The organism is Marinobacter sp. NP-4(2019), assembly GCF_003994855.1.
Lineage (GTDB): Bacteria > Pseudomonadota > Gammaproteobacteria > Pseudomonadales > Oleiphilaceae > Marinobacter.
The window spans coordinates 865,074-922,061 of the sequence record NZ_CP034142.1 but is presented as its reverse complement, the minus strand read 5'-3'; the positions used below and the strand labels follow the sequence as shown (position 1 = coordinate 922,061).

General features: G+C 55.8%; 62 protein-coding genes, 5 tRNA genes and 1 pseudogene (2 of these 68 running past the window's edge). 7 read left to right on the top strand and 61 right to left on the bottom strand.

What is annotated here, in order from left to right; genetic code table 11:
* Positions 1-1,005, bottom strand: the start of a protein-coding gene (gene glnE, locus EHN06_RS04195; protein WP_127330440.1) for a bifunctional [glutamate--ammonia ligase]-adenylyl-L-tyrosine phosphorylase/[glutamate--ammonia-ligase] adenylyltransferase. 1,896 nt of this gene lie to the left of the window's left edge; only the first 1,005 of its 2,901 coding nucleotides appear in the window; its start codon is at positions 1,003-1,005; the stop codon falls past the left edge of the window.
* A 79-nt stretch (positions 1,006-1,084) separates the two neighbouring features.
* Between glnE and EHN06_RS04190 the strand changes: the two genes are divergently transcribed.
* Complete coding sequence (locus EHN06_RS04190) at positions 1,085-2,236, top strand: potassium channel protein (RefSeq protein WP_127330438.1); 1,152 nt, start codon at positions 1,085-1,087, stop codon at positions 2,234-2,236.
* Here the strand turns inward: EHN06_RS04190 and EHN06_RS04185 are convergent.
* The 5 genes from EHN06_RS04185 to typA all read right to left on the bottom strand — a co-directional run bounded on the left by EHN06_RS04185 (position 2,233) and on the right by typA (position 8,089).
* The gene (locus EHN06_RS04185) at positions 2,233-3,093 is read right to left on the bottom strand and encodes a CYTH domain-containing protein (protein ID WP_127330436.1); all 861 of its coding nucleotides are present in this window, start codon (positions 3,091-3,093) and stop codon (positions 2,233-2,235) included. The two genes, EHN06_RS04190 and EHN06_RS04185, sit on opposite strands and share 4 nt — an antisense overlap.
* A gap of 97 nt (positions 3,094-3,190) precedes the next feature.
* Positions 3,191-4,174: a porin gene (locus EHN06_RS04180; protein WP_127330434.1), complete on the bottom strand. Its 984-nt coding sequence runs from the start codon at positions 4,172-4,174 to the stop codon at positions 3,191-3,193.
* 503 nt (positions 4,175-4,677) lie between these two features.
* Positions 4,678-5,133 (bottom strand): D-aminoacyl-tRNA deacylase, encoded by a 456-nt coding sequence (dtd, locus tag EHN06_RS04175; RefSeq protein ID WP_127330432.1) that lies wholly within the window; start codon positions 5,131-5,133, stop codon positions 4,678-4,680.
* Positions 5,134-5,213: 80 nt separating this feature from the next.
* Positions 5,214-6,176: a prolyl aminopeptidase gene (pip, locus tag EHN06_RS04170; RefSeq protein ID WP_127330430.1), complete on the bottom strand. Its 963-nt coding sequence runs from the start codon at positions 6,174-6,176 to the stop codon at positions 5,214-5,216.
* A gap of 101 nt (positions 6,177-6,277) precedes the next feature.
* Positions 6,278-8,089 carry a translational GTPase TypA gene (gene typA / locus EHN06_RS04165; protein ID WP_127330428.1) on the bottom strand — a complete coding sequence of 604 codons (1,812 nt, stop codon included), beginning with the start codon at positions 8,087-8,089 and terminating at the stop codon, positions 6,278-6,280.
* 315 nt (positions 8,090-8,404) lie between these two features.
* Between typA and EHN06_RS04160 the strand changes: the two genes are divergently transcribed.
* The 5 genes from EHN06_RS04160 (at position 8,405) to ntrC (ending at position 13,536) form a co-directional block, all read left to right on the top strand.
* Positions 8,405-8,608: a hypothetical protein gene (locus tag EHN06_RS04160; RefSeq protein ID WP_127330426.1), complete on the top strand. Its 204-nt coding sequence runs from the start codon at positions 8,405-8,407 to the stop codon at positions 8,606-8,608.
* 39 nt (positions 8,609-8,647) lie between these two features.
* Positions 8,648-10,051, top strand: a complete 1,404-nt coding sequence (glnA, locus tag EHN06_RS04155) for a glutamate--ammonia ligase (protein WP_127330424.1) — start codon at positions 8,648-8,650, stop codon at positions 10,049-10,051.
* 183 nt (positions 10,052-10,234) lie between these two features.
* Positions 10,235-10,759: a DUF4124 domain-containing protein gene (locus tag EHN06_RS04150; RefSeq protein ID WP_127330422.1), complete on the top strand. Its 525-nt coding sequence runs from the start codon at positions 10,235-10,237 to the stop codon at positions 10,757-10,759.
* A gap of 258 nt (positions 10,760-11,017) precedes the next feature.
* Positions 11,018-12,112, top strand: a complete 1,095-nt coding sequence (gene glnL / locus EHN06_RS04145; RefSeq protein WP_127334340.1) for a nitrogen regulation protein NR(II) — start codon at positions 11,018-11,020, stop codon at positions 12,110-12,112.
* On the top strand, positions 12,109-13,536 hold the full coding sequence (ntrC, locus tag EHN06_RS04140) for a nitrogen regulation protein NR(I) (protein ID WP_127330420.1): 1,428 nt from the start codon (positions 12,109-12,111) through the stop codon (positions 13,534-13,536). Before glnL ends, ntrC begins: the two co-directional genes overlap by 4 nt.
* A 99-nt stretch (positions 13,537-13,635) precedes the next feature.
* On the opposite strand, the gene ssb is transcribed toward ntrC, so the two are convergent.
* Positions 13,636-14,166 carry a single-stranded DNA-binding protein gene (gene ssb / locus EHN06_RS04135; RefSeq protein WP_127330418.1) on the bottom strand — a complete coding sequence of 177 codons (531 nt, stop codon included), beginning with the start codon at positions 14,164-14,166 and terminating at the stop codon, positions 13,636-13,638.
* Positions 14,167-14,224: 58 nt separating this feature from the next.
* A complete protein-coding gene (locus EHN06_RS04130) occupies positions 14,225-15,595 on the bottom strand; it encodes an MFS transporter (RefSeq protein WP_127330416.1) in 1,371 nt (456 codons plus the stop codon).
* A 187-nt stretch (positions 15,596-15,782) separates the two neighbouring features.
* Between EHN06_RS04130 and uvrA the strand changes: the two genes are divergently transcribed.
* Positions 15,783-18,602, top strand: a complete 2,820-nt coding sequence (uvrA, locus tag EHN06_RS04125; protein ID WP_127330414.1) for an excinuclease ABC subunit UvrA — start codon at positions 15,783-15,785, stop codon at positions 18,600-18,602.
* A 30-nt stretch (positions 18,603-18,632) separates the two neighbouring features.
* Here the strand turns inward: uvrA and bfr are convergent, their stop codons facing one another.
* The 53 genes and pseudogenes from bfr to EHN06_RS03860 form a co-directional block, all read right to left on the bottom strand.
* The gene (gene bfr / locus EHN06_RS04120) at positions 18,633-19,100 is read right to left on the bottom strand and encodes a bacterioferritin (protein ID WP_127330412.1); all 468 of its coding nucleotides are present in this window, start codon (positions 19,098-19,100) and stop codon (positions 18,633-18,635) included.
* Positions 19,101-19,294: 194 nt separating this feature from the next.
* Positions 19,295-19,693: a 50S ribosomal protein L17 gene (rplQ, locus tag EHN06_RS04115; RefSeq protein WP_127330410.1), complete on the bottom strand. Its 399-nt coding sequence runs from the start codon at positions 19,691-19,693 to the stop codon at positions 19,295-19,297.
* A 33-nt stretch (positions 19,694-19,726) separates the two neighbouring features.
* Positions 19,727-20,731, bottom strand: coding sequence for a DNA-directed RNA polymerase subunit alpha (locus tag EHN06_RS04110; protein WP_127330408.1), 1,005 nt, complete (start codon positions 20,729-20,731; stop codon positions 19,727-19,729).
* Positions 20,732-20,766: 35 nt separating this feature from the next.
* Positions 20,767-21,387, bottom strand: a complete 621-nt coding sequence (gene rpsD / locus EHN06_RS04105) for a 30S ribosomal protein S4 (RefSeq protein WP_012139791.1) — start codon at positions 21,385-21,387, stop codon at positions 20,767-20,769.
* Positions 21,388-21,405: 18 nt separating this feature from the next.
* Complete coding sequence (gene rpsK, locus EHN06_RS04100) at positions 21,406-21,795, bottom strand: 30S ribosomal protein S11 (RefSeq protein WP_007153992.1); 390 nt, start codon at positions 21,793-21,795, stop codon at positions 21,406-21,408.
* Positions 21,796-21,808: 13 nt separating this feature from the next.
* Entirely contained in the window at positions 21,809-22,165 is a 357-nt protein-coding gene (gene rpsM, locus EHN06_RS04095; RefSeq protein ID WP_012139789.1) for a 30S ribosomal protein S13, read from the bottom strand.
* A gap of 140 nt (positions 22,166-22,305) precedes the next feature.
* A complete protein-coding gene (gene rpmJ, locus EHN06_RS04090; protein ID WP_008174902.1) occupies positions 22,306-22,419 on the bottom strand; it encodes a 50S ribosomal protein L36 in 114 nt (37 codons plus the stop codon).
* Positions 22,420-22,449: 30 nt separating this feature from the next.
* Entirely contained in the window at positions 22,450-23,772 is a 1,323-nt protein-coding gene (gene secY, locus EHN06_RS04085) for a preprotein translocase subunit SecY (protein ID WP_127330406.1), read from the bottom strand.
* A 17-nt stretch (positions 23,773-23,789) separates the two neighbouring features.
* Entirely contained in the window at positions 23,790-24,224 is a 435-nt protein-coding gene (gene rplO / locus EHN06_RS04080) for a 50S ribosomal protein L15 (RefSeq protein ID WP_127330404.1), read from the bottom strand.
* A 1-nt stretch (position 24,225) separates the two neighbouring features.
* Complete coding sequence (gene rpmD, locus EHN06_RS04075; RefSeq protein ID WP_012139786.1) at positions 24,226-24,414, bottom strand: 50S ribosomal protein L30; 189 nt, start codon at positions 24,412-24,414, stop codon at positions 24,226-24,228.
* A gap of 4 nt (positions 24,415-24,418) precedes the next feature.
* Positions 24,419-24,919 carry a 30S ribosomal protein S5 gene (gene rpsE, locus EHN06_RS04070; protein WP_008174892.1) on the bottom strand — a complete coding sequence of 167 codons (501 nt, stop codon included), beginning with the start codon at positions 24,917-24,919 and terminating at the stop codon, positions 24,419-24,421.
* Positions 24,920-24,931: 12 nt separating this feature from the next.
* A complete protein-coding gene (gene rplR / locus EHN06_RS04065) occupies positions 24,932-25,279 on the bottom strand; it encodes a 50S ribosomal protein L18 (RefSeq protein WP_012139782.1) in 348 nt (115 codons plus the stop codon).
* 9 nt (positions 25,280-25,288) lie between these two features.
* Positions 25,289-25,822 carry a 50S ribosomal protein L6 gene (gene rplF, locus EHN06_RS04060; RefSeq protein ID WP_127330402.1) on the bottom strand — a complete coding sequence of 178 codons (534 nt, stop codon included), beginning with the start codon at positions 25,820-25,822 and terminating at the stop codon, positions 25,289-25,291.
* 9 nt (positions 25,823-25,831) lie between these two features.
* The gene (rpsH, locus tag EHN06_RS04055) at positions 25,832-26,224 is read right to left on the bottom strand and encodes a 30S ribosomal protein S8 (RefSeq protein ID WP_048497749.1); all 393 of its coding nucleotides are present in this window, start codon (positions 26,222-26,224) and stop codon (positions 25,832-25,834) included.
* Between the two features lie 90 nt (positions 26,225-26,314).
* Positions 26,315-26,620, bottom strand: coding sequence for a 30S ribosomal protein S14 (gene rpsN, locus EHN06_RS04050; protein WP_012139779.1), 306 nt, complete (start codon positions 26,618-26,620; stop codon positions 26,315-26,317).
* 12 nt (positions 26,621-26,632) lie between these two features.
* Positions 26,633-27,172 carry a 50S ribosomal protein L5 gene (gene rplE, locus EHN06_RS04045; protein WP_012139778.1) on the bottom strand — a complete coding sequence of 180 codons (540 nt, stop codon included), beginning with the start codon at positions 27,170-27,172 and terminating at the stop codon, positions 26,633-26,635.
* A gap of 15 nt (positions 27,173-27,187) precedes the next feature.
* Positions 27,188-27,508, bottom strand: coding sequence for a 50S ribosomal protein L24 (rplX, locus tag EHN06_RS04040; RefSeq protein ID WP_012139777.1), 321 nt, complete (start codon positions 27,506-27,508; stop codon positions 27,188-27,190).
* 16 nt (positions 27,509-27,524) lie between these two features.
* Positions 27,525-27,893, bottom strand: a complete 369-nt coding sequence (gene rplN / locus EHN06_RS04035; RefSeq protein WP_012139776.1) for a 50S ribosomal protein L14 — start codon at positions 27,891-27,893, stop codon at positions 27,525-27,527.
* Positions 27,894-27,911: 18 nt separating this feature from the next.
* The gene (rpsQ, locus tag EHN06_RS04030) at positions 27,912-28,178 is read right to left on the bottom strand and encodes a 30S ribosomal protein S17 (protein WP_012139774.1); all 267 of its coding nucleotides are present in this window, start codon (positions 28,176-28,178) and stop codon (positions 27,912-27,914) included.
* A gap of 1 nt (position 28,179) precedes the next feature.
* Positions 28,180-28,371: a 50S ribosomal protein L29 gene (rpmC, locus tag EHN06_RS04025; protein ID WP_127330400.1), complete on the bottom strand. Its 192-nt coding sequence runs from the start codon at positions 28,369-28,371 to the stop codon at positions 28,180-28,182.
* Positions 28,371-28,784, bottom strand: coding sequence for a 50S ribosomal protein L16 (rplP, locus tag EHN06_RS04020; RefSeq protein WP_127330398.1), 414 nt, complete (start codon positions 28,782-28,784; stop codon positions 28,371-28,373). The genes rpmC and rplP overlap by 1 nt, the downstream gene beginning before the upstream one ends.
* Before the next feature lie 12 nt (positions 28,785-28,796).
* Positions 28,797-29,480, bottom strand: coding sequence for a 30S ribosomal protein S3 (gene rpsC / locus EHN06_RS04015; protein ID WP_127330396.1), 684 nt, complete (start codon positions 29,478-29,480; stop codon positions 28,797-28,799).
* 11 nt (positions 29,481-29,491) lie between these two features.
* Positions 29,492-29,824 carry a 50S ribosomal protein L22 gene (gene rplV, locus EHN06_RS04010; protein WP_127330394.1) on the bottom strand — a complete coding sequence of 111 codons (333 nt, stop codon included), beginning with the start codon at positions 29,822-29,824 and terminating at the stop codon, positions 29,492-29,494.
* A gap of 16 nt (positions 29,825-29,840) precedes the next feature.
* Positions 29,841-30,116 (bottom strand): 30S ribosomal protein S19, encoded by a 276-nt coding sequence (gene rpsS / locus EHN06_RS04005; protein WP_007154011.1) that lies wholly within the window; start codon positions 30,114-30,116, stop codon positions 29,841-29,843.
* Positions 30,117-30,139: 23 nt separating this feature from the next.
* Entirely contained in the window at positions 30,140-30,967 is an 828-nt protein-coding gene (rplB, locus tag EHN06_RS04000) for a 50S ribosomal protein L2 (RefSeq protein WP_012139769.1), read from the bottom strand.
* A gap of 17 nt (positions 30,968-30,984) precedes the next feature.
* Positions 30,985-31,278: a 50S ribosomal protein L23 gene (gene rplW / locus EHN06_RS03995; RefSeq protein ID WP_127330392.1), complete on the bottom strand. Its 294-nt coding sequence runs from the start codon at positions 31,276-31,278 to the stop codon at positions 30,985-30,987.
* Positions 31,275-31,880: a 50S ribosomal protein L4 gene (gene rplD, locus EHN06_RS03990; protein WP_127330390.1), complete on the bottom strand. Its 606-nt coding sequence runs from the start codon at positions 31,878-31,880 to the stop codon at positions 31,275-31,277. Before rplD ends, rplW begins: the two co-directional genes overlap by 4 nt.
* Before the next feature lie 11 nt (positions 31,881-31,891).
* The gene (gene rplC, locus EHN06_RS03985; protein ID WP_127330388.1) at positions 31,892-32,530 is read right to left on the bottom strand and encodes a 50S ribosomal protein L3; all 639 of its coding nucleotides are present in this window, start codon (positions 32,528-32,530) and stop codon (positions 31,892-31,894) included.
* Between the two features lie 73 nt (positions 32,531-32,603).
* Entirely contained in the window at positions 32,604-32,915 is a 312-nt protein-coding gene (gene rpsJ, locus EHN06_RS03980) for a 30S ribosomal protein S10 (protein WP_004580743.1), read from the bottom strand.
* Between the two features lie 188 nt (positions 32,916-33,103).
* A complete protein-coding gene (gene tuf / locus EHN06_RS03975; protein WP_127330376.1) occupies positions 33,104-34,300 on the bottom strand; it encodes an elongation factor Tu in 1,197 nt (398 codons plus the stop codon).
* A gap of 35 nt (positions 34,301-34,335) precedes the next feature.
* A complete protein-coding gene (fusA, locus tag EHN06_RS03970; RefSeq protein ID WP_127330386.1) occupies positions 34,336-36,441 on the bottom strand; it encodes an elongation factor G in 2,106 nt (701 codons plus the stop codon).
* A gap of 18 nt (positions 36,442-36,459) precedes the next feature.
* Positions 36,460-36,930, bottom strand: a complete 471-nt coding sequence (gene rpsG / locus EHN06_RS03965; protein WP_048497735.1) for a 30S ribosomal protein S7 — start codon at positions 36,928-36,930, stop codon at positions 36,460-36,462.
* A 113-nt stretch (positions 36,931-37,043) separates the two neighbouring features.
* Entirely contained in the window at positions 37,044-37,418 is a 375-nt protein-coding gene (rpsL, locus tag EHN06_RS03960) for a 30S ribosomal protein S12 (RefSeq protein ID WP_008174844.1), read from the bottom strand.
* Positions 37,419-37,585: 167 nt separating this feature from the next.
* Positions 37,586-41,800 (bottom strand): DNA-directed RNA polymerase subunit beta', encoded by a 4,215-nt coding sequence (rpoC, locus tag EHN06_RS03955; protein ID WP_127330384.1) that lies wholly within the window; start codon positions 41,798-41,800, stop codon positions 37,586-37,588.
* 80 nt (positions 41,801-41,880) lie between these two features.
* The gene (gene rpoB / locus EHN06_RS03950; RefSeq protein ID WP_127330382.1) at positions 41,881-45,957 is read right to left on the bottom strand and encodes a DNA-directed RNA polymerase subunit beta; all 4,077 of its coding nucleotides are present in this window, start codon (positions 45,955-45,957) and stop codon (positions 41,881-41,883) included.
* A gap of 242 nt (positions 45,958-46,199) precedes the next feature.
* Positions 46,200-46,577 carry a 50S ribosomal protein L7/L12 gene (gene rplL / locus EHN06_RS03945; protein WP_007154024.1) on the bottom strand — a complete coding sequence of 126 codons (378 nt, stop codon included), beginning with the start codon at positions 46,575-46,577 and terminating at the stop codon, positions 46,200-46,202.
* A 40-nt stretch (positions 46,578-46,617) separates the two neighbouring features.
* Positions 46,618-47,148 (bottom strand): 50S ribosomal protein L10, encoded by a 531-nt coding sequence (gene rplJ, locus EHN06_RS03940; RefSeq protein WP_036190863.1) that lies wholly within the window; start codon positions 47,146-47,148, stop codon positions 46,618-46,620.
* A gap of 255 nt (positions 47,149-47,403) precedes the next feature.
* Entirely contained in the window at positions 47,404-48,102 is a 699-nt protein-coding gene (rplA, locus tag EHN06_RS03935; protein WP_127330380.1) for a 50S ribosomal protein L1, read from the bottom strand.
* Position 48,103: 1 nt separating this feature from the next.
* Positions 48,104-48,534, bottom strand: a pseudogene (gene rplK, locus EHN06_RS03930) (50S ribosomal protein L11).
* A gap of 118 nt (positions 48,535-48,652) precedes the next feature.
* Positions 48,653-49,186 (bottom strand): transcription termination/antitermination protein NusG, encoded by a 534-nt coding sequence (gene nusG, locus EHN06_RS03925; protein ID WP_127330378.1) that lies wholly within the window; start codon positions 49,184-49,186, stop codon positions 48,653-48,655.
* Positions 49,187-49,198: 12 nt separating this feature from the next.
* Positions 49,199-49,567: a preprotein translocase subunit SecE gene (gene secE / locus EHN06_RS03920; RefSeq protein ID WP_012139847.1), complete on the bottom strand. Its 369-nt coding sequence runs from the start codon at positions 49,565-49,567 to the stop codon at positions 49,199-49,201.
* A gap of 33 nt (positions 49,568-49,600) precedes the next feature.
* Positions 49,601-49,676 (bottom strand) — tRNA-Trp (locus tag EHN06_RS03915).
* A gap of 44 nt (positions 49,677-49,720) precedes the next feature.
* On the bottom strand, positions 49,721-50,917 hold the full coding sequence (gene tuf / locus EHN06_RS03910) for an elongation factor Tu (RefSeq protein ID WP_127330376.1): 1,197 nt from the start codon (positions 50,915-50,917) through the stop codon (positions 49,721-49,723).
* 52 nt (positions 50,918-50,969) lie between these two features.
* Positions 50,970-51,045: transfer RNA gene (locus EHN06_RS03905), tRNA-Thr, on the bottom strand.
* A 17-nt stretch (positions 51,046-51,062) separates the two neighbouring features.
* Positions 51,063-51,137, bottom strand: a tRNA-Gly gene (locus EHN06_RS03900).
* Positions 51,138-51,147: 10 nt separating this feature from the next.
* Positions 51,148-51,232 (bottom strand) — tRNA-Tyr (locus EHN06_RS03895).
* 39 nt (positions 51,233-51,271) lie between these two features.
* Positions 51,272-51,347, bottom strand: a tRNA-Thr gene (locus EHN06_RS03890).
* 31 nt (positions 51,348-51,378) lie between these two features.
* Positions 51,379-52,041, bottom strand: coding sequence for a hypothetical protein (locus EHN06_RS03885; RefSeq protein WP_228257405.1), 663 nt, complete (start codon positions 52,039-52,041; stop codon positions 51,379-51,381).
* Between the two features lie 22 nt (positions 52,042-52,063).
* Positions 52,064-52,771, bottom strand: coding sequence for a type III pantothenate kinase (locus tag EHN06_RS03880; protein ID WP_323053019.1), 708 nt, complete (start codon positions 52,769-52,771; stop codon positions 52,064-52,066).
* Positions 52,768-53,736, bottom strand: coding sequence for a biotin--[acetyl-CoA-carboxylase] ligase (locus EHN06_RS03875; protein WP_127330374.1), 969 nt, complete (start codon positions 53,734-53,736; stop codon positions 52,768-52,770). The genes EHN06_RS03880 and EHN06_RS03875 overlap by 4 nt, the downstream gene beginning before the upstream one ends.
* Positions 53,737-53,841: 105 nt before the next feature.
* A complete protein-coding gene (locus tag EHN06_RS03870; protein WP_127330372.1) occupies positions 53,842-56,241 on the bottom strand; it encodes a DUF6160 family protein in 2,400 nt (799 codons plus the stop codon).
* A 9-nt stretch (positions 56,242-56,250) separates the two neighbouring features.
* A complete protein-coding gene (locus EHN06_RS03865) occupies positions 56,251-56,751 on the bottom strand; it encodes a hypothetical protein (protein ID WP_206075755.1) in 501 nt (166 codons plus the stop codon).
* Between the two features lie 53 nt (positions 56,752-56,804).
* Positions 56,805-56,988, bottom strand: partial view of a hypothetical protein gene (locus EHN06_RS03860; protein WP_228257404.1) — the end only. The gene runs 908 nt beyond the window's last position; 184 of the gene's 1,092 nt are visible here — the last part of the coding sequence; its start codon lies off the right edge, out of view; it ends in the stop codon at positions 56,805-56,807.

Genomic DNA, 56,988 nt, shown 5'->3' with positions numbered 1-56,988 from the left:
CAGCTTGATGTTGTTCTCAAGGCCCTTACGCCGCACCTCGCGACCGATCATGGCTTTCATACTGCGCAAGGACTCGAAGGCACTGAAATCCACATACTTGCGATAAACAAACGGCCGCAGGCTCTCCATCAGCACCTGGCCGGCGCGCTCATCGCCTGCCACAACCCGGGCCTTGACCATGGCGTACCGCTCCCAGTCACGCCCCTGGTCCTGATAATAGGTTTCCAGGGCGGCAAAGCTCAGCGCCAACGCACCACTCTGGCCATAGGGCCGCAGGCGCATGTCAACGCGAAAGACAAAGCCGTCCGCAGTAATCTGATCCAGTGCCTGGATCAGTCGCTGCCCCAGACGGATGAAAAACTGCTGGTTATCGATGGAGCGGGAACCACCCCGGGTTTCGCCCTTGCCGGGAAAGGCAAAGATCAGATCGATATCGGAAGAGACATTCAGTTCCCGTCCACCCAGCTTGCCCATGCCCAACACCACCATGGACTGGGGCGCGTCCTCTCCTGTTACGGGGTCAGCGCCCCAGGGCGTACCCGACTGTTCACAGGTATCCTGATACAGCCAGTCCAGCGCCCCCTGGATGCAAGCCTCCGCAAACCTGCTGGTCGCGGCCATGGTTTCATGGAGGTCGGCCCAACGCATCAGGTCGCGCCAGATAATGCGAAACTGACTCTCACGCCGGAACCGGCGCAGCGCCACGTGCAGGGAAAATTCGTCCGAGACGTCCGAGAGATACTCCTGCCAGCGTTGCTTCAGGTACTCCGGAGTTGTTGGTTCACGGAGTGAGCGGGACAAAACCAGTGTCTCAATCTGCTCAGGGTGCCGCTCCAGGGTCTGTTTCAGAAACACACTGCGCGCCATGGCGTGCGCTATATCATCTTCTGAAAGACCAGCCGACTTCGTCATCCAGGAAGGATGCCGGTCACCAATGACCGATGACCAATCCGCAGCGACATCGTCGGCAAGCACTTTCGGAAGTGCGCTCCATGGCTCGGACATAATGCAAACCCCTGTATCTCTGTTATATTCCCAATACTGTATAACGAACCGTCACCTGACTGAACCTCCCAGGCCCTTAATGCTCAGAAACCGCCGTCCGCTCAACCCGGAACATCAATTCACGCATCTCCCGATGTCCGGCATCATCCGCTCACGCATCAAGCGTCTGTTTGCCATTCTTGGCGGCCTCCTGGTGTTTCAGATCACGGTTATCTGGGCGGCGGAAGACCTCACGCTGTTCGAATCCTTCTGGCTGACCATGACCACACTGGTCACCGTGGGTTACGGGGATTTTTCCCCCGAAACCATCGCCGGGCGGCTGAGTACCGTTATTGTCATGTTCATCAGTGCCATCACTATCATGACGCTGATCGTCAGTGATTTCATCGAGTACCGGTTTTACCGCCGGGAACGTATCGTAACCGGACGCTGGGTATACAAAATGAAAGACCACATCGTGATCATCAACACACCACAAAATGGCGGCGAGCAATACTTTATGAGGTTTGCCTCGCAGATACGCGCGATTCCTGAATACGAAACCGTGCCCATTATCATTTTGACACGCCAGTTCCCAAGTGGATTGCCACCGGAGCTGGCAGACGTCGGCCTGGTCCATTTCCATGGCTCCGGCAGCGATCCGGAAGCGTTGAAGGCAGTCCACGCCGGAAGCGCGCGACACATTGTGGTGTTGGCTGCTGACGAGGCTGACCCCGCCTCCGACAGCCTGACCTTTGATATTGCGCATCGGCTGACCGAGGCCAATCTCGGCAACCGGACAACCGTGGAATGTGTCAGTGACCAGAACCGCCAGCGATTCAAAACAGTGGGCGTCAGGACAATCATCCGGCCGGTTCGGACCTACCCCGAAATCATGGTACGCGCGATCGTGGCCCCCGGTTCGGAGAAGGTGCTGGAGGACATGTTCAACTACCAGAACGACCACCCTCACCGATACGACCTGAAACTGGACGACCTGAATTGGGCCGATATTGTCAGCGCCCTGGTGCGCCACGGCATTGGTACGGCACTGGCTTACATCGACAATGATGATGAAGTGAGCTGCCACCCCTCCACGGATGAAGTCATTGAAGGCAAGGGATTGATCGTGCTGGTGAAATCGCAGGACACCCCAAGCGTCCAGGTAGTGGAGGAAGCCCTGGATCGGTACCGCGCGTTCCTTGATAAGTGGCACGACGCTCAAAAGGAACAGGCGGCGTCCACCGACTAATCCGCCGCTATACTCAGTTGCAGTTGCCCGAGCGCTCCCCGTTCGGCCATATGAGCAACTTTCTCCCCAGACGCCAAACTAGCGAGCACTTCCTTGAACTGCAGCTGCACGCCACGCGTGCTCGCCAGGCGACCAACCTCCACCAGATCGTCTCTATCCACGGGAAACGTCTCACCTTTGAGCCAGGCCACGCTCAGCCCGTGAAGAAATTCTGAAACAGACAGCACTGGCTCACCACCCACGGGCCGAACAGAAGGATCGTGCAGGCCTGCCAGAAAATAGCCCTGCTCCGCCTTGCTCACCAGGTTCAGAAACACAGGGACCTCATCGGCAAGGGCGCGGGCCCACCGAATCAGGCGTGAGGCATCCCCGGATTTCAGCTCGAATTCCACCTCATGCAAGGGCCGACTTTGCCCTCCAGCTGCTATATAACCCGCATCAACGGCCACTTCGATTACAGTTCCCCCTTCTTCGATCATCACGATCTGACGATCAAAGTTGGTCTCGAAAACCGGCTTCAGGTCCGCAAGGTTGATGTTCTGCCCCACCGGCGTATCCGCCAACAGACCAATATTCAGGTCCGTGCCCAGCAACGGCCATTCCCACTCCTGACGTCGGTGAGCGCCATCCACAAACTCGCCCTGGGTCTTGAGGGTCTGGATGAATTGATCTCCCGCCTGCCGAACCCGCAAAGCAATACGCTGCCTGTTAAGGTCCGCATCCGGCGTGTCGAAATACCGGTTCACCAGTTTTTTCTGCTTGCCCTCGGTAACACCGCGCCGTGACAGCAACCACTCAACGGCCGTAACCTGGCTCCCAGCAGACAGACTCAGCTTGATTTCCAGCTCTTCAGCCATTACACGCCTCCGTCGAATACTGTTTTCAGCATACATAAAAAAACCGGCGACCCGAAGGCCACCGGTTTTGCAACTACTTGATTAGCCGGTCAGCTGATCAGAAGTAGTAGACTGCACCCACAGAGGCGATGGAACGCTCGTCGGTGACGGCAGCGTTACCGAGCTCATCTTCATACTCGTATACTTCGTCGCCACCACCCAGGTAGCCTTCGAAGTAAACGTACATGTGATCGGACACATTGTGCAGCGCTTGCAGAGTAATGGTGTCGCGCTCAGTGTCATTGGCGTCGTCAGCCACACCCAGCTCATAGGACAATGCGAACTGGTTCGCCCCCATGGTGTAGATGCCCAAAAGGCCGAACAGATCGCCGGTATCCTTACGGTTATGATACTCACCAGTCAGGCGGAGATTATCCAGGTTGTAGCTAACGCGCAGACCGTAAGTGTTCTCGTTATTGCCATCGCTGGTGTCGTTGGAATCCATGGCTACCGCCAGTTCCAGAGCGTCAACTTCGTACAGTGCGGCCAGCTGGTACGGGTAAGACTTGTCGGCACCGCCCTTGGTATCGTTGTCGCCGTTGAACTGAACAGCACCCAGCAGAGTCAGACCGCCGAAGGACGGAGACATGTACTGGATCAGATCGCCTTCACCAGTGGTGTATTCCGGACCGATATTCAGAGTGGCCACTTCGTAGAACTGCGCAATCTCGTCAACAGCGCGCTCGTATGTGGAGTCATCGGAACCTACCCACACCTGACCGAAGTCATCGCCTTTAACGCCAATGTAGGCTTCGTCCAGAGAATCGATACCGTTACTGCCGGACTTATCGTCGGCGTTGATGCCTTCCAGCTCGACCTTGAAGAAACCGGTGATGCCCGGTGCGATTTCGTGGTCGTGCTTGACGCCCAGGGTAGAACCATTGTCGAAATGGCTGATCTCGGAAGGACCACCATCGAAGTTGTCATGGGCAATAGCGTACTGGATGTTACCGTAGACAGTCGGCAGATTCGTATCCTGTGCCAGCGCTGCGCCAGAGAATGTAGCGGCTGCAACAGCAGATGCGATGAGCGTTTTTTTCATGTTGCGTCTTCCTTTAGTGAGTTAACTCAGGTTTTAGCGACGGGTTCAGTTCCCGTTCTTGAGACTTCTACCAGTCAGGCTGGTTAAAGCCTTATTGTGTGTCGCCATCATGTCAGTTTAATGACATGCGGATAACATTTTTCGTTTTTTCAACGATCTGAGCAATCTCAGACCTTTTCAGCTCAACAAGTTACACGAACAAGTTAAGACACTGCGTGATGAGCTTTTTTAATACAACAAACCCTGTTTTGCAAATTTTTAACATTGACGTTTTCGTTCTTATTTATACAGGCTTCAGCAATCCAGACCTTTTTCCCTCACCCCATCCTCGATATACAGGTATCAATTTAAGGGCCAGAACAACAAACCCAGTTTAAATTCAATAAGTTGAAAATATTAAAAGAACCTTCTACAGTGCGACACGGCTTAAATCACCTTCACACCGCACCAATTAGGGTCGCACATTACAATCGAGCGCAATTATAGGGCGTGACCATACTTTTTCAGGAATTGCCTCTCACTTGTAGCATGAAGGTCACCGGCCCATCATTGACTAATGACACTTGCATGTCTGCTCCAAACTGCCCACTTTCAACACGACCGCGCCCCATCATGAGCTGCGCCACATTCAAGAATTCAAGGAACAGTTGTTCCGCCACGTCAGGGGCTGCCGCCGATGAAAATCCCGGCCGGGTACCGGAGCCAGTATCGGCTGCCAACGTGAATTGGGGAACCACAAGAAGAGAGCCGCCTGTATCCTGAAGGCTTCGATTCATCCGCCCCTGATCGTCGGGGAAAATGCGATAGTTCAGCACTTTTCCAGCCAGCCCCTGAGCTTCCTTGATTCCGTCGCCACGCTCGACTCCCAGGAGAAGCAAAAGACCTTTCTGGATTTCAGCAACCCGTTGATTATCAACAGTAACACTGGCACTTGAAACGCGCTGGATCAGCCCTTTCATCTAACTCCCTGTGGAAGGACCATTAAGAATTTGCAAGAGTGTATCCATGGTGCCTGGGTACCGCAACCCCTTCATTCAGCTCATTCTGAGGTCCCGGTCACTTTTGCGGCCACCTCATCAACACCACGTATCAGCGCATCCACAATGGCTGGCTCCGAAGCGGAGTGCCCTGCATCCCGTATAATTCTCAGGTCGGCCTGTGGCCAGGCGGCGGCCAGCGCCATGGCGTTATCCAACGGGCACACCATGTCGTAGCGTCCGTGAACGATGACGCCCGGAATATCAACAAGCCTCGGCGCATTGCGAACAATCTGATCCACCTCGAGAAAGGCATTATTCATAAAGTAGTGACATTCGATCCTCGCCAGCGCAATCGCGACATGGGGATGACCGAAGTGCTCCACGACCCTGGGATTGGGGTGCAGGGTCGCGCACCGGCCCTCCCAGACGGACCAGGCCTTGGCGGCCTGAATCTGCTCCAGTTCATTACAGCTTGTAAGCCGCTGATAATACGCCTTCACCAGATCCCCCCGTTCACTTTCCGGAATCGGCCCCACAAAGTCCTGCCAGTAATCCGGAAAGACCCTGCTTGCGCCCTCCTGATAGAACCAGTGAATATCTCTCGGACGGCAGAGAAAAATGCCCCTGAGGACCAGCCCGAGCACCCGCTCCGGGTGAGTTTGGGCGTATACCAGGCTAAGCGTGGAACCCCAACTCCCCCCGAACAGTATCCACTGCTCGATGCCCAGAAATGCACGAACGGTCTCCATGTCCTCCACCAGCTTATCCGTGCTGTTTCCTTCCAGCTCCGCCAACGGAGTTGAGCGCCCCGCGCCACGCTGATCCATCAGGATAATGCGGTATCGCTCGGCATCAAAAAACCGGCGATGGTAATCCTCACACCCACCACCTGGTCCACCATGAACAACCAACACCGGCATGCCCTCCGGATTCCCGCTTTCTTCCACATACAATTCATGAGGCGGATCCACGGCAATACGGTGTTGGGCATTCGGCTTGATTTCGGGATAGAGAGTGAGCATGGGGGCGCTCCGGTCATAAGGGTGTAACCGGAGTTTAGCTGAAGTAAACAAAAAAGGGGCGGCTCCCCATGAACCCGCCCCTCCGTTATACGTACTGCAAATTACTTCTTGTTGGCGCGCTTGCGCTCATTCTCGGTAAGAAGCTTCTTGCGCAGGCGAATAGACTTGGGCGTCACTTCCACCAGTTCGTCATCATCGATGAACTCCAGCGCCTGCTCAAGCGTAAACTTGATTGGCGGCACCAGGCCAATGACCTCGTCCTTTCCGGAAGCACGCATGTTGTCGAGCTTCTTGCCCTTGGTCGGGTTGACGACCAGATCGTTATCACGGCTGTGAATACCGCACAGCTGGCCTTCATAGATTTCCTGGCCAGGTTCCAGGAACAATTTGCCACGGCTCTGCAGCGTTTCCAGAGAATAGGTCAGCGCTGTGCCGGTCGCCATTGATACCAGCACACCATTCTGGCGACTGGTCACGTCACCGCCCTTGATCGGTCCGTAATGGCTGAAGGTTGAGGTCAGAATGCCCGAGCCGGATGTGAGAGTCAGGAACGAGTTACGGAAGCCGATCAGGCCGCGCGCAGGGATAGTGTACTCAAGACGCATGCGCCCCTTGCCGTCCGGGACCATGTTGGTCAGATCGCCCTTACGCAAGCCCATCTGGTCCATCAGGGCGCCCTGGTGCTGCTCCTCGATGTCGATAATGACGTTCTCGTATGGCTCCTGTTTCTCACCGTCAATTTCCCGGATAACCACTTCCGGACGACCGACGGCCAGTTCGAAATTCTCACGGCGCATATTTTCGATCAGCACCGACAGGTGCAGCTCACCACGGCCGGATACCTTGAACTTGTCTGCGGATTCACCCTCTTCAACACGCAGAGCAACGTTGTGAAGCAGCTCCTTTTCGAGACGCTCCTTGATATTCCGGCTTGTAACAAACTTGCCCTCTCTACCACAGAACGGCGAGTCGTTGACCTGGAAGGTCATCGACACCGTCGGCTCATCCACCGTCAGCGGTGGCAACGCTTCAACGTTAGAAGGATCACAGAGAGTATCCGAAATAAACAGCTCATCCAGACCACTGACACAGACAATATCGCCCGCCTGCGCTTCATCGACTTCGACACGCTGCAGACCAGAGTGCCCCATGATCTTCAGGATGCGGCCCTGGCGCTTTTTACCGTCAGCGCCGATCGCAGCGACAGGTGAATTGGTCTTGATCTTGCCGCGCATAATGCGGCCAATGCCAATGACGCCCAGGAAGCTGCTGTAGTCCAGCTGGGAGATCTGCATCTGGAACGGACCATCGAGATCGACAGACGGAGCCGGCACATGATCAACAATCGCCTGGAAGACGGCATCCATGTTGTCGTCGAGATTTTCGTGATCCATTCCGGCGATGCCGTTGAGGGCACTGGCGTATACGATGGGGAAATCCAGCTGCTCATCGGTGGCACCGAGGTTGTCAAACAGGTCGAATACCTGATCGACCACCCAGTCCGGACGGGCGCCAGGACGGTCAATCTTGTTCACTACTACGATCGGATGCAGACCGGCATCAAAAGCCTTCTGGGTTACAAAGCGGGTTTGCGGCATCGGGCCGTCGATGGAATCAACCACCAGCAGCACACAATCGACCATGCTCATCACCCGCTCTACCTCGCCACCAAAGTCGGCGTGGCCCGGGGTGTCAACGATATTGATGTCGTAGTCGTTCCATTTCAGCGCCGTGTTCTTGGCCAGAATGGTAATACCACGTTCTTTTTCCTGGTCGTTGGAATCCATAACGCGCTCGCTTTCGAGCTCTTTGCGCTCCAACGTACCGGATTGACGCAGCAACTGGTCTACCAGGGTGGTCTTACCATGGTCAACGTGGGCGATGATGGCGATATTACGAAGTTTTTCAATCACAAAAATAATCCTGCGGCATGCACTCAATGACCTGAGAGGGTCGTTTGCAGGGTAGCCCCTGACATGCCGTCTCAAATCCGTAAAATGAATTCATTCACCAGAACCGGCTGGCCCCGGCGCCCTGCACACCATTCGAGGATTATCCATCCCCAAAGCAGCAGGGTAAAAATGAGGTGGCGCGCAGTATATCGAAAAGTCCGTGTCGTTTATATGAAGAAAAACGCCTATTCTCCACGCGCCCAATGCGCACCATCTTGGATCACAAAATCACCAAACGCACCATTTTGATGCACCAAAGCGGTGCGGAATATAAGGGTGCGTCTTGAAGTACGCGCCAAAAAAGTCCGCACACCTTGTGGTTGCGCTTTTCTGGCGCACGTCGAACAAATTGGCAAGGCAATTGCTTTGATCCTGTCAGCCGATTTTGCAGGTAAGACGCGGCAGCTTTTGATAAGCTGCTCCAGCCTCAAAACAGATCGGAAGTCAGCGTCGCTGAACGATCCGGCACAACGAACATGAAATCACCCGCCCAGCGGGAAACACGATGGAGCATGCACAATGTCCAAGACAGTTGATTTGATCAAAGAACACGAAGTCAAATGGGTTGACCTGCGTTTCACGGACAGCCGCGGTAAAGAGCAGCACGTGACCCTGCCAGCCACTGAAGTAGACGAAGACTTTTTCGCCGATGGCAAAATGTTCGATGGCTCATCAATTGCCGGCTGGAAGGGCATCAACGAATCCGACATGATCCTGATGCCGGATGACGAAACTTCCGTTCTGGATCCGTTCACCGAAGAAACCACCATTAACATTACCTGCAACATTGTAGAGCCTTCTACCATGCAGGGTTATGAGCGTGACCCGCGCTCTGTTGCCCGTCGTGCAGAGGAATACCTGAAGTCCACTGGCATCGCCGATGGCGCCCTGTTCGGCCCCGAGCCGGAATTCTTCGTGTTCGATTCCGTGAAGTGGGACGTCGACATGAAAGGCGCGGGCTACTCTATCCACTCCGAAGAAGCTGCCTGGGTATCCGGCGAAGATTTCGATCGCAACAACATCGGGCACCGTCCGGGCGTGAAAGGCGGCTACTTCCCGGTTCCGCCGGTAGACAGCCTGCACGACCTGCGTGGCGCCATGTGTGCGGCCATGGAGTCCATGGGACTGGAAATTGAAGTGCACCACCACGAAGTGGGCACAGCCGGCCAGTGTGAAATTGGCGTTGGCGCCAATGCCCTGACCCGCAAGGCTGACGAAGTTCAGATCCTCAAGTACTGTGTACACAACGTGGCACACGCCTACGGCAAAACCGCCACCTTCATGCCCAAGCCGGTGGTTGGCGACAACGGCTCCGGCATGCACGTACACATGTCCCTGAGCAAAGACGGCAAGAACCTGTTTGCCGGTGACAGCTATGCTGGCCTGAGCGAGTCCGCCCTGTACTACATCGGCGGCATCATCAAGCACGCCAAGGCCATCAACGCCTTCACCAACAGCTCCACCAACTCTTACAAGCGTCTGGTACCCGGCTTCGAAGCCCCGGTCATGCTGGCATACTCTGCCCGTAACCGCTCCGCTTCCATCCGCATCCCGTACGTGAACAGCCCGAAAGCACGCCGTATCGAGGTGCGCTTCCCTGACCCATCCGCCAACCCGTACCTGGCGTTCGCGGCCCTGATGATGGCTGGCCTCGACGGTATCCAGAACAAGATCCACCCTGGCGATGCCATGGACAAGGATCTGTACGATCTGCCGAAGGAAGAAGCCCTGAACATCCCGAAGGTTGCTGAAACCCTGGCGGAAGCCCTGGACTGCCTGGAAGCCGATCATGAGTTCCTGACTCGCGGCGGCGTGTTCACCGAGGACATGATTGCAGGCTACGTCGATCTGAAGCGCGGTGAGGTTGAGCGTCTGAACATGACCACTCACCCGGTCGAGTTCGATCTGTACTACTCCTGCTAACCGCAGACGCAGTTGGTCTTCGGATCACAGCGTGAAAGCCCCGCCTCGGCGGGGCTTTTTTGTGACCCTCGCCACAGACCCTGTTGCTCTTAACGATATGTAACCCTTTGAACCCTCAACACCATTGAAAACACCCAGCCCGCCATTGATAATCAAACCAGACAATCACTATAGGCTACCGGAATGAATTTACGGCTTGGACTATTCGCTGGCATCCTCATTTTCACCGCCACCCCTGCCGCTGCAGAGGTGTACAGAAATGTCGACGCCCAAGGTAACGTCACCTTCTCTGATGAGCCCTCGGATGGCTCCGAAGAAGTCAGGGTCAAGCCAGTAACGACGATCACCCTGCCCAAGCCGGCGGACGTACGAGAGCCCGAAAGACTTCGCAAGGAAGTGGAAAAAGAAGGGTCGATTTATGACAACGTCCGGATCGTTGCCCCCAAAAACGATGAGGCTTTCCACAGTGGCAGTGGCGACGTAGCGTTCCGCGTCACCAGCGCTCCGGGCCTGAAAGAAGGGCACCGCTATGAAGTCACTCTGGATGGCCAGCCTGTGGGTCAGACCACATCGAACACTGTCACTGTACGCAACGTCTTCCGCGGCACCCACAACGCCGGCGTTCACATCATTGATGAAAAAGGCGTCCAGGTAAAAACCGGCGAATCCATCAGCTTTACCATCCACCGCCCTTCCGTCAACAACTGACCACACCCATACGCTCCATTTTGGTGCACTCGCACCACAAAGACGCCATACTCTGGTCAGCAACGGGGCGTTTTGGCGGTAACTCCTGCCACTTTCTCTTTCAAATGCACTAAGCCATAGCGCCCACGCTGCCGTTACAGCGTTGTGCCCGCTAACCGGGCACGTAACCTGAGCCGTTCCGTCAAACTGGTTCACTTTTTGCAGAACCAAGAGTATCTGTTTATGCCCATCAACCGAGACAGCAGCATGGCACTCTCAATGGCAGCCTCACAAGTCAAAGCCAACGGCTATAAGAACATACTGGACAGCCTGACCACGGCCATCCTGGTACTGGGAGATGGCCTGCGCATCGAGTACCTGAACCCGGCGGCCGAGAGTCTGTTTGAGACCAGCATTACCAGAAGCCAGGGCCTGCCTATTCGTGACATTCTGGCCGACTCGGAAGATGCACTGACAACACTGCATGCCGCGGCCGACAACGGCCACTCATACACTCGCCGCGAAGCGGAATTTGTACTGACCAGCGGCTCGCGCCTTACGGTGGATTATTCGGTATCCCCAATCAGCCAGAAGCCTGTTGAGTTGCTGATAGAGATCCAGCCCCGGGACCGTCTGCTACGGATCAGCCGGGAAGAGGACATCATCTCCCAGCAGGAAACCACTCGCATACTGGTACGGGGCATGGCCCACGAAATCAAGAATCCGCTGGGCGGCATCCGCGGAGCAGCACAGCTACTGGACCGGGAGTTGAACGACGAGGGCCAGCGGGAATATACCCAGGTCATTATCGATGAAGCCGATCGACTGCGCTCTCTCGTCGACCGTATGCTGGGCCCCAACAAGGCCCTGAAACTCGCCCCCACCAACATCCACGAAGTACTGGAGCGCGTCAAAACCCTGCTGGAAGCCGAGAGCCGTGGCCGGCTGGCATTCCGTCGCGATTACGATCCCAGTCTGCCGGAGTTTGGCGGCGATAAGGAGCAGTTGATTCAGGCCTTCCTTAACATTGCCCGCAACGCGATGGAAGCGGCATTCGAAAACCAGAGCGATCATGCCGACGGAGAACCGCCCACCATTACCTTCCGTACCCGGGCCCTTCGCCAGTTTACTATCGGCCATAAACGCCACCGCCTGGTCTGCCGTGTTGACGTGATTGATAACGGCCCCGGCATCCCTCCGGATCTGCTGCAGAATATCTTTTACCCGATGATCAGTGGCCGTGCCAGTGGCACCGGTCTGGGCTTGTCCATCACCCAGAGCATCATCGGACAACATCACGGGCTGGTTGAGTGCGAAAGCGAGCCCGGAAAAACTGACTTCATCATCTTCCTGCCCCTGGAGGACAACCAATGAGCCAACCGGCAAACGTCTGGATCATAGACGACGACCGCAGTATTCGCTGGGTGCTGGAGCGCGCCCTGAACCAGGCCGGTATGCAGCCCCGGGTCTTCGAGAACGGCGAAAGCATCATGATGCGGCTGGAACACGAACAACCCGATGCCATTATCAGCGACATTCGCATGCCTGGCCTGGATGGCATCACGCTGCTGTCCCAGATTGTCGACGCACACCCGGATCTTCCTGTCATCATCATGACCGCCCACTCCGACCTGGAGAGTGCCGTCACCAGCTACCAGACAGGCGCCTTTGAGTACCTGCCCAAACCCTTCGACGTGGATGATGCGGTCGCTCTGGTGAAGCGCGCGGTAGCCCACAGCCACGAACGCCGGGCCACCTCGGAGCCCCAGACCGAAAGCACACAGCGCAACACCGAAATCATCGGTGAGGCGCCAGCGATGCAGGAAGTGTTCAGGGCCATTGGCCGCCTGTCCCACTCCAACATCACCGTGCTGATCAACGGCGAAAGCGGGACCGGCAAGGAACTGGTCGCCCAGGCCCTTCACAACCACAGCCCCAGGGCCAGTCACCCCTTTATCGCCCTCAATATGGCAGCTATTCCCAAGGACCTGATTGAGTCCGAACTGTTCGGGCACGAAAAAGGCGCCTTTACCGGTGCCGCAGCAGCAAGACAGGGGCGCTTTGAGCAAGCCAATGGCGGCACCCTGTTTCTGGACGAAATCGGAGACATGCCAGCCGACACCCAGACCCGGCTTTTGCGTGTACTGGCGGATGGCGAGTTTTACCGGGTTGGTGGCACCACCCCGATCAAGGTCGATGTGCGCATCATTGCGGCGACACACCAGGACCTCGAGAAGCTGGTCCAGGGCGGCTCATTCCGGGAGGACCTGTTTCATCGCCTGAACGTTATCCGGGTGCATCTGCCCAAGCTGGCCGAACGCCGGGAAGATATTCCCAAGTTGATGCAGCACTTCCTGAAACGGGCGGCGAAAGAGCTGGCCGTGGAACCCAAGATACTCAGGCCCGAGTCGGAGGAATACCTCACCACTCTGCCCTGGCCCGGCAACGTTCGCCAGCTGGAGAACACCTGTCGCTGGCTGACCGTCATGGCCAGTGGCCGCGAAATCCACATCGATGACCTGCCGCCCGAACTGCTCCATCAGGCAGAAACTCCGACAACGGGTCAGACCTGGCAGGAAGGCCTGCGCAACTGGGCGGAACAGGAACTTAAACGGGGCCGCAAAGGCATTCTGGATACCGCCGTGCCCGAATTCGAAAAAATCATGATTGAAACCGCACTCAAGCACACTGGTGGTCGGCGGCGGGATGCATCCATTCTGCTGGGATGGGGAAGGAACACGCTGACCCGGAAGATCAACGAACTGGGGATGGATCACCCGGAGGGCGATGAAGACTAGACGTTGAGGGGATCAAATTACTCTTAACTTACTAAAAGACAATAAAAAAGCGGCCACCTGAGTAGCCGCTTTTCTTTACAACTTGTAGATCACCAGAGATCAGAACGGAATATCGTCGTCAAAATCGTCCACTGGTTCGGGCATGCTGCCCTGGGAAGGCTGACTATAGCCGCCAGACTGTTGTTGCGGCTGGTTACCCTGATTGGCGGGCGGTGCATTGTAACCGGACGGCTGTTGCTGGGGCCGGCCTGCGGGCGCGCCCTGACTCATGCCACCTTCACCACCGCGGCTATCGAGCATCTGCATCTGGCCATTGATATCCACCACCACTTCCGTGGTGTAACGATCCTGACCGTCCTGTCCCTGCCATTTACGGGTTTGCAACTTGCCTTCGATATAGACCTTGGAGCCCTTACGCAGGTACTGGCCGGCCACTTCGGCAATCTTGCCGAACATCACAATGCGGTGCCATTCGGTTTTCGGCACCATCTGACCAGTTTGCCTGTCCTTGTAACTTTCATCCGTGGCAAGGTTCAGGTTTACCACTGCATTGCCATTGGGGGTATAACGGGTTTCCGGGTCCTGCCCCAGATTGCCGATAAGAATGACCTTGTTTACGCCTCGTGCCATGATCTGCTCCTGACTCAGTTTTCAGGGATGACCCAACCTCCTTGCGGGCCTCCGGATTTCAAGAACTGCTACCCTGCCGGACAAATGGAAAGTCCGCAAGTAACCCCTCATCAAAGTGTTGACGATCCACCTTCAGGTAGGCAGTGTCGGCTTCCTCCAGAATCACCACATCCTGTACACCGGGAAGCTGCCGGAAGGCATCGTCAATGTTATCAAACTGGCTGTGTGCCACCTGCTGTAACTGTACCACGAAACTGGTGGTGTAACCCGGCGATGGCATCGTCAACGCGACCACCAACCACAACACCAACACAGCTGCCATCAGCCACAACACCCCGCTGACGCCTACCTGCTCCAGCAACATGCCTCCAATAGCACCACCAACAAAAGCACCCAGAAACTGGGAGGTGGAATACACCCCCATGGCCGTCCCTTTACTCGCCGCCGGTGATTCCTTGCTGATCAGTGAAGGCAGAGAAGCCTCCAGCAGGTTGAACGCCATGAAAAAGAAAAAGAGTACTGCCCAGGCTGCCATCAAGCTGACGCTGATATGAGCCAGACCAGCCGTTGCCATAGTTAACAAGGCAATGGCACCGCACAGCACCGGCTTCATCTTGCGTTTTTTCTCGCCAATGATGATAAACGGCACCATGGCAAAGAACGAAGTCACCATGACCGTCAGATAGAACCACCAGTGGGACGATGATGGCAGCCCCAACTGATCCTGCAACAGGGTCGGAAACACCAGGAAAATGGCTGTCAGTGCCAGATGCAGGGCAAAAATACCGAAATCCAGGCGCAGCAGACGGTGATCTGACAGCACCCTGGCCAGCATGGCCCTGGCAGGTCGTGTATCCGCACTTATCTTGTGCTGATGCGGGGTTGGCACCAGACGCCAAACAATCACCATCGCCACCAGCGCCAGCATAGCCGTCAGGTAAAACAGACCTGACAGGCCAAAAGCGGACCCGATCAGGGGACCAAGCACCAGGGAGACGGAAAACGACAGGCCAATGGAAATCCCCACCGTTGCCATTGCCTTGGTGCGTTCCTCTTCCCGCGTCAGGTCACTGAGCAAAGCCATCAACACACTGGCAATGGCGCCTGCTCCCTGAAGGATCCGTCCGGCAATCACAACGTATATTGAGTCAGTGGATGCGGCCACGAGACTGCCAGCAGCAAAGAGAATCAGACCGATGTAGATCATCCGCTTGCGGCCCACGCGGTCCGACAGCAGGCCAAAGGGAATCTGCAACAACGCCTGGCTCAGACCGTAGGCACCGATGGCAAGACCAATCAGCGTCGGGGTCGAGCCCCGCAAGTCGTCACCTAACAGGACAAACACCGGCATCACCATGAACAGGCCCAGCATCCGCATGGCATAAACCGATGCCAACGCCGCTACTGATCGCCTTTCAAGTGCATTCATGGGGGTGCCTTTCATTAATTCGGTTTCTGGCGGACAGCCGCCTTTCCGGAAACCGCGCATTGTACCAGAACACGGTTCACCAAGGCACAGGGGCCAAATGGGACACCGGATAGTCACTTACCCTCACGGCTTTCGCCGGGCGGGGTATAACACGGTATAATCCCGTTTTTTCTTCGAGCGAGGTGTTATGGATCATATCCAGATCAAAGGGGCGCGGACCCACAACCTGAAGAACATCGACCTGGATATGCCGAGGGACAAGCTGATCGTGATTACCGGCCTGTCCGGCTCCGGCAAATCATCCCTTGCCTTTGATACCCTTTACGCTGAAGGACAGCGTCGCTATGTCGAATCCCTGTCCACCTACGCGCGCCAGTTTCTGTCAATGATGGAAAAGCCGGACGTGGACCACATCGAAGGTCTGTCACCGGCGATTTCCATCGAGCAGAAGTCCACCTCCCACAACCCCCGATCTACCGTCGGTACCATCACTGAAATATACGACTATCTGCGACTGCTGTTTGCCCGCGCGGGCGAGCCCCGCTGCCCGGACCACGGCCAGCCCCTGGAGGCCCAGACCGTCAGCCAGATGGTGGACCAGGTACTGGCAATGCCCGAGGACAGCAAGTTGATGATCCTTGCCCCGGTTATCCGCGACCGTAAGGGCGAACACCTCCAGGTGGTGGAAACCATGCGCAGCCAGGGCTTCATCCGATTGCGCATTGACGGCAAGGTGTATGATATCGACGACCTGCCGACACTGGACAAAAAACGCAAGCACCAGATCGACGTCGTCGTCGACCGCTTCAAGGTCAAGTCCGGCCTGGAACAGCGTCTGGCGGAGAGCTTCGAGACCGCCCTGGCTCTGGCCGATGGCATTGCACTGGTCGCCCCCATGAGCGGCGAAGGCGAGGAACACACTTTTTCCGCCCGCTATGCCTGTACCCAGTGTGGCTACTCCCTCAGTGAACTGGAGCCCCGGCTGTTCTCTTTCAACAACCCGGCAGGCGCCTGCCCGACTTGCGACGGCCTCGGCGTTAAGCAGTTTTTCGACCCCGAGAAAATCGTCCAGCACCCGGAAGCCAATCTGGCAGCCGGCGCCATCAAAGGCTGGGATCGCCGAGCCGTTTACTATTTCCAGATGCTGACCAGCGTCGCTGAACACTTTGGCGTCGACATGGAAACGCCATGGGTGGATTTACCCGAGGAGTTCCGCCAGACCCTGCTGTACGGCTCCGGTAAGGAGAACATCCCCTTCCGCTACGTGAACTCCCGTGGCCACATCATGGAGAAGGCTCATCCGTTTGAAGGCATCCTGCCGAACCTTGAGCGCCGCTACCGGGAAACCGAGTCCCAGAGCATGCGGGAAGAACTCGCGCGCAACCTGAGCACACAACCCTGCAAGGACTGTCATGGCTCACGCCTGCGGCGCGGCGCGCGCCATGTGTTTGTCGAGAATCACAACATTTCCGACGTCACTCACCTCCCGGTGGGCGAAGCTTACGATTATTTCGAGACCCTGTCCCTCCCGGGCCGTAAGGGTGAGATTGCCGAAAAAATACTCAAGGAAGTCCGTCAGCGCCTGCAATTTCTGGTCAACGTGGGCCTCGAATACCTGACGCTGGAGCGCAGTGCCGACACATTGTCCGGCGGCGAGGCCCAGCGTATCCGCCTGGCCAGCCAGATCGGCGCCGGCCTGGTCGGGGTGATGTATATCCTCGATGAGCCGTCTATTGGCCTCCATCAACGCGACAACGACCGACTGCTGGCCACACTCACCCACCTCCGGGACCTCGGCAATACCGTGATCGTCGTAGAACATGACGAAGACGCCATTCGTGCAGCCGACCATGTGATCGATATTGGGCCAGGCGCCGGCATCCACGGCGGCCAGATCATCGCCCAGGGGACCCCCGAGGACATCATTAGCAATAACGATTCGCTCACAGGGCAGTACTTAAATGGCACCCGTGAGATTGCCATCCCCGCAACCAGAAACACTGGAAGCGGCAAGCGGCTTACCCTCTCCGGCGCCAGCGGTAACAATTTACAGAACGTCACGCTTAATATTCCACTAGGCATTATGACGTGCATAACCGGCGTGTCTGGCTCCGGGAAGTCCACCCTGATCAACGGGACACTTTACCCGGTCGCTGCCGCCAAGCTAAACAAGGCGACCAGTTTGACCCACGCACCCTACGAGAAACTCAAGGGCCTGGATCACCTCGACAAAGTCATAGATATCGACCAAAGCCCGATCGGTCGCACACCACGCTCAAATCCGGCCACCTATACCGGATTGTTCACCCCAATCCGGGAACTCTTTGCCGGCACACAGGAAGCACGAAGCCGCGGCTACAAGCCCGGACGCTTCAGTTTTAACGTCAAGGGCGGTCGCTGTGAAGCCTGCCAGGGCGACGGGGTGATCAAGGTTGAGATGCACTTCCTACCGGATGTGTACGTCCCCTGCGACGTTTGCAAGGGCAAGCGCTACAACCGGGAAACCCTGGAAGTCCGCTACAAAGGCAAAAATATCCACGAAGTGCTGGAGATGACCGTCGAGGAAGGCCGGGAATTCTTTGATCCGGTTCCCTTCATTGCCCGCAAGCTACAGACCCTGATCGACGTCGGCCTCTCCTACATCCGCTTGGGGCAGAGCGCCGTCACCCTGTCAGGGGGCGAAGCCCAGCGGGTCAAACTGGCGAAAGAACTGTCCAAACGCGACACCGGCAAGACGCTCTACATTCTGGACGAGCCCACCACTGGCCTGCACTTCTATGACATCCAGCAGTTGCTGAACGTTCTGCAACGCCTGCGCGACCACGGCAATACCATTATCGTGATTGAGCACAACCTGGACGTCATCAAGACCGCCGACTGGATTGTCGATCTCGGCCCCGAAGGCGGCTCCGGTGGCGGACAGATCATCGCTGAGGGTACACCCGAGCAAGTCGCCAAGAACGCCAGATCCCACACGGGACACTACCTGAAGCCTATGCTAGGCTGAGCTTAGACACTAAAGGCGGCTCCACCGCCTTTAGTCACTCTGCGACTGCCGGTAATTCTGCTCGCCCATAAGTTTGATCAGGCGCAGCTGCTTCTCCAGCCAGTAGGCATGGTCTTCCTCTGTGTCTCCCAACTGGATCCGCAGGATATCCCGGCTCTGATAATCACCCAGGGATTCACACAGTTCAATGGCATCGGCCAGATTTTCCCGAACCTGATATTCCAGCCGCAGATCCGACTCCAACCGCTCAATCAGGGTACCGCCCGGCTCAATGGCATGGGGTGTCATGTCCACATCGCCCTCCAGGAACAGGATTCGCTGCAGGATAGCGTCAGCGTGTTCCGTTTCCTCCTGCATTTCATGATCAAGGCGCTCATACAACTTTTGCAAGCCCTCATCCTGATATTGGCGGGAATGAAGGAAATACTGATCGCGGGCTGCCAGCTCGCCCTTCAACAGTTCACGCAGGCATTTGATAACCTCTGGATGACCTTTCATGGAACAGTCCTCGACTGACGAATGAGTCCCTCATTATGCCCGCCCCTTCGCCTACTTTCCAGATCGACCCTGGATATTTTCCAATAATATCAATACATTAACCTGATACTAAAAGACAATCACAATGGTTATCAGCCAGACATAAAAAAACCGGGCCCTACCGGGCCCGGTTTTTTTGAACAACTCCGAAGCCTTTACTCTTCGTCGTCGTCCATTTCTTCCGCTTCGATATCCAGCGGACGGCCAACCAGCTCGACGAATGCCATCGGGGCATTGTCGCCGGCACGGAAGCCGCACTTCAGGATACGAAGGTAACCACCCGGACGCTCGCTGTAGCGGGGACCCAGCTCATCAAAAAGCTTGGCTACCGCAGCATCGTTGCGCAGGCGAGAAAACGCCAGACGACGATTCGCGACCGAATCATTCTTTGAGAGCGTGATCAAAGGCTCAGCTACACGACGAAGCTCTTTGGCTTTCGGCAGCGTTGTCTTGATCAGCTCGTGTTCAACCAGTGACGCAGTCATGTTACGGAACATGGCCTTGCGATGCGCACTGGTCCTACTGAACTTACGACCACTCTTACGATGACGCATTGCTCTTATTCCTTACCTTAAACTAATCGGCGATTAACCGCCCAGAACCCGGTCGTCGCCACGGAGGCTCGCCGGCGGCCAGTTATCAAGACGCATACCCAGTGACAGACCGCGGGACGCAAGTACGTCCTTGATCTCGGTGAGCGACTTTTTACCAAGGTTAGGCGTCTTCAGCAGCTCAACTTCTGTGCGCTGGATCAGATCGCCGATGTAGTAGATGTTCTCAGCCTTCAAGCAGTTAGCTGAACGCACTGTCAATTCCAGATCATCCACCGGACGCAGCAGAATCGGATCGATTTCTTCCTCTTCTTCCACGCGCTCAGGCTCTTTCTCGTGATCAAAATCAACAAACACCGCCAGTTGCTGCTGGAGAATGGTTGCGGCCCGGCGAATTGCTTCCTCCGGATCGATAGTACCATTGGTTTCCAGATCAATAACCAGCTTGTCCAGGTCGGTACGCTGCTCTACCCGTGCACTTTCCACGGCGTAAGCGACACGACGAACCGGACTGAAAGTCGCATCCAGCTGCAGGCGTCCGATAGCGCGAGTTTCGTCCTCGTCCAGACCCCGCTGATCGGCCGGCTCATAGCCGCGACCACGAGCAACCTTCAGGCGCATGTTCACTTCACCCTTTTCACTCAGGTGACAGATCACATGATCCGGGTTGGTGATCTCGACATCATGATCCAGCTTGATATCTCCGGCTGTAACAGCGCCCGGGCCTTTCTTGCTGAGGGTGACCTCGGCTTCATCCCGACCGCCCATCTTGACAGCTACGCCCTTGAGATTCAGAAGAATCTCGATGACGTCTTCCTGGACACCCTCAATTGCGCTGTACTCATGCAGAACGCCGTCAATCTGTGCTTCAGTGATCGCACAGCCCGGCATTGAGGACAAGAGTATACGACGCAGTGCGCTGCCCAGGGTATGACCGAACCCTCTTTCCAGAGGCTCCAGTGTCACCTTGGCACGCGTGGCGCTTGATTCCTTCACGTCAATGGTACGAGGTGTCAATAACTCATGTACTGAACGCTGCATAGACGCCCCTATCTGCTCTCGTTGCTAACTGGGCTTTACTTCGAGTAAAGCTCGACGATGAGGTTCTCGTTGATGTCGGCCGGCAGTTCAGTACGCTCTGGCACTGACTTGTAAACGCCGGACATCTTGCTGGCGTCGACCTCTACCCAGCTCACCGGCGCGCGGCTTGCAGACAGATCCAGCGCGCCTTTAACGCGAAGCTGGTTTTTTGCCTTTTCACGCACGCTCACAACATCACCCGGCTTAACCTGGTAGGAAGGAATGTTCACTACCTTGTCGTTGACCAGGATCGCCTTGTGAGAAACGAGCTGACGGGATTCAGCACGGGTAGAACCAAAACCCATGCGATATACAACGTTGTCGAGACGCCCTTCAAGCAGCTGCAGCAGGTTTTCACCGGTTGCACCTTTGATGCGGGCCGCCTCTTTGTAGTAGTTACGGAACTGCTTCTCCAGCACACCGTAAATACGACGGACTTTCTGTTTTTCACGAAGCTGTACGCCGTACTCGGACAGACGACCGCGACGCGCGCCGTGCATACCCGGCGGAGTCTCGATGTTGCACTTGGAATCGAGCGCGCGAACACCGCTCTTCAGAAAAAGATCTGTCCCTTCACGACGAGACAGCTTGCACTTCGGGCCTATATAACGAGCCATTTTTCACTGTCTCCTGTGTTAGACGCGGCGCTTTTTGGGCGGACGACAGCCGTTATGGGGAATCGGCGTCACATCAGTGATGTTGGTGATCTTGTAGCCACACGCGTTCAGCGCGCGAACTGCAGATTCACGTCCGGGCCCAGGACCCTTAACCTCTACGTCCAGGTTTTTAAGGCCGTATTCAGCAGCCGCATTACCGGCTCTTTCAGCTGCTACCTGCGCAGCAAAAGGTGTACTCTTGCGTGACCCACGGAAACCGGAACCACCAGAGGTAGCCCAGGACAGGACGTTGCCCTGACGGTCAGAAATGGTCACGATAGTGTTGTTGAAGGACGCGTGAATGTGCGCGACGCCATCAACAACCGTCTTTTTCACCTTTTTACGGGTACGTGTACCTGGCTTTGCCATGTTTGCCTACCTGTTACTTACGAATAGGTTTGCGAGGACCTTTACGGGTGCGAGCGTTGGTCTTGGTGCGCTGGCCACGGACCGGAAGGCCATGACGATGACGCAGACCACGGTGGCATCCGAGATCCTTCAAACGCTTAATGTTCATCTGTACTTCACGACGCAGATCGCCTTCGACAGACACCTTGCCCACTTCAGTACGAAGCGATTCAAGCTGCTCGTCGGACAGGTCTTTGACCTTGACGTCCGGCTTGACGCCGGTTGCATCGCAAAGCTTTTGGGCTGTCGTCTTGCCAACACCGAAGATGTAGGTCAGCGAGATAACAGCATGTTTGTTATCGGGTATATTGACACCGGCTATACGTGCCATCCAAATTACTCCGCGTTCAAAGCTTTGCTGTGTGAATTTTCCGCCACAAAAAGGGCGCGAAATAATAGCGCCTGACCCTATCAAGAGTCAAGCGCTATCATTCCGAAACCCTGCAATGTCAGGAAGGCTTCCCGAAGGAATCAGCCCTGGCGCTGCTTGTGACGAGGCTCCGAGCAAATGACTCGTACTGAGCCATTGCGACGAATTACTTTGCAGTTACGGCAAATTTTCTTTACCGAAGCGCGTACTTTCATTGTCGACTCCAGTTTTCAAGGGGAACGGTTTTAACCGTTCCGACCATAGCCCTTGAGATTGGACTTCTTCATCAGCGATTCATACTGATGGGACATCAGGTGCGACTGAACCTGCGCCATGAAATCCATCACCACGACTACAACAATCAGCAGTGAGGTACCACCCAGATAGAACGGTACATTCCCGGCCACCATCAGGAACTGAGGGAACAGGGAAACTGCTGCAATGTACATTGCACCGAACAGGGTCAGCCGGGTCAGAACGCCATCGATATACTTGGCCGTCTGATCACCGGGACGAATGCCCGGAATAAACGCTCCAGAGCGCTTGAGGTTATCCGCAACTTCTTTCGGGTTGTACATCAACGCTGTGTAGAAGAAGCAGAAGAAAACTACTGCCGCCGCAAACAGGATGATATACAGGGGCTGGCTCGGCGCCAGTGCCTGGGAAATATCGCTCAACCACTCCATGCCTTCGCCCTGACCAAACCACTGCCCCAGGGATGCCGGGAACAATAGGATCGAGGAAGCAAAAATGGGCGGAATAACACCGGCCATATTGACCTTCAACGGCAGATGGCTGGACTGCTGGGCAAATACCCGGCGGCCCTGCTGACGCTTGGCATAGTTGATGGTCAGACGACGCTGACCGCGCTCCATGAACACCACGAAGCCAACCACGGCAATCGCCAGCACACCAATACCCAGAACAACGAGAAGACTCATCTCACCGTTGCGGGCCTGCGACAGAGTCTGACCGATAGCACCGGGCAACCCGGCAACGATACCCGCAAAAATCAGCAGGGAAATACCATTACCAACGCCACGCTCGGTGATCTGCTCACCCAGCCACATCATGAAGACGGCACCACTGACAAAAGATACAACCGCCACGAAGTGGAAGCTGAAGCTGTCATTAAAGGTGACGCCCTGAGATGCCAGACCGACAGAAATACCAAAGCCCTGAACCAGGGCCAGGATAACCGTACCATACCGCGTGTACTGGCTGATCTTGCGACGACCTGCCTCGCCTTCCTTTTTCAGCTGCTCAAGCTGCGGACTGACCGCAGTCATGAGCTGCATGATGATGGAAGCGGAGATGTACGGCATGATACCGAGTGCGAAGATACTCATGCGCTCAAGCGCACCACCGGAAAACATGTTGAACAGGCTCAGGATTGTGCCCTGGTTCTGATCAAACAATGCTGCCAGGCGGTCAGGGTTAATACCCGGCACCGGGATATGGGCACCGATCCGGTACACCAACAATGCCAGGAAGACAAACCAGAGCCGCGAACGCAGCTCTGCCAGTCCTTTTCCCGCGCCCGCAGGCAATGATGCTGTCTTGGCCATTTAGTCCTCGACTCGCCTTAGTCTTCGACTTTTCCACCCGCGGCAGTAATCGCCTCGCGTGCGCCCTTGGTCACTCGCAGACCCTTTACAGTTACCGCCCGGCTCAATTCGCCGGAAAGGATCACCTTGGCTTCGCGAATCTCTTCACGAACGATGTCTGCTTTCTTGAGTGCTTCGAGGTCTACCACGTCACCTTCCACCTTCGCCAGTTCGTTCAGGCGAATCTCAGCAACATAACGCTGCTGACGGGAGGTGAAACCAAACTTCGGCAGACGGCGGGCCAACGGCTGCTGACCACCCTCGAAACCGGGAGCAACACTGCCACCGGAACGGGCTTTAAGACCCTTGTGACCACGGCCACCGGTTTTACCGAGACCGCTACCGATACCGCGACCTACGCGCTTGGCAGCAGGACGTGAACCGGGATCCGGACTAAGTTCGTTCAGACGCATCTTAGTTCTCCTCCACCCGAACCAGGTAATCAACCCGGTTGATCATGCCGCGGATGGAAGGAGTATCTTCCACTTCCACGGTGTGACCGATTTTACGAAGACCCAGGCCCTTGACGCACAGTTTGTGCTTGGGCTGGCAGCCGATGGGGCTGCGGGTCAGTGTAACTTTGATCGTTTTTGCGTTCGCCATGACTTCAACCCAGAATCTCTTCCACGGTTTTACCGCGCTTGGCTGCAATATCCTCAGGCGCCTGTGTCGCCTGGAGACCCTTGATGGTGGAACGTACCACGTTCACCGGGTTGGTAGACCCGTAACACTTGGACAGTACGTTCTGAACACCCGCCACTTCCAGTACCGCACGCATCGCGCCACCGGCGATGATACCTGTACCCTCGGAAGCTGGCTGCATGTAGACCTTGGAGCCGCCATGCTGAGCCTTGACCGGGTATTGCAGAGTTGTACCGTCAAGCGGAACCTCTACCATATTCTTACGTGCAGCTTCCATGGCCTTCTGGATAGCGACCGGCACTTCACGCGCCTTGCCACGACCAAAACCAACGCGACCTTTGCCATCACCCACTACAGTCAGTGCGGTGAAGGCGAAAATACGGCCACCTTTTACAACCTTGGCGACACGATTGACCTGAACCAGCTTCTCCTGGAGCTCAGGCGCCTTCTGTTCGTTAACGCTCATCTTCTCCACCTCTTAGAATTGCAAGCCAGCTTCACGGGCTGCGTCGGCCAGAGCCTGAACACGGCCGTGATAACGGTAACCGGAGCGGTCAAAAGCAACGCTCTCTACACCTGCCGCCTTGGCACGCTCAGCAATCAGCTGACCGACCTTTTTGGCAGCTTCCACGTTACCGGTTGCACCCTGGCGCAGTTCCTTATCCAACGTGGAGGCAGTGGCAATAACCTTGCTGCCATCTGCAGTTGTAACCTGGGCATACATATGACGCGGCGTGCGGTGAACGCACAGGCGGTCGGTACCCAGCTTACGGATCTTCATGCGCACTTTGCGTGCGCGACGCAATCTTTCGTTATTCGCGCTCATAGTCCCGCCTTATTTCTTCTTGGCTTCTTTGCGTCTGACCTGCTCATCCGCATAACGCACACCCTTGCCTTTGTAAGGCTCTGGCGGACGGAATGCGCGGACTTCCGCAGCGACCTGGCCAACCTGTTGCTTGTCGATTCCGCGAATCACAACTTCCGTATTGGACGGAGTTTCAGCGGTAATCCCCTCGGGCAGCTCATACTCGACCGGGTGTGAAAAACCCAGTGTCAGGTTGAGCTTCTTACCTTGCGCCTGGGCACGGTAACCTACGCCCGTCAGCGCGAGCTTACGCTCCCAGCCTGTAGAGACACCGGTCACCATGTTGTTGACCAGTGCACGGGTGGTACCAGCAAGAGCGCGGGACTGTTTTGCACCATCGCGGGGCGCAAAGCGAAGAACACCGTCTTCCTGCTTTACTTCAACCGCCTGGTGAATGGTAAATTGAAGCGCTCCCTTGGAACCCTTCACATTGATTTCCTGTCCGTTCAGCTTAACCTCAACACCGGAAGGCAGCACGACAGGATTATTGGCAACCCTGGACATGTGATTCTCCTAGAATACGGTGCAGATGACTTCGCCACCCACGCCAGCAGCTCGTGCGGCGCGGTCTGTCATAACGCCCTTGGACGTTGAGACAATCGCGACTCCCAGACCGCCGGATACTTTCGGCAGTTCCCCAGCGCCTTTGTACTGGCGCAGACTCGGACGGCTGACCCGCTTGATCTCTTCAATAACCGGCTTGCCACCGAAGTATTTCAGAGTAATCGTCAGCTCGGGCTTCGCGTCGGCTGAAACGGAAAAATCTTCAACGTAACCCTCGTCCTTAAGGACCTGGGCGACGGAGATCTTCATCTTTGAGGACGGCATAGCAACGTCTGCTTTTGATGCCATCTGTGCATTACGGATACGGGTAAACATATCCGCAAGCGTATCTTGCATACTCATTGGTATGAGGCTCCTGATCTTTTTAGTTGTGCAGCGGCTTGCCGCACCGCTTACCAACGGGCACCTGACCGGGTGGCCAGGATGCCTGTCTTACCAGCTTGCCTTGGTCAGACCCGGTACGTCACCGCGCATGCCGTATTCACGGAGCTTGATCCGTGAAAGCTCGAACTTGCGCAGAACGCCGTGGGGGCGACCAGTCACCTGGCAACGATTACGAAGACGTGACGGGCTGGCATCACGAGGAAGCTGTTGCAGCTTCATCTGTGCGTCCCAACGCTCTTCATCGCTGGTATTCGGGTTCTTGATAATCGCCTTGAGCTCGGCACGCTTCGCTGCAAACTTCGCAACGGTTTTTTCGCGCTTGAGCTCACGGTTCTTCATGGAAACCTTAGCCATTACACTCGTTCCTTATTTCTTGAACGGAAAGCCAAAGGCTTTCAACAGTTCGCGACCTTCGTCGTCGGTACCGGCAGTGGTGGTAATGGTGATGTCCAGACCACGGATCTTGTCGACCTTGTCGTACTCGATCTCAGGGAAAATGATCTGCTCACGCACACCCATGCTGTAGTTACCGCGACCGTCGAACGACTTGGGATTCAGACCACGGAAGTCACGTACGCGGGGAACCGCGATGTGAACCAGGCGATCAAAGAAGTCCCACATACGCTCGCCACGCAGGGTAACCTTACAACCGATAGGCCAACCTTCACGGATTTTGAAGCCCGCGACGGATTTACGTGCCTTGGTGACAACCACTTTCTGACCCGCCAGGCGCTCGAGATCCGCCACAGCATTCTCAATCAGCTTCTTGTCACCAACCGCTTCGCCGACACCCATGTTCAGGGTGATCTTTTCGATACGCGGCACCTGCATAATGTTCTTGTAGCCGAACTCTTTCTGCAGGGCGGGTACCACTTCCTTACTGTACTGCTCTTTCATGTTAAGCATCGTAACCACCACCGCTTACTGGTTATCGACAGCTTCGTTCGTGGACTTGAAGATCCGCACTTTGGCGCCGTCTTCCTTGATCTGGAAGCCTACGCGATCGGCTTTGCCGGTCTGCGGATTAAAAATAGCCACGTTGGAAGCCTGGATAGGTGCTTCTTTTTCGACGATGCCACCTGGGGTGCCCAGCATCGGGTTCGGCTTGGTATGCTTCTTCATCATGTTGATGCCAGAAACAATTACCCGGCCATCGTCCTGAACCTTCAGGACTTTACCACGTTTGCCTTTATCTTTCCCCGTGGTGACGATTACTTCGTCATCTCGTTTGATCTTTTTCATAACCGGCCTCTGGTCCTTAAAGTACTTCGGGTGCCAGTGAGATAATTTTCATGAACTTCTCATTACGCAGTTCACGGGTAACCGGTCCGAAGATACGGGTACCAATCGGTGCGTCCTGATTGTTCAGAAGTACTGCCGCGTTTCCGTCAAAGCGGATAAGCGACCCGTCGGGACGACGTACACCCTTGCGGGTACGTACAACGACAGCTTTCAGGACCTGGCCTTTCTTCACTTTACCGCGGGGGATGGCTTCCTTGACGGTCACCTTGATGACATCCCCTACGCTAGCATAACGCCTGTGTGAACCGCCCAGGACCTTAATGCACATCACCTGACGCGCACCGCTGTTATCCGCGACTTCAAGCATTGTTTGAGTCTGAATCATGGTTGTTCTCCGGGCGAGTTACACCTTGGATGCACGTTCGGTGACTTCCACCAGGGCCCAGCTCTTGGTCTTGGAGACCGGACGGGTTTCCTGAATGGTCACAGTGTCACCGACATTGCACTGATTGCTCTCATCGTGAGCGTGAATCTTGGTCGAGCGCTTCATGTACTTACCGTACAGCGGGTGTTTCACCTGGCGCTCCACCAGGACCACGATGGACTTCTCCATCTTGTTGCTCACGACCTTGCCGCTCAGAGTTCTGGCAGTTTGGGTAGCTTCGGTCATGTCACTGTCCTGCCTTTTCATTCAATACTGTTTTCACGCGAGCAATATCGCGCTTCACATTGCCGAGAAGGTGAGACTGATTCAGCTGACCTGTCGCCTTACGCATGCGCAGGTTGAACTGCTCCTTCAGGAGGTCGATCAGCTCGTTGTTCAGCTCCTCGACTGACTTTTCACGCAGCTCTGTTGCTTTCATCACATCACCGTCCTCGTTACAAAGGTGGTCTGTACCGGCAATTTAGCCGCAGCAAGAGTGAACGCATCACGAGCGATTTCCTCGGAAACACCTTCCATCTCATACAGCATCCGGCCAGGCTGAATTTCAGCCACCCAATACTCGACAGAACCCTTACCTTTACCCATCCGAACTTCAAGCGGCTTACTGGAGATCGGCTTGTCCGGGAAAACCCGGATCCAGATCTTACCGCCCCGCTTGATGCGGCGAGTCATGGTACGACGCGCTGCCTCAATCTGGCGCGCAGTTATACGCCCACGAGTGGTCGCCTTCAATCCGTATTCACCGAAGCTCACCTTGTTAGCGCGGTGAGCGAGACCGGTGTTACGGCCTTTCATTACCTTGCGAAATTTGGTGCGTTTTGGTTGCAGCATAAGAGTGCCCCTTTACTTAGAACCTTTCTTCCCAGAGGCTTTCTTGTCAGCACGGACCTGCTCCATACCACCAAGAATCTCACCTTTGAAGATCCATACCTTGACGCCGATTACGCCGTAAGTGGTATGCGCTTCGTAGGTTGCGTAATCAATATCTGCACGCAGAGTGTGCAGAGGTACACGACCTTCGCGATACCACTCGGAACGCGCGATTTCAGCACCCCCGAGACGTCCGCCTACCTGGATCTTGATACCCTTCGCGCCCTGACGCATAGCGTTCTGTACCGCGCGCTTCATGGCGCGACGGAACATCACACGACGCTCCAGCTGGCCGGCAACATTTTGTGCTACCAGGCGGGCATCCAGGTCCGGCTTGCGGACTTCTTCGATGTTGATGTGCACGGGCACACCCATCATGTCGCTAACTTCACGACGTAGACGATCAACATCTTCACCCTTCTTACCGATAACAATACCGGGACGGGCTGTATGGATCGTGATACGGGCGTTCTGAGCAGGGCGCTCGATCACAATCTTGCTGACAGACGCCTTCACCAGGCGCTTGTCCAGGAATTCACGAACCTGAATATCGTTCAACAGGTTGTTCGCATATTCCTGCTTTTCGGCATACCACACTGAGTTGTGCTCTTTGATCACACCCAGGCGAATGCCGGTTGGATTTACTTTATGACCCATCTGAGCATCTCCTACTTGTCGGCGACCTTGACGGTGATATGGCAGGTGCGCTTGAAAATCCGGTCAGCGCGCCCCTTGGCTCGAGCTTTGATTCGCTTGAGCGTCGGACCCTCATCCACCATGACGGTGGAAACCCGCAGATCATCTACGTCCAGACCTTCGTTGTGCTCAGCATTGGCGATAGCGGACTCAAGCGCTTTCTTGAGCACGACTGCCGCCTTTTTAGGGCTGAAAGTCAGAATGTTCAGGGCGTCCTCAACAGCCTTGCCGCGTACTTGGTCAGCGACAAGACGTGCTTTCTGAGCTGAGAGGCGAGCGCCCTTGTACTTGGCTGCTACTTCCATTTCTATTACCTCACAATCAGCGTTTAGCTTTCTTGTCGGCCGCATGACCACGATAAGTACGCGTTGCCGCGAACTCACCCAGCTTATGTCCAACCATATCTTCGGTGACATAAACCGGCACGTGCTGCTTGCCGTTGTGGACTGCAATGGTCAGGCCTACCATCTCCGGAAAAACTGTTGACCGGCGGGACCAGGTTTTGATCGGCCGCTTGTCGTTAGCTTCCAGAGCTGCCTCGACCTTCTTCAACAGATGCAGGTCTATAAAAGGACCTTTCTTCAAAGAACGTGGCACAGCAATTACCTCTATGTAGTCGTTTACTTGGCCGAACGACGACGTACTATCATCTTGTCAGTACGCTTGTTCTTACGAGTCTTATGCCCTTTGGTCGGAACACCCCAAGGAGTAACAGGGTGGCGCCCGCCAGAGGTACGCCCTTCACCACCACCATGTGGGTGGTCAACTGGGTTCATAGCAACACCACGTACTGTTGGACGTTTACCGCGCCAACGTGATGCACCCGCTTTACCAAGCTGCTTGAGGCTGTGCTCGCTGTTGGACACTTCACCCAACGTTGCGCGACAGTCAACAAGCACCTTACGCATTTCACCTGAGCGCAGGCGGATGGTGGCATATGCACCTTCACGCGCTACCAGCTGTACGGATGCGCCCGCGGAGCGAGCCAGCTGGGCACCTTTGCCAGGCTTGAGTTCGACGCAGTGGATCACAGAACCGACCGGAATATTCCGGAGCGGAAGCGTGCTACCCACCTTAATCGGCGCGTCGATACCGGAACGCACAGGATCTCCAATCTGCATACCTTTGGGAGCGATAATGTAACGACGCTCGCCATCGGCGTACTTCAGGAGCGCAATGTGCGCAGAGCGGTTCGGATCGTATTCCAGGCGCTCAATAGTCGCCGGAATACCATCTTTGGTCCGCTTGAAGTCAATGACGCGGTAGTGCTGCTTGTGGCCACCACCAACGTGACGGGTAGTGATGCGACCAAAATGGTTACGACCACCCGACTTACTCTTAGTTTCTACCAACGGCTCGTAAGGGCGCCCCTTGTGCAGATCAGGGTTGTAGAGCTTTACAACGTGACGGCGGCCGGCAGATGTTGGTTTGGTTTTGACGATCGGCATATTACGACCCCTTTACCTTATTCCACATCCAGAAAATCGATGTCCTGACCTTCCGCAAGCTTTACATAAGCCTTGCGCAGATCATTACGCTTGCCGAAACCGCGGATGGTACGCTTGAGCTTACCCTTACGGTTCAGAACCTGAACACCTTCGACGGTGACGTTGAACAGCTGCTCAACGGCTTTCTTGATCTCGGGCTTGGTGGCATCAGGTGCTACACGAAACACAACCTGATTGCTCTCCGCCACCAGAGACGCTTTCTCTGATACGTGCGGTCCCAGAAGAACCTTGTAAATACGTTCCTGATTCATCCCAGCATCTCCTCGATCTTCTTCAGAGCGGGAACAGTCACAACGACTTTCTCGAAGGCAACCAAGCTAACCGGGTCCAGACCAGCAACGTCACGCACGTCGACGTGCGGAATGTTACGGGAGGCCAGGTGCAGATTCTGCTCAACATTGTCAGACAGAATTAGGGCGTTATTCACACCGATGTCCTTCAGCTTGGCGTTGAAAGCCTTGGTCTTGGGGGTGTCAACATTCATATCGTCAACCACGACCAGGCGTTCCTGGCGAACCAGCTCGGAAAAAATGGAGCGCATCGCTGCGCGGTACATTTTACGGTTGACCTTCTGCTCGAAGTCGCGAGGCTTGGCAGCAAAAGTCACACCACCGGAGCGCCAGATCGGGCTACGGATTGTACCTGCACGGGCACGACCAGTGCCCTTCTGACGCCAGGGCTTCTTACCACCGCCACTGACCTCTGAACGTGTTTTCTGAGCCTTGGTACCCTGACGGCTAGCTGCCATATAAGCAGTAACCACCTGGTGAACCAGCGACTCGTTAAAATCTTTGGCGAATGCAGCGTCGGAAACCGAAATCCCCTTGCCGCTACCTGTAATAGTCAATTCCATCGCACCGCTCCTCAGGCTTTAACTGCAGGCTTGATGACAACGTTACCGCCAGTCGCGCCTGGAACGGCACCACTCACCAGCAGCAGGTTGCGCTCGGCGTCGACGCGGACAACCTTCAGGTTCTGCACAGTCACCTGCGCATTACCCATCTGGCCCGCCATCTTCTTGCCCTTGAATACCTTGCCCGGAGTCTGGTTCTGACCGATGGAACCCGGAGCACGATGAGACAGAGAGTTACCGTGGGTCGCGTCCTGCATGGAGAAGTTCCAGCGCTTAACACCGCCCTGGAAACCTTTACCCTTGGACTGACCTGTGGCGTCAACAACCTGACCGTCTTCGAAGACAGAAGCCGTGATCTCGCCGCCGGCTACCAGGTCTTCACCTTCGCCATCAGCCAGACGGAACTCCCACATACCACGACCGGCTTCAACACCGGCTTTGGCATAGTGGCCTGCTTCGCTCTTGGTCACACGAGAGGAACGACGGGTGCCAACGGTAACCTGTACCGCGCGGTAACCATCGTTTTCAAGAGTTTTGAGCTGGGTAATGCGGTTGGGCTCAACCTCAATTACCGTCACGGGCAGCGCCTGCCCATCTTCCGTAAAAATACGGGTCATACCGGCCTTACGACCGACAACACCAATTGCCATGTTTCACCTCTTAAGTGTACGGGGCTCTCACCCTCTATGGCCTTATGACAGTTACACAGACTAACCCGAAGGTTTAGCCGAGGCTGATCTGAACGTCTACACCTGCTGCCAGGTCCAGCTTCATCAAAGCATCTACTGTCTTTTCCGTCGGCTCAACAATGTCGAGCAAACGCTTATGAGTACGAATTTCATACTGATCGCGCGCGTCTTTGTTGACGTGCGGGGAAATCAGCACTGTGTACTTTTCCTTCCGCGTCGGCAGAGGGATTGGTCCACGCACCTGAGCGCCGGTCCGCTTAGCGGTATCGACAATCTCCTGCGTGGACTGGTCGATCAGGCGATAATCAAACGCCTTCAACCGGATTCGAATTTTTTGGCTTTGCATGATGCACCAAACTCCACTCGTAGCAGCTACTTGTTTAGCCGACCTTCAAAAAAAGGAGCCGCATTGTATGCATAATACCCAACCGTGTCAACTGCCATGCAGGTTGACCCGGTCGGGCATCAATTCGCGGCTGAAACAGAAAAAGGGGCTGATACATCAGCCCCTTTTTCCTGGATCAATCGAACGGATTACTCGATGATCTTGGAGACTACGCCGGCACCAACGGTACGGCCACCTTCGCGGATCGCGAAGCGCAGACCATCTTCCATGGCGATCGGAGCAATCAGGGTAACACTCATCTTCACGTTGTCACCCGGCATTACCATTTCCACACCTTCCGGCAGTTCGCAAGAACCGGTTACGTCGGTGGTACGGAAGTAGAACTGCGGACGATAGCCCTTGAAGAACGGCGTATGACGACCACCTTCCTCTTTGGACAGTACGTACACTTCGCACTCGAACTTGGTGTGCGGAGTGATGGAACCCGGAACCGCCAGAACCTGACCACGCTCAACGTCGTCACGCTTGGTACCACGCAGCAGAACACCTACGTTCTCACCGGCACGACCTTCGTCCAACAGCTTGCGGAACATCTCAACACCGGTACAAGTGGTCTTCACAGTATCCTTGATACCAATGATTTCCACTTCATCACCTACCTTGATGATGCCACGCTCAACACGACCGGTCACAACCGTACCACGACCGGAGATGGAGAAGACGTCCTCAATCGGCATCAGGAACGGCTGATCGATCGCACGCTCCGGCTCAGGGATGTAGTCGTCCAGGGCCTCTACCAGCTTCTTGACCGCGGTAGTACCCATCTCGTTGTCGTCCTTACCTTCCAGCGCCATCAGCGCGGAACCGGTAATGATCGGCGTGTCGTCGCCCGGGAAGTCGTACTGGCTCAGCAGATCACGAACTTCCATCTCAACCAGCTCGAGCAGCTCTTCATCGTCGACCATGTCGGCCTTGTTCAGGAACACAACGATGTAAGGCACACCAACCTGACGTGACAGCAGGATGTGCTCACGAGTCTGCGGCATGGGGCCGTCAGCTGCCGAACACACCAGGATCGCGCCGTCCATCTGCGCCGCACCAGTGATCATGTTCTTCACATAATCCGCGTGGCCCGGGCAGTCTACGTGTGCGTAGTGACGAGTCGGAGAATCGTACTCTACGTGCGAAGTCGCGATGGTGATACCACGCGCCTTCTCCTCCGGTGCGTTGTCGATCTGGTCGAACGCACTGGCAGTACCGGTACCCCAGACTTCGTGACATACACGAGTCAGTGCAGCTGTCAGAGTGGTCTTACCATGGTCAACGTGACCAATGGTGCCCACGTTCAAGTGCGGTTTACTGCGTTCAAATTTTTCTTTAGACACGGTTACACCTCTTCCTGTTTCTTAAGTCCTGGGGATCAACCCTTTTTAATGATCGCTTCGGCAATGTTCGAAGGAGCTTCCATATAACGGGAGAACTCCATCGCATAAGACGCCCGACCCTGCGTTGCAGAGCGCAGGTCGGTGGCGTAACCGAACATCTCCGACAACGGAACTTCTGCACGGATGACTTTACCCGAGGGGCCCTCATCCATACCCTGAATCAGGCCACGACGACGGTTCAAATCACCGACGACGTCACCCATGTACTCCTCAGGGCTGACGACTTCAACCTTCATGATCGGCTCAAGAAGCGCAGGACTGGCTTCCAGAGCACCTTTCTTCATCGCCATGGAGCCGGCGACTTTGAAAGCCATCTCGTTGGAGTCAACATCGTGATACGAGCCATCGTACAGGGTCGCCTTGATGCGCAGCAGCGGATAACCGGCCAGACAGCCGTTCTGCATCTGCTCTTCAATACCCTGCTGAACGGCCGGGATGTATTCCTTGGGAACCACACCACCGACAATCTCGTTCACGAAAATGAAGTTATCACCATCTTCCTCGTCGAGAGGCAGCGGCTCCAGCTTCAGCTTGACGTGACCGTACTGACCACGACCACCGGACTGACGTACAAACTTGCCTTCCACGTCCACCGGCTTGCGGATGCACTCACGATAGGCCACCTGAGGCTTACCGATGTTTGCCTCCACCTTGAACTCACGCTTCATACGATCAACGATGATGTCCAGGTGAAGCTCACCCATACCGGAAATGATGGTCTGACCGGACTCTTCGTCAGTGCGCACACGGAAAGACGGGTCTTCCTGAGCCAGCTTACCCAACGCAACACCCATCTTCTCCTGGTCAGCCTTGGACTTCGGCTCAACCGCAACAGAGATAACCGGCTCCGGAAACTCCATGCGCTCGAGGATAATCTTGTGATTCTCATCACACAGAGTATCACCGGTGGTCACACTCTTCAGACCGATCGCAGCGGCAATATCGCCCGCCAGCACTTCCTTGATTTCCTGACGATCCTTGGAGTGCATCTGAACCATACGGCCGACGCGCTCTTTCTTGCCCTTTACCGAGTTGTACACGGCGTTACCGGACTCCAGCTTACCGGAGTAGACACGGAAGAAGGTCAGCGTACCCACGAACGGATCGGTAGCAATCTTGAACGCGAGTGCGGCAAATGGCGCATCGTCATCGGCCTGACGGGTCTCTTCAGTACCGTCTTCGTCAACCTCACCACGGATGGCTTTAACCTCATCCGGTGCCGGCAGGAATTCGATAACGGAATCCAGTACCGCCTGGACACCCTTGTTCTTGAACGCGGAACCACAGGTAGCAACAACGATTTCGTTAGCCAGGGTGCGAATACGCAGCCCCTTCTTGATATCCTCAACAGACAACTCACCCTCTTCCAGGTACTTGTCCATCAATTCTTCATTGGCCTCGGCCGCGGCTTCCATCATCTGCTCGCGATACATGGCGACTTCGTCAACCATTTCCGCAGGAACATCACGCTGGTCATAGGTCGCACCCGCGTCATCTTCGTTCCAGTAGATGGCCTGGTTACGAATCAGGTCCACGATGCCCGCGAAGTTGTCTTCAGCACCGATTGGCAACTGAATGGGCACAGGCGTTGCACCCAGACGGTTCTTGATCTGGTCAACCACGCGCAGGAAGTTGGCACCGGCACGGTCCATCTTGTTGACGAACACCATGCGGGGAACTTCGTACTTGTTGGCCTGACGCCATACGGTTTCGGACTGCGGCTCTACACCCGAAGAACCACAGAACACAACAACCGCACCGTCCAGCACACGCAGTGAACGCTCTACCTCAATGGTAAAGTCAACGTGTCCCGGGGTATCGATAATGTTGATCCGGTGCTCCGGATACTGCTTGTCCATGCCCTGCCAGAAACAGGTCGTCGCAGCAGAGGTAATGGTAATACCACGCTCCTGCTCCTGCTCCATCCAGTCCATGGTAGCCGCACCATCATGAACTTCACCGATTTTGTGGGAAATACCTGTGTAGAACAGGACCCGCTCGGTGGTTGTGGTTTTGCCCGCATCAACGTGCGCACAAATACCAATGTTTCTGTAACGCTTGATAGGAGTCTTGCGTGCCACTGTATAAACCTCGGCTGATTAGAAACGGAAGTGAGAGAACGCCTTGTTGGCTTCTGCCATGCGGTGTACATCTTCACGCTTCTTAACAGCGGAGCCCTTGCTGTCAGCGGCGTCAAGAATCTCACCGGCCAGACGCTGCGCCATGGACTTCTCACCGCGCTTCCGTGAATATTCTACGAGCCAGCGCATGGCCAGCGCGTTCTGACGGGAAGGCCGTACTTCTACGGGCACCTGGTAGGTAGCACCACCCACACGACGGGACTTAACCTCAACCATCGGCTGGATGTTCTCCAGGGCCTTCTCGAACATGTCGATCGGCTCTTCCTTGGACTTCTCGGCAACAATGTCCAGCGCGCCGTAAACAATGCGCTCTGCGACTGACTTCTTACCGCTTTCCATCACGTGATTGATGAACTTGGCAAGACGTGCACTGCCGAATTTCGGATCCGGGATAATTTCCCGTTTTGCTGCAACTCTTCTTCTAGGCATCGATAAGCCCTTATCTATTAAAAGGTCTTCAGGAACCCCTGAGATAGCATCAGCTACTCAGCCTTACTCTTACCGTTCTGACAAGCAACGATAAAAGACACCCGCGTGGGACATCAGGACTTGGGTCGTTTTGCACCGTACTTGGAGCGGCCCTGCTTACGGTTCTGTACACCCTGGGTGTCCAGCGTTCCGCGAACAGTGTGATAGCGCACACCCGGAAGGTCTTTTACTCGACCGCCACGGATCAGCACAACACTGTGCTCCTGAAGGTTGTGACCTTCACCACCAATGTATGAGGAAACCTCGTAGCCGTTGGTCAGACGAACACGGCACACTTTACGCAGTGCTGAGTTCGGCTTCTTCGGCGTTGTGGTGTACACACGAGTGCACACACCACGGCGCTGAGGGCAGGCCTGGAGCGCGGGAACGTCGCTCTTGGCTACCTTGCGCTTACGAGGCTTACGCACCAACTGATTAATCGTTGCCATGTAAGCAAACTCCAAAAAACCATATCAATGAAACTTGCCCCCAGAAGCTGGGGGCAAAATTTAAGGGACGCAAGTTTAAGCCTGCACCCCTGCACAGTCAAGGTGACTGATCTCTTTTTAACCACCCACCGCGTAAGTAACTACCGGTGGGTGGCGCACTTCTCAACTCAGCTTTCGCGGTTGAGCTCAGCACTCAGAGCTTCTTCCACGTCGGCCGCGGTTACGCCCTGCTCTTCCAGGTCGCGTTTGCGACGACGCTCATTGTGGTACGCCAGACCGGTACCGGCCGGGATCAGGCGACCAACCACAACGTTTTCCTTCAGGCCGCGCAGGTAATCACGCTTACCGGTGACCGCACCTTCGGTGAGCACCCGGGTGGTTTCCTGGAACGAAGCCGCGGAAATGAACGACTCGGTTGCCAGTGAAGCCTTGGTGATACCCAGCAGCAGACGCTCGAACCGTGCCGGCTCCTTGTCTGCCGCATTGGCCTTTTCGTTTTCTTCCAGAACCTGGGTGATTTCGACCTGATCACCAGACAACAGCGTGGTATCACCCGGATCGGTAATCTCCACCTTGCGCAGCATCTGACGAACGATAACCTCGATGTGCTTATCGTTGATGACAACGCCCTGCAGACGGTAAACGTCCTGGATTTCGTTGGTGATGTACTTGGCCAGCTCAACCACACCCAGCAGACGCAGAATGTCATGGGGGTTGGACGGACCGTCGGAAATCACTTCACCCTTCTCAACGGTTTCACCTTCAAACACGTTGAGCTGACGATGCTTCGGAATCAGCACTTCGTAGGCGTCGCCGTCCTTCGGAGTGATCACCAGGCGCTTCTTGCCCTTGGTTTCCTTGCCGAAAGATACCGTGCCGCTGATTTCTGCCAGGATGGACGACTCTTTCGGTCGACGCGCCTCGAACAGGTCGGCAACCCGCGGCAGACCACCGGTGATATCCCGGGTCTTCGAGCTTTCCTGAGGAATACGTGCAACGACATCACCCAGCTCGATCCTGGCACCGTTGGCCATGGTCACCAGAGCATTGGCCGGCAGGAAGAAGATCGCAGTACCGCCGCCCGGCAGCTCCACGTCCTCGCCCTTTTCGTCAACCAGCTGAATAGCCGGACGGATGTCCTTGCCAGCAGCCGGACGCTCCTTCGAATCGATCACTTCCATGGTGGACAAACCGGTCAGTTCGTCGGTCTGGGTACGGACGGTAATGCCCTGATCCATATTGACAAACTTGGCGGTACCACCGGCTTCCGCAATGATCGGGTGAGTATGCGGATCCCATTTGGCGACCACGACGCCGGCTTCCACGGCATCCCCGTGTTTCACGGACAGAACCGCGCCATAAGGCAGCTTGTACCACTCACGCTCACGGCCCTGGTCATCGGCGATTGCCAGCGCGGAGGAGCGGGAGATCACTACCAGGGAACCATCGCTCTTTTCAATAGACTTCAGGTTGTGGAGGCGAACGGTGCCGCCATGCTTGACCTGGATATTGTCCACGGCGGAGGCCCGGCTCGCAGCACCACCAATGTGGAACGTCCGCATGGTCAGCTGAGTACCCGGCTCACCGATAGACTGGGCGGCGATGACACCCACGGCCTCACCCACGTTGACCTCATGGCCACGGGCCAGATCACGACCGTAGCACTTGGAGCAGATACCGTGGCGCGTCTCACAGGTAATCGCGGAGCGAACCCAGACTTCGTCCACACCGGCCCGTTCCAGGGTTTCAACGGTTTTCTCATCCAGCAAGGTGCCGGACGGAACAACCGCGTTGTCCTTGTCGGTCGGGGTGAATGCGTCACGGGCGGTCACACGACCCAGTACCCGATCACCCAGAGGCACAACAACGTCGCCACCTTCGATGTGCGGCGTCATCAGCAGGCCTTCGGAGGTGCCACAATCTTCCTCGGTCACCACCAGATCCTGAGAGACGTCAACCAGACGACGCGTCAGATAACCGGAGTTCGCGGTCTTCAGGGCGGTATCCGCCAGACCCTTACGAGCACCGTGTGTGGAGATGAAGTACTGCAGTACGTTCAGACCTTCACGGAAGTTCGCGGTGATCGGCGTCTCGATGATGGAGCCATCCGGCTTCGCCATCAGGCCACGCATACCGGCGAGCTGACGGATCTGGGCAGCGGAACCCCGCGCCCCGGAATCGGCCATCATGTACACGGAGTTGAACGACTCCTGCATTTCGTCTTCGCCGTCTTCGCCCTTCACCGGCTTGCCATCAGGGCCGATCACCTGCTCTTTCGACAGGCGCTCCATCATCGCCTTGGACACTTTGTCGTTGGCGCGGGACCAGATATCGATAACCTTGTTGTACTTCTCGCCCTGGGTCAGCAGACCGGACGCGTACTGGGTTTCGATGTCCTTCACTTCCTCGGAGGCGGCATCCACCAGCTCGTACTTCTCCGGCGGGATCTCGAAGTCATTGAAACCGATCGAGATACCGGAGACCGTGGCGTAGTGGTAACCCATGTACATCAGTTGGTCGGCGAAGATGACGGTGTCTTTCAGACCCGCATCCCGGTAACAGGTGTTGATCAGGTTGGAGATCGCCTTCTTGACCATCGGCTTGTTGACCAGCTCGAAAGACAGACCGTCCGGCACGATATCGAACAGCAGTGCGCGACCAACGGTGGTATCAACAATCTTGTACTCTTCGGTACGCTGACCGTCTTCCTGGATCGTGACTTCTTTCACACGCACCTTGACGATGGCCTGAAGGTCGACCTTGCCGGCACCGTAGGCACGGTGTGCCTCTTTCACGTCGGCAAAGACCATACCTTCACCCAGTGCGCTCTTACGCTCACGGGTCATGTAGTACAGACCCAGAACCACGTCCTGGGACGGCACGATGATCGGCTCGCCGTTGGCCGGTGACAGCACGTTGTTGGTCGACATCATCAACGCACGGGCTTCCAACTGGGCTTCCAGGGTCAGCGGTACGTGTACCGCCATCTGGTCACCATCGAAGTCGGCGTTGTAGGCGGCACACACCAGTGGGTGCAACTGAATCGCCTTGCCTTCGATCAACACCGGCTCGAACGCCTGAATACCCAGACGGTGCAGGGTCGGCGCACGGTTCAGCATGATCGGGTGTTCGCGGATGACTTCATCCAGGATATCCCAGACCACGCCTTCTTCGCGTTCGACCATCTTCTTGGCGGCCTTGATCGTGGTTGCCAGGCCACGGTGCTCAAGCTTGGAGAAAATAAACGGCTTGAACAGTTCCAGAGCCATTTTCTTCGGCAGACCACACTGATGCAGGCGCAGGTACGGACCCACCACGATCACGGAACGACCGGAGTAGTCCACGCGCTTACCCAGCAGGTTCTGACGGAAACGACCCTGCTTACCCTTGATCATGTCAGCCAGAGACTTCAGCGGGCGCTTGTTGGTGCCGGTGATGGCGCGGCCACGACGGCCGTTGTCCAGCAGTGCGTCTACGGCTTCCTGCAGCATCCGCTTTTCGTTGCGCACGATGATGTCCGGAGCATTCAGCTCCAGCAGGCGCTTGAGGCGGTTGTTCCGGTTGATCACCCGACGGTACAGGTCGTTCAGGTCAGACGTGGCAAAGCGGCCACCGTCCAGCGGTACCAGCGGACGCAGGTCCGGCGGCAGAACCGGCAGCACGGTCATCACCATATCACCCGGCTTGTTGCCGGAGTACAGGAAGGCCTCGAGAATCTTCAGGCGCTTGCTGAACTTCTTGATCTTGGTTTCGGAGTTGGTCTGCGGGATCTCCTCACGCAGAGCATCCACTTCTTCCTGGAGATCAATCCCTTCCAGCAATTCCTTGACGGCCTCGGCACCCATACGGGCATCGAATTCGTCACCAAACTCTTCCAGTGCCTCGTAGTACTGCTCATCATTCAGCAGCTGGCCCTTCTCCAGGGTCGTCATGCCCGGATCAATGACAATGAAGGACTCGAAGTAAAGCACCCGCTCGATGTCACGCAGGGTCATATCCAGCATCAGGCCGATACGGGACGGCAGTGACTTCAGGAACCAGATGTGAGCGACCGGGCTGGCCAGCTCAATATGGCCCATCCGCTCACGACGAACACTGGCCAGCGCAACTTCAACGCCGCACTTTTCGCAGATCACACCGCGATGTTTGAGGCGCTTGTACTTGCCACACAGGCACTCATAATCCTTGATCGGGCCGAAGATCTTGGCACAGAACAGACCGTCACGCTCCGGCTTGAAGGTACGGTAGTTAATAGTCTCAGGCTTTTTGACCTCGCCAAAAGACCATGACCGAATCATGTCGGGAGATGCCAGCCCGATACGGATAGCATCAAATTCCTTGCTTTGATTCTGGCTCTTGAGAAGATTCAGCAAATCTTTCATCAGTAAAAGCTCCGGATGGCGTTAATCTCGGGCGGGAGCCCAGAGGGCTTCCCGCTCACGCTGCCAAAAAACAATTCGGCTCAGTCGGATTCCAGCTCGATGTCGATACCCAGCGAGCGGATCTCCTTGACAAGAACGTTGAAGGATTCGGGCATGCCCGGCTCCATACGATGGTCGCCATCGACAATGTTCTTGTACATCTTGGTCCGACCGTTTACATCATCAGACTTAACGGTAAGCATTTCCTGCAGCGTATACGCCGCACCGTAGGCTTCCAGGGCCCACACTTCCATCTCACCGAAGCGCTGACCACCGAACTGCGCCTTACCACCCAGCGGCTGCTGGGTAACCAGGCTGTATGAACCGGTGGAACGAGCGTGCATCTTGTCGTCGATCAGGTGGTTCAACTTGAGTATGTACATGTAGCCCACGGTAACCGGACGATCAAATGCATCACCGGTACGGCCATCGTACAACTTGGTCTGCCCCGTGGTATTCAGGCCAGCCAGCTCGAGCATACGCTTGACCTCGGCTTCCTTGGCGCCGTCAAAGACCGGCGTCGCCATGGGAACACCACTACGCAGGTTGCCCGCCATCTCAAGGATTTCCTTGTCACTGAACGAGTCCAGATCCACTTTGGTCACTTCATCAGAGTGGTTGTAGATCTCATCCAGCAGTTGACGCAGCTCAGCCACCTTGCGCTGCTCATCCAGCATCTGGCTGATACGCTCACCCAGCCCCTTCGCCGCAGCACCCAGGTGAGTTTCGAGCACCTGACCTACGTTCATCCGCGAGGGAACACCCAGCGGGTTCAGAACGATATCGACGGTCGTGCCATTATCATCGTAAGGCATGTCTTCAATCGGCATCACCGCAGAGATAACACCCTTGTTACCGTGACGGCCGGCCATCTTGTCGCCGGGCTGGATTCGACGCTTGATCGCCAGATACACCTTGACGATCTTGAGCACGCCCGGAGCGAGGTCATCGCCCTGTTGCAGCTTGCCCTTCTTGTCGTCGAAGCGTGCTTCGTGTTCTTTCTTGCGATCCTCCAGCCCCTGCTCGGATTTCTCCAGCAGCTCGTTCAGGGCTTCGTCCTTCATCCGCAGCTTGAACCAGTCATCACGCGGCAGTTCGGCCAAGTAAGCGTCATCAAGCTTCGCGCCTTTCTTGAGGCCCGGGCCGCTGATCACTTCCTGCCCTGTCAGAGCGCTGGTCAGACGCTCGAAGGTAGCCCCTTCAACGATACGATACTCGTCCTTCAGATCCTTGCGGTACTGGTCCAACTGCTCTTTCTCGATGGACTGGGCGCGCTGATCCTTCTCGATACCATCACGAGTGAAGACCTGAACGTCGATAACCGTTCCACGGGTGCCGGTCGGCACACGTGAGGACGTATCCTTAACGTCCGAGGCCTTCTCTCCAAAGATGGCACGCAGCAGTTTTTCCTCCGGTGTCAGCTGGGTTTCGCCCTTCGGCGTTACCTTGCCTACCAGAATGTCACCAGGGCCAACTTCCGCACCGATATAAACAATGCCAGACTCATCCAGCTTGGACAGCGCACTTTCACCAACGTTCGGAATATCCGCGGTGATTTCCTCACTGCCCAATTTGGTATCACGAGCCACACAGGTCAGTTCCTGAATGTGGATAGTGGTAAGTCGATCTTCCTGAACCACTTTCTCGGAGATGAGAATGGAATCCTCAAAGTTATAGCCGTTCCAGGGCATGAACGCGATACGCATGTTCTGCCCCAGGGCCAGTTCACCCAGATCGACGGACGGTCCGTCAGCCAGCACATCACCACGGGCAACCACATCACCCTGACGCACGATGGAGCGCTGGTTGATACAGGTGTTCTGGTTCGAGCGGGTGTACTTGGTGAGGTTATAGATATCCACACCAGCATCGCCGGCTTCGGTTTCGTCGTCATTGACGCGGACAACCACACGGGCGGCATCGACACTCTCGATCACACCACCGCGACGAGCGGTCACACAGACGCCGGAATCCTGGGCCACGGTACGCTCTACACCGGTACCAACCAGCGGCACCTGAGAGCGCAGAGTCGGCACGGCCTGACGCTGCATGTTGGAGCCCATCAGAGCACGGTTGGCGTCGTCGTGCTCGAGGAACGGGATCAGCGATGCCGCAACCGAGACAACCTGACGCGGAGACACGTCCATGAAGTTGACGTTTTCCGGTGGCGTAACGGTAAATTCGTTCTGGTGACGGACCGTAACCAGCTCGTCAGACAGACGCTTGTTCTCGTCCATTGCCGCACTGGCCTGTGCGATGATGTAGTTGCTCTCTTCGATCGCGGAGAGATAGACCACTTCATCGGTCACCTCGCCATCAACCACCTTACGGTACGGACTTTCCAGGAAGCCGTAGGAGTTGGAGCGAGCGTAGGTTGCCAGCGAGTTGATCAGGCCGATGTTCGGACCTTCCGGCGTCTCGATAGGACAAACACGACCGTAGTGAGTCGGGTGTACGTCCCGAACCTCGAAACCAGCACGCTCACGGGTCAGACCGCCGGGGCCGAGAGCTGAAATACGACGCTTGTGCGTTACCTCGGACAGCGGGTTGTTCTGGTCCATGAACTGGGACAGCTGACTGGAACCAAAGAATTCCTTAACAGCAGCGGCCACCGGCTTGGCGTTAATCAGATCCTGAGGCATCAGGCCTTCACTTTCAGCCAGGCTCAGACGCTCGCGGACTGCACGCTCAACACGCACCAGACCAACACGGAACTGGTTTTCCGCCATTTCACCGACACAGCGAACGCGACGGTTACCCAGGTTGTCGATGTCATCGACGTTGCCCTGGCCGTTACGGATATCGATCAGCGTCTTAAGGACGTCGATGATGTCTTCATGAGTCAGTGTGCCTTCACCGGTACTTTCCTCGCGGCGCAGACGACGGTTCAGCTTCATGCGGCCAACCGCAGACAGGTCGTAACGCTCCTCGGAGAAGAACAGGTTATTGAACAGGTTTTCCGCCGACTCTTTTGTGGGCGGCTCACCCGGGCGCATCATGCGATAAATTTCAACCAGCGCCTCCAGCGGAGAGCGGGTCGGATCGATGCGCAAGGTGTCGGACATGAACGGACCGCAGTCCAGATCGTTGGTGTACAGAGTTTCAATCTCCGTCACACCAGCGTCCAGAATCTTGGCAACAACCTCTTCGGTCAGCTCACTGTTGGCCTCAACAAGCACTTCACCAGACTTGGTGTCCACCATATCCTTGGCCAGTACGCGGCCATAGAGGTATTCGGTGGGCACTTCCAGTTCGCTGATGCCGGTCTTTTCGAGCTGCTTGATGTGACGGGCGGTAATCCGGCGACCTTCCTCAACAATGAGGTTGCCCTCGTTGTCCTTGATATCAAAGGTCGCAATATCGCCCCGCAGACGACTCGGAACCAGTTCGAGCTTGCACACTTCTGCGCCGACAGCGAATTTACTGGTTTCGAAGAACATCTCCAGCATCTGCTCGGAGTTATACCCCAGCGCCCGCAGAAGGATGGACGCCGGCAGCTTCCGACGACGGTCGATACGAACGAAGACGCAATCTTTTGGATCGAATTCGAAATCGAGCCAGGAGCCACGGTAAGGAATCACCCGAGCTGAATAAAGCAGCTTACCGGATGAGTGGGTTTTACCCTTGTCGTGATCGAAGAACACACCAGGTGAACGGTGGAGCTGGGAGACGATTACTCGCTCGGTACCGTTAATAACAAAGGTACCGTTCTCCGTCATCAGGGGCATTTCGCCCATGTAGACTTCCTGCTCTTTGATGTCCTTGATCGCCTTGTTGGACGATTCCTTATCGTAAATGATAAGGCGGACTTTGACGCGCAGCGGCGCTGCATAGGTTACGCCCCTAAGCTGGCATTCCTTGACATCAAATACCGGCTCGCCGATGCGGTAACTCACGTATTCGAGCGCGGCGTTGCCAGAGTAACTGACAATCGGGAATACGGATTTGAATGCTGCGTGAAGACCGGTTTCCCGGCGATCTTCAGGTGCGGCTTCCATTTGGAGGAAGTCCCGGAACGAATCCAGCTGAATAGACAGCAAATAGGGGACGTCCATCACGGAAGGCAATTTACTAAAATCTTTGCGAATCCGCTTTTTCTCAGTGTAGGAGTAAGTCATCTGCATTCCCCAGCTTTAGACCTGATACCTGGTATCAAGAAGCAACCATTGTTCTGCTTCGGGGCCGATTTGCTCGGCATACTGCGCCGTCTTGAACAAGACTCTGGCTGTAGGTTATAGAAACTGACATCAACCTGTAATTGCACACCAGACTCTATAGCATATACAACAGAAAAAGGCCGGTGGCACAAAGCCACCAGCCCGTCCATGCTTAATGCACGGTTTCGATCAACAGCCGACTCTTACTTAAGCTCAACAGAAGCGCCTGCTTCCTCAAGCTTCTTCTTGGCTTCTTCAGCGTCGTCTTTGCTAGCGGCTTCCTTGATAACGGAAGGCGCGCTGTCGACCATTTCCTTAGCTTCTTTCAGACCCAGGCCGGTCAGTTCACGAACGGCCTTGATAACGTTTACTTTCTTCTCACCAGGACCGGTAAGAACAACGTCAAATTCGGTCTGCTCTTCAGCAGCAGCGGCTTCGCCACCGGCAGCAGCCGGAGCAGCAGCAACAGCAGCAGCTGCAGATACGCCGAATTTCTCTTCCATTGCTTCAACCAGCGCAACAACGTCCATTACGCTCATTTCAGCAATTGCGTTCAAAATGTCTTCGTTAGACAGAGCCATGACTTTCTCCCAAAAATATAAAAAATGGTGTTCAACAGAATCAAGCAGCTTCTTGCTTCTGGTCGCGAACTGCCGCTACAGCACGAGTCACTTTCGAAGGAACTTCGTTCAGTGTACGTGCCAGCTTGGTGATCGGTGCCTGTGTTACTGCAGCCAGCATAGTCAACGCTTCGTGACGCGTTGGCAGCTTGGCCAGGCGATCAATCTGGTCTGCACCCATCAGCTCACCGCCGACGGCCAGGCCCTTGATCTCAAATGCCTCTTTCTCTTTGGCGAAATCCTTCAGCAGGCGTGCTGCCGCACCCGGATCTTCCATTGAGAACGCCAGAATGGTCGGGCCAACCAAAGCTTCATCGATGCACTCGAACTCGGTACCGCGAATCGCGATCTTTGCCAGGTTGTTACGAACAACCTTCAGATGCACGCTTTCAGCACGAGCCTTGGCACGAAGAGCCGTCATATCACCAGAGGTGACACCACGGTAGTCAGCCAGAACCACAGACAGAGCACCACCGGCAGTCTCGTTGACTTCAGCGACGATCGCTTTCTTGTCTTCGAGTCTAATTGCCACTGGATTTCTCCTCGATTTCGCCGGGGGTATCCCGGCAAACCCATCATTGCCCTTGAAGCTTTCCGGCGACCTGATTGAGCAAGTCGCTATCGGCTTTTTGCGGGCGCCTTAACGGTGTTTGGGTTCAGAGAGAACGTCTTCACACCGTCTGCGCAGGCGTTGCTTTAACCCTTGTAGTCGAATGACCTCGGGGGCCTGCGGTCTTTGACAGCCTTGGCTTCCGCCCAGACTACAAAGTAACTATCGCTCAGAGGATCAAATATTCAGACCGCTCTGATCGATAGTCAGGCCAGGACCCATAGTCGAGGAAACGGTGATCTTTTTGAGATACACACCTTTCGCCGACGACGGCTTGGCCTTTTTCAGATCTGCCACCAGAGCTTCAAGGTTTTCCTTGATGTTCTGGGCAGAGAATTCAACATTACCCAACGGAGCATGGATAATACCGTTCTTGTCGGTACGGTAACGCACCTGACCGGCCTTGGCGTTCTTGACCGCGGTCTCAACGTCCGGCGTCACGGTACCAACCTTCGGGTTCGGCATCAGTCCGCGGGGCCCCAGAATCTGGCCCAACTGACCGACAACACGCATGGCATCGGGAGTGGCAATAACCACGTCGAAGTCCATGTTGCCCTTCTTAACTTCTTCTGCCAGGTCATCCATACCCACGACATCAGCACCAGCGGCCGTTGCTTTTTCTGCGTTGGCACCCTGGGTGAACACAGCAACACGAACGGTTTTGCCGGTACCATGGGGAAGAACCGTGCTGCTACGTACAACCTGGTCGGATTTACGCGCATCCACGCCCAGGTTAACCGCAACGTCCACAGACTCTTTGAATTTGACGTTTTGACCCAGCTCAACCAACAGCGCAACAGCCTCATCTACAGAGTAGGCGCGGGTTGAATCAACTTTTTCGCGGATCAGCTTCTGACGCTTGCTCAGCTTTGCCATGTTACAGGCCCTCCACGTTAAGGCCCATACTCCGGGCTGTTCCTGCAATGGTACGAACCGCTGCATCCATATCGGCTGCAGTAAGATCCGGCTCTTTGGTTTTGGCAATTTCTTCAAGCTGCTCGCGAGTCACGGTACCGACCTTGTCGGTATTCGGACGACCGGAACCACTCTTGATGCCAGCTGCCTTTTTCAGCAGGACCGGTGCAGGCGGGGTCTTGGTGATGAAGGTAAAGCTGCGATCACTGTATACGGTGATCACTGTCGGAATCGGCAGACCCGGCTCCATATCCTGCGTCTGGGCGTTGAACGCCTTACAGAATTCCATGATATTCACACCACGCTGACCCAAAGCAGGACCAACGGGGGACTAGGGTTGGCCTTACCGGCAGCAACCTGAAGCTTGATGTAGGCTTCGATCTTCTTTGCCATGATAGTTCTCCTGTGGGTTCTGACGCCTTTCGGCTCCCCGGTTTCTACAACTGCATAAAGCAGACACAAAAAGCCCGCGTCGCATTAGCGCGCGAGCTTTTAGCCTTCAGGCTACGACTCAGTCTTTCTCAACCTGCCCAAACTCCAGCTCTACCGGAGTTGAACGACCAAAGATAAGCACCGCAACCTTGACTCGACTTTTCTCGTAGTCGACCTCTTCCACAACGCCATTGAAGTCCGCAAACGGCCCCTCAATAACGCGCACAATCTCACCCGGCTCAAACAGTGTCTTGGGCTTCGGTTTATCAGCGCCGCTCTCAACACGACGCAGAATGGCCTCCGCCTCACGCTCGGTAATCGGCGCCGGCTTGTCTTTGGTGCCACCAATAAAACCGAGCACACGTGGCGTATTCTTCACCAGGTGCCAGGTGGCATCATCCATTTCCATCTGGACCAACACATAACCGGGATAGAACTTGCGCTCACTCTTGCGCTTCTTCCCGTCACGCATCTCTACAACTTCTTCGGTGGGAACCAGAATCTCACCAAACTTTTCTTCCATGCCGTTAAGAGCAACACGCTCCCTAAGAGTGCGCATCACGTGCTTTTCGAAGCCAGAATACGCATGAACGACGTACCAGCGCTTAGCCATTGCCCACTCCTGTTAACCGATAAATCCGGCGACCAGCCAACTGATCAGCGAATCCATACCCCACAACAACAACGCCACGACCAGCACAAAGACCACCACAATAACGGTGGTCTGAACCAGTTCGGGCCTGGTGGGCCAAACTACTTTCCGGATCTCAACCCTGGCTTCCTTGAGCAGCGTCGCGAAACGACGACCACGGTCGGTCTGCAGCGCAACAAAGGCCGCTACCAACGCAAGAGCCACAAGAGCCAGAACACGATACAGCAGTGACTCGGCACTAAAATACTGATTCCCCACCACACCGATGGCAATCAGAACGAAAACAACCAGCCACTTCAGGGTATCGAAACGGCTGGTTGACTGAACGGCTTTTGACTCCATAGGAATCAGCTTATGTATCCGGATGTTAAAAAATGGCAGGCCAGGAGGGAATCGAACCCCCAACCTGCGGTTTTGGAGACCGCTGCTCTGCCAATTGAGCTACTGGCCTGCACCGAAACAACTCAGTGCAACTACTAACGAGCGACCCGAAGGTCACTCGATGATCTTGGAGACTACGCCGGCACCAACGGTACGGCCACCTTCGCGGATCGCGAAGCGCAGACCATCTTCCATGGCGATCGGAGCAATCAGGGTAACACTCATCTTCACGTTGTCACCCGGCATTACCATTTCCACACCTTCCGGCAGTTCGCAAGAACCGGTTACGTCGGTGGTACGGAAGTAGAACTGCGGACGATAGCCCTTGAAGAACGGCGTATGACGACCACCTTCCTCTTTGGACAGTACGTACACTTCGCACTCGAACTTGGTGTGCGGAGTGATGGAACCCGGAACCGCCAGAACCTGACCACGCTCAACGTCGTCACGCTTGGTACCACGCAGCAGAACACCTACGTTCTCACCGGCACGACCTTCGTCCAACAGCTTGCGGAACATCTCAACACCGGTACAAGTGGTCTTCACAGTATCCTTGATACCAATGATTTCCACTTCATCACCTACCTTGATGATGCCACGCTCAACACGACCGGTCACAACCGTACCACGACCGGAGATGGAGAAGACGTCCTCAATCGGCATCAGGAACGGCTGATCGATCGCACGCTCCGGCTCAGGGATGTAGTCGTCCAGGGCCTCTACCAGCTTCTTGACCGCGGTAGTACCCATCTCGTTGTCGTCCTTACCTTCCAGCGCCATCAGCGCGGAACCGGTAATGATCGGCGTGTCGTCGCCCGGGAAGTCGTACTGGCTCAGCAGATCACGAACTTCCATCTCAACCAGCTCGAGCAGCTCTTCATCGTCGACCATGTCGGCCTTGTTCAGGAACACAACGATGTAAGGCACACCAACCTGACGTGACAGCAGGATGTGCTCACGAGTCTGCGGCATGGGGCCGTCAGCTGCCGAACACACCAGGATCGCGCCGTCCATCTGCGCCGCACCAGTGATCATGTTCTTCACATAATCCGCGTGGCCCGGGCAGTCTACGTGTGCGTAGTGACGAGTCGGAGAATCGTACTCTACGTGCGAAGTCGCGATGGTGATACCACGCGCCTTCTCCTCCGGTGCGTTGTCGATCTGGTCGAACGCACTGGCAGTACCGGTACCCCAGACTTCGTGACATACACGAGTCAGTGCAGCTGTCAGAGTGGTCTTACCATGGTCAACGTGACCAATGGTGCCCACGTTCAAGTGCGGTTTACTGCGTTCAAATTTTTCTTTAGACATTCGACCAATCTCCCTAATCAACCCAAATCGCAACGTTGACCGGACAAAATAGTGGAGCTCATGACCGGAATTGAACCGGTGACCTCATCCTTACCAAGGATGTGCTCTACCGACTGAGCTACATGAGCACTTCATAAAAACAAATTGGAGCGGGCAGCGGGAATCGAACCCGCGTCATCAGCTTGGAAGGCTGAGGTAATAGCCACTATACGATGCCCGCGAGCAATTAGTGGTGGAGGGGGCAGGATTCGAACCTGCGAAGGCGATGCCGTCAGATTTACAGTCTGATCCCTTTGGCCACTCGGGAACCCCTCCGAGTCGGATTCGCTTACGCAAACCCGTCAAAACTAAAAGTGGAGCTGGCGGACGGAATCGAACCCCCGACCTGCTGATTACAAGTCAGCTGCTCTACCAACTGAGCTACGCCAGCTCACATTCGCCTCGTCAGCGAGGGCGGTATACTACGGACTTTTTTCCGGCGTTGCAACACCTTCACAACGCCTGATTTCGACTAAATCGAAATCCTCTCTATAATCCGCTTCCACCGCCCTGGCCTGCTCTTCATCTTTAAACAGGCCTGCCTCAAAAGAGAGCGCGTAGCTTATCTGATTTCGGGGGAAGATGGCCAGTACCGCATTGAGATTCTGACGATTTTTTTCTTCCAGAACCGAAATTGCGGCTTCCCGGGACTCAAACAGCCCCAGAGAGATTGCATTGCGGCTCTCCCCTTCGGTCACCAGATAGGAGTCAATGCCCCTGCGCTGGATATCACGGAACATCTTCCGGGCCTGATCTTCCGGCTGCGGGGGAATAAGCACCCAATGCAGCGGTTCCAGCTCACGCTCCAGCCGCTCAACGGCATAGTTTTCCTGAGCCATCCCCAAGGAGGCCGCCACCTCACGCACGCCTGCCTCGGATTCAAACCAGCCCACCCGCGCGCAATAAAGAGACGACGGCGGCGCCGGATTGCTCCCGGCAGATCCTTCCTCCCCGGTCTTGAGCGTTGCCACCCGAGGTAACCGACCGTCACCCTGAACCACACTACCCGACTGTGGATCCAGGGCATTGCCGTAATACCACAGCGCCACATTCGCCAGTAGCAAACTCATTGCCAGCCACTTCATGGGCGCCCCAGCGCCTCCGCATCTATTGCGGCCAAACCATGCAGAACCAGATCCGGCAGGTGTTCGGCTTCAAGCCCGGCAGCCAGCATGCCTGATGCGTCCCCCCCGTTACCAGGACACAGTCAATGCTTTTTGCGCGACAGTCCTGATGGATACGCGCAGCCATCGACTGCCAGAGCCAGAACAGCCCATGATGGACGCACTCTGTGGTCGAGGCCCCGGGGTCGCCGGCATCCGACCGATGATCGTCAAAACCGATCCTCGCCGCATCATTTCTGAGACTGCGCAGCATCATCCGGCGACCAGGAAGAATATAGCCACCCAAGTGCTTGCCCCCGGCTTCGACATAATCAACCGTAATGGCACTGCCTGCATCGACAATAGCGAAGCTGCCGCCCTGCCTGATCCACGCCCCATACATCCCGTGCCATCGGTCGGCCCCCATTTTCCCGGGGTCCCCATAGGCATTCACCAACCCGGCCCGCTCGGCTTCCGACCAGTAAAAACAGGGTTTCACCGAGGTATAATGGGACATCATTTCAGCCAGGTATTGGCGCTTGTCTTCCGATGCCACTGTGGAGACGGCAATATGAGAGATCTTGGCCTTCACCGATGACAGGCCAGAAAAGGGGTCACCTTCAAGTGCCCCGACACCATCAAGCACCTTGCGACCATTCTCAACCAACTGCCACTTTACGCGGGTATTCCCTGCATCAATCAGCAATCTCACAACTGCACCCGCAAACTTATCTCTCCGGCCCTCACGGCGGTGACGCCATCGTCAGTGTCCAGCATATAGTTCCCCGAACCATCAATACCTGCACCCACACCCGCCAGATTTCCCTGACTTGCCACCAGGGACTTTCCAGAAAAAATGTCTCGCTGTTGCCAACGCTCACGGAACGCCGCAAAGCCGTTCTCAGAAAACTCGTCAGCCGCATCAACCAGCGAACCAACCAGACTGGCGGCCAAATCGTTGCGCGCCCAATCCACCTCCGGGCTCGCAACCGACAGGCTATCCCAGGCCTGGGTGACACTTTCCGCCTGTTTCATATGGACATTCAGGCCAATACCTGCCACCACCTGAATGATGCCCTCTTCCAGCTCTCCCTGAAGCTCTACCAGAATGCCGGCCACCTTGCCTCTGCCAAGGAATATGTCGTTAGGCCACTTCAACCCCACCTGGCCAGAGCCCATTGCCTCCAGCGCCTCCGCTGTGGCCACCCCCAGCACCAGGCTCAACCCGTCCAGCATGGCGAATCCACCATGGAACGTCAGGCCCAGACTCAAATACAGGTTTTGGCCACGAGGGCTCTGCCATTCGCGCCCCCTGCGTCCTCGCCCGGCAGTCTGGTGATCGGCAATACACACAGGAATGACCGACGATCCCGACGCTGGTCGTTGGCGGATAATCTCCGCATTGGTGGAGTCCACCTCATCCAGTACCGCCAGTTTCACACGGCGACGTACAGACTCCGGGATACCTTCAAGAATCATCGCACTATCGAGAAGATCAACGGGAGTCACCAGCCGGTACCCCTTGCCGCGAATCGTTTCGATCTCGTAGCCTTCGTCCGCCGCTCTTTTAACCTGCTTCCAGATTGCCGTTCGACTGATACCAAGACGGGACGCAAGAGATTCCCCGGAATGAACCTGACCGTCCGCCATAAGACCTATTAGAGCTCGGGATTTCATCGGATAAAGCCTGAGAGTTTGAGAGGATCAAAGCGGGATTAAACAACAGCGGAGAACAAAAAACAAAGAGGCGCACCAAAAAGCCGGGGGATCCCCGGCTATCAATCAGGGAATTGGCGTAGCCGTCAGGTTCGCCTTGATATCAAAATTCTGCATGTGGACCCCATAAACAGCCGTCTGGGCACCGCCAACCGGGTGCACAAGGTCAACATTGTTGATGGACAACTCCTTGAAGCGACTTTGCGCCCTGACTGCAAACCCCAGCGGACGGTTTTCCAGATCGGCAGAGGAGGGCGCAGACTCATAGCGATAACCTGCAACGGCTGTCGCATCCATTATTTTCTCATCCCCGCGAAACCCCGACACCCCGAGAGCGTCCGGCCCGTCGACTTTTTTCACCACCCGGGTCTGGTAGACATCGACAGATACATCGGTACGAACACCAAAGGTATTGTCGTCGATGCCATCGCTGTCAAAGTCGCCGCCATCGCTGGTATGAATATCATTGAGCACCAGTCGGGTTCCGGTGTTGTTGATCGCCAGGCCACTGCCGTCAGTTTCCCGGTTGGTCTCCCAGGTAAAGGCATTTTTTCGGGAATTACCCTCTGCTTTCGCAAAAATCTGTTTCATCCTGACCGTAACGCCCTCGTCACCCCGATCCTGCCACATCCCTCCGGATGCGGTACAGGCTGTCGCCGTGGCGCCAACCCCTCCAGCACATACTTCGCCGGAACCTCCGGGCACAATGGTTAGCCCGCTCCTGGTTTCATACGTCTGAATCACAAAACGGCCGAAGCTTTGGCCGGAATCCTTATCGCCCAGTCGGAGATTACCGACATCCAGGGTGCTCCAACTCTCTGCGGTGTTGAAGGCCAAGCCTTGCTCGGTAACATCGACGGTCATATCCCGGATATGACCGTCGTAACTGAGATCACTTAACCACAGTCCCTTCTGGCTGACTTCCCCGGCCCCGTCATCGTAGGGGGCAGCAATCAATGCCGCCCTGCCGTTACGGATCTTAATGTCCGAATTAACGGTTACCCCCTCCCCGCTGGCCCCGCCTGCTCCAAGCGTCATGTGGCCATCCAGCTCAAATTCATAGGCTGGGTAAAAGCCCAGCGCCAGCAACAGTTCTGTTCCACCCTGCAACGGCGCCTCATCGTCGCCAACCCGTATACCGTTTATCCGGTAACCTGCCCTGATGTCCTCAAAACCGACCCTCAGGCCATCGTAAAAACGGGTACCGTTGCGAACCTCGTCCCGGGTCACGTTTACCGTAATGTCGCCGCGCCCCCAGGACTGCAGGCCACTGAAAATTACCCGGTTACCGTCCTCGGTATAGCTCAGGTCAGCCAGCTTCAGACTCCATTCTGTCGCCAGTCGAAGCCCCTGTCCGCCCGCATCAGGATGCCCTCCCCCTTGAAGATAGAGCGAGTTGGTGTAAGGACGCCCCCCAAATTCCCGGCCTTCCAGCAAAAAACTGATATTTACTTCTCCGAGGCTACGACCGCTGCCCCCCATTTCGATGGCCCCGATATTGATCTCACCCTCCATCGCCCCCAGTGTCAGCCCCAGCGCGGGTCGTCCTTGCCAGTCATCGGTAACATCCAGACGCAAGTCGTTCACCCGGTAATGCCCGCTGATCTCACGCAGGGCAAGCGCATTCCCGTCGTCACGATAGATAAAGTGGGCGCTGTTGATGGTTGTCACGTGGTCAACCCGAAGGCCTTCTCCAGAGCGCCCTCCAGCGTTGATATTGGTGGTGCTGGCTAGATCAAATGCCCCGCTCACACTGCCGTAACTGGGCAGTGCAGCTCCGGTGGTTACATCTCTTGAATGCCCATGATTGAGCGGGTTGCCGCTGTAACGGATAGCGCCAATGTCATAGGAACCAACAATCCGCGGCGCCTCGAGACGAAGGGTTTCGCCCACTACATCCAGGGTGACGCCAAGGGCTTCCACGTCCAGAGTCATATTATCCAGGAAGATTTCATTTCCGTTGGTGCGATACCCCAGACGTCCACCTGTCATGGTGTAAGCGGTGTCAAAGGTATACCCGGGGCCGCCGAGAGCGCCACCCGGACGAATGCGCAGAGAACCTTCCAGAGTGTGATCGAAGAACACGCCGCCCATGCTCAGACCGGGGGCGCCGGCAAGACGCACATCGCCAAACTCGACTCTGCGATCGTCAACCAGGTAGTCCAGGTTCAGGGCCGCATCGTCACTAACATTCACCCTGACTCGATGAAACGCCCCACCACCCGAATCCGTGGCCGATCCGATTCGAAAGTCCTCCAGATGAATACCGTTACCATCATCAAAGTACGAAATACGATCGGCCGCCATCTCGACGTCCATCTCCAGGGTGATACCGCTCTGACCACTGACTGCGGCCAAGTCGCTGTCATCGAGGCGCTGCATCTCAGCCATCGCTGGCCCGGAAAACACCAGAACCATGCCAGCGGCGTATGATAAAGAAGACAGCCAACTATCGAAGCTCATCATGACATCTCCCTATGGGTTCCCCGTTGGGAACACCAGCAGATTGCCCTCCATGACAACCTCTCCCCGCATTCCCACGGAAAAGAGATCTGTCTGCTGGAATCCGGGGTCCGTGGGCCGTGCCGTGTTACTGGCAGCAATCTTGAACTGTACATCGTTAAATCTGACGGTGTTGGGCAAACCCAGCTCCAGCACATCCTTCTGGAACAGCTCGCCATCTCCCGCGAATCCTGAATCTATGTAACGCACTCCCAGGGTCAGGCCTTCGAAAGCGAAATTGCCGCGGATATCGTCCAGAACCATCCAGCCTCCATTCTCTTTCAGTCGATAGGCGAATCGCGCCCCGCATTTCCTGGTTGCATCATCACAGCGACCAAAATAGCTGTTTTCAATCGGGCCACCGAGTTCGTTAATACTGAAGTCACCGGACAGATAAATTCCGCCTTTTCCCGACACGGCACCGAGTGCATCGTCATCCAGCCGCTCCAGTTCGGCCCCAGCCTCTCCCGGCATGAATAGTCCAAGTGCACACAACAGTAGGGAAACTGGCAGGTGAATCGCTGTCGTCATGGCGCCAGGTCCCTGGTCCGAATTTCGAGGTGCTGGATCAGCATCCCTTCAACCCTCGCGGAGCCAAAATCCCGGTCACTCACACTGAAGTTGCCGATACGCAGGTTACTGCGGTAGTCCGGGTTGGTGTAATAATCTTCATAGAAGTCCCATGTCGCGGCATGACTGCTGTCCCGCAAG

Excerpts from the sequence above, each read along its gene's own strand:
- rpoC (WP_127330384.1), bottom strand. The coding sequence starts at position 41,800 with ATGAAAGATTTGCTGAATCTTCTCAAGAGCCAGAATCAAAGCAAGGAA.
- rpsM (WP_012139789.1), bottom strand. The coding sequence starts at position 22,165 with ATGGCACGTATAGCCGGTGTCAATATACCCGATAACAAACATGCTGTT.
- EHN06_RS04185 (WP_127330436.1), bottom strand. The coding sequence starts at position 3,093 with ATGGCTGAAGAGCTGGAAATCAAGCTGAGTCTGTCTGCTGGGAGCCAG.
- rpsC (WP_127330396.1), bottom strand. The coding sequence starts at position 29,480 with ATGGGTCATAAAGTAAATCCAACCGGCATTCGCCTGGGTGTGATCAAA.
- rpoB (WP_127330382.1), bottom strand. The coding sequence starts at position 45,957 with ATGACTTACTCCTACACTGAGAAAAAGCGGATTCGCAAAGATTTTAGT.
- EHN06_RS03885 (WP_228257405.1), bottom strand. The coding sequence starts at position 52,041 with ATGAAGTGGCTGGCAATGAGTTTGCTACTGGCGAATGTGGCGCTGTGG.
- rplA (WP_127330380.1), bottom strand. The coding sequence starts at position 48,102 with ATGGCAAAGCTGAGCAAGCGTCAGAAGCTGATCCGCGAAAAAGTTGAT.
- dtd (WP_127330432.1), bottom strand. The coding sequence starts at position 5,133 with ATGAAAGGGCTGATCCAGCGCGTTTCAAGTGCCAGTGTTACTGTTGAT.
- rplC (WP_127330388.1), bottom strand. The coding sequence starts at position 32,530 with ATGGCAATTGGTGTTGTCGGTCGTAAGGCCGGTATGACCCGTATTTTT.
- rpsN (WP_012139779.1), bottom strand. The coding sequence starts at position 26,620 with ATGGCTAAGGTTTCCATGAAGAACCGTGAGCTCAAGCGCGAAAAAACC.
- rplO (WP_127330404.1), bottom strand. The coding sequence starts at position 24,224 with ATGCGTCTGAACGAACTTAGTCCGGATCCCGGTTCACGTCCTGCTGCC.
- rplL (WP_007154024.1), bottom strand. The coding sequence starts at position 46,577 with ATGGCTCTGTCTAACGAAGACATTTTGAACGCAATTGCTGAAATGAGC.
- rpsQ (WP_012139774.1), bottom strand. The coding sequence starts at position 28,178 with ATGACCGAAGCTACCCAAACTGCCAGAACTCTGAGCGGCAAGGTCGTG.
- rpsG (WP_048497735.1), bottom strand. The coding sequence starts at position 36,930 with ATGCCTAGAAGAAGAGTTGCAGCAAAACGGGAAATTATCCCGGATCCG.
- rpsJ (WP_004580743.1), bottom strand. The coding sequence starts at position 32,915 with ATGCAAAGCCAAAAAATTCGAATCCGGTTGAAGGCGTTTGATTATCGC.
- rplR (WP_012139782.1), bottom strand. The coding sequence starts at position 25,279 with ATGAGCGCGAATAACGAAAGATTGCGTCGCGCACGCAAAGTGCGCATG.
- tuf (WP_127330376.1), bottom strand. The coding sequence starts at position 50,917 with ATGTCTAAAGAAAAATTTGAACGCAGTAAACCGCACTTGAACGTGGGC.
- EHN06_RS04110 (WP_127330408.1), bottom strand. The coding sequence starts at position 20,731 with ATGCAGCGTTCAGTACATGAGTTATTGACACCTCGTACCATTGACGTG.
- EHN06_RS03875 (WP_127330374.1), bottom strand. The coding sequence starts at position 53,736 with ATGAAATCCCGAGCTCTAATAGGTCTTATGGCGGACGGTCAGGTTCAT.
- rpsD (WP_012139791.1), bottom strand. The coding sequence starts at position 21,387 with ATGGCTCGTTATATAGGCCCGAAGTGCAAGCTGTCTCGTCGTGAAGGG.
- rplB (WP_012139769.1), bottom strand. The coding sequence starts at position 30,967 with ATGCCGATCGTCAAAACCAAACCAACATCTGCCGGCCGCCGTCACGTT.
- secY (WP_127330406.1), bottom strand. The coding sequence starts at position 23,772 with ATGGCCAAGACAGCATCATTGCCTGCGGGCGCGGGAAAAGGACTGGCA.
- rplF (WP_127330402.1), bottom strand. The coding sequence starts at position 25,822 with ATGTCCAGGGTTGCCAATAATCCTGTCGTGCTGCCTTCCGGTGTTGAG.
- glnL (WP_127334340.1), top strand. The coding sequence starts at position 11,018 with ATGGCAGCCTCACAAGTCAAAGCCAACGGCTATAAGAACATACTGGAC.
- rplW (WP_127330392.1), bottom strand. The coding sequence starts at position 31,278 with ATGAATCAGGAACGTATTTACAAGGTTCTTCTGGGACCGCACGTATCA.
- EHN06_RS04150 (WP_127330422.1), top strand. The coding sequence starts at position 10,235 with ATGAATTTACGGCTTGGACTATTCGCTGGCATCCTCATTTTCACCGCC.
- ssb (WP_127330418.1), bottom strand. The coding sequence starts at position 14,166 with ATGGCACGAGGCGTAAACAAGGTCATTCTTATCGGCAATCTGGGGCAG.
- ntrC (WP_127330420.1), top strand. The coding sequence starts at position 12,109 with ATGAGCCAACCGGCAAACGTCTGGATCATAGACGACGACCGCAGTATT.
- EHN06_RS04190 (WP_127330438.1), top strand. The coding sequence starts at position 1,085 with ATGCTCAGAAACCGCCGTCCGCTCAACCCGGAACATCAATTCACGCAT.
- secE (WP_012139847.1), bottom strand. The coding sequence starts at position 49,567 with ATGGAGTCAAAAGCCGTTCAGTCAACCAGCCGTTTCGATACCCTGAAG.
- rpmD (WP_012139786.1), bottom strand. The coding sequence starts at position 24,414 with ATGGCGAACGCAAAAACGATCAAAGTTACACTGACCCGCAGCCCCATC.
- EHN06_RS03865 (WP_206075755.1), bottom strand. The coding sequence starts at position 56,751 with ATGCCGGGAGAGGCTGGGGCCGAACTGGAGCGGCTGGATGACGATGCA.
- rplD (WP_127330390.1), bottom strand. The coding sequence starts at position 31,880 with ATGGAATTGACTATTACAGGTAGCGGCAAGGGGATTTCGGTTTCCGAC.
- rplV (WP_127330394.1), bottom strand. The coding sequence starts at position 29,824 with ATGGAAGTAGCAGCCAAGTACAAGGGCGCTCGCCTCTCAGCTCAGAAA.
- rpsH (WP_048497749.1), bottom strand. The coding sequence starts at position 26,224 with ATGAGTATGCAAGATACGCTTGCGGATATGTTTACCCGTATCCGTAAT.
- rplP (WP_127330398.1), bottom strand. The coding sequence starts at position 28,784 with ATGCTGCAACCAAAACGCACCAAATTTCGCAAGGTAATGAAAGGCCGT.
- EHN06_RS04180 (WP_127330434.1), bottom strand. The coding sequence starts at position 4,174 with ATGAAAAAAACGCTCATCGCATCTGCTGTTGCAGCCGCTACATTCTCT.
- rpsK (WP_007153992.1), bottom strand. The coding sequence starts at position 21,795 with ATGGCAAAGCCAGGTACACGTACCCGTAAAAAGGTGAAAAAGACGGTT.
- pip (WP_127330430.1), bottom strand. The coding sequence starts at position 6,176 with ATGCTCACTCTCTATCCCGAAATCAAGCCGAATGCCCAACACCGTATT.
- rplN (WP_012139776.1), bottom strand. The coding sequence starts at position 27,893 with ATGATTCAGACTCAAACAATGCTTGAAGTCGCGGATAACAGCGGTGCG.
- uvrA (WP_127330414.1), top strand. The coding sequence starts at position 15,783 with ATGGATCATATCCAGATCAAAGGGGCGCGGACCCACAACCTGAAGAAC.
- bfr (WP_127330412.1), bottom strand. The coding sequence starts at position 19,100 with ATGAAAGGTCATCCAGAGGTTATCAAATGCCTGCGTGAACTGTTGAAG.
- nusG (WP_127330378.1), bottom strand. The coding sequence starts at position 49,186 with ATGGCTAAGCGCTGGTACGTCGTTCATGCGTATTCTGGCTTCGAAAAG.
- glnA (WP_127330424.1), top strand. The coding sequence starts at position 8,648 with ATGTCCAAGACAGTTGATTTGATCAAAGAACACGAAGTCAAATGGGTT.
- rplX (WP_012139777.1), bottom strand. The coding sequence starts at position 27,508 with ATGAAAAAGATCAAACGAGATGACGAAGTAATCGTCACCACGGGGAAA.
- rpsL (WP_008174844.1), bottom strand. The coding sequence starts at position 37,418 with ATGGCAACGATTAATCAGTTGGTGCGTAAGCCTCGTAAGCGCAAGGTA.
- EHN06_RS03870 (WP_127330372.1), bottom strand. The coding sequence starts at position 56,241 with ATGATGAGCTTCGATAGTTGGCTGTCTTCTTTATCATACGCCGCTGGC.
- rplE (WP_012139778.1), bottom strand. The coding sequence starts at position 27,172 with ATGCTTAACATGAAAGAGCAGTACAGTAAGGAAGTGGTACCCGCCCTG.
- rpmC (WP_127330400.1), bottom strand. The coding sequence starts at position 28,371 with ATGAAAGCAACAGAGCTGCGTGAAAAGTCAGTCGAGGAGCTGAACAAC.
- rpmJ (WP_008174902.1), bottom strand. The coding sequence starts at position 22,419 with ATGAAAGTACGCGCTTCGGTAAAGAAAATTTGCCGTAACTGCAAAGTA.
- EHN06_RS04130 (WP_127330416.1), bottom strand. The coding sequence starts at position 15,595 with ATGAATGCACTTGAAAGGCGATCAGTAGCGGCGTTGGCATCGGTTTAT.
- rpsE (WP_008174892.1), bottom strand. The coding sequence starts at position 24,919 with ATGAGCGTTAACGAACAGAAGGCGCCTGAGCTCCAGGAGAAGCTGGTT.
- rplQ (WP_127330410.1), bottom strand. The coding sequence starts at position 19,693 with ATGCGTCATCGTAAGAGTGGTCGTAAGTTCAGTAGGACCAGTGCGCAT.